This is a genomic window from Mycetocola sp. CAN_C7 (genome assembly GCF_015752285.1).
Classification (GTDB): domain Bacteria; phylum Actinomycetota; class Actinomycetes; order Actinomycetales; family Microbacteriaceae; genus Mycetocola_A.
This window is the reverse complement of sequence record NZ_JADOUY010000007.1, coordinates 57,203-109,499: the sequence shown is the minus strand read 5'-3', so window position 1 is coordinate 109,499 and position 52,297 is coordinate 57,203. Positions and strand designations below refer to the sequence as shown.

Annotated in this window: 50 protein-coding genes and 1 tRNA gene (1 of these 51 only partly in view); 26 read left to right on the top strand and 25 right to left on the bottom strand. The window is 63.3% G+C overall.

All coding sequences use genetic code 11. The features are described 5' to 3' along the window. A partial coding sequence (locus IWX78_RS14790; RefSeq protein WP_196834396.1) for an MmyB family transcriptional regulator occupies positions 1-784 on the top strand: 784 nt, incomplete at its 5' end. A 196-nt stretch (positions 785-980) separates the two neighbouring features. On the opposite strand, the gene IWX78_RS14785 is transcribed toward IWX78_RS14790, so the two are convergent. From IWX78_RS14785 to IWX78_RS14755, 7 genes are all read right to left on the bottom strand, one after another. Then, positions 981-1,466 (bottom strand): GNAT family N-acetyltransferase, encoded by a 486-nt coding sequence (locus tag IWX78_RS14785; protein ID WP_196834395.1) that lies wholly within the window; start codon positions 1,464-1,466, stop codon positions 981-983. 204 nt (positions 1,467-1,670) lie between these two features. Further along, on the bottom strand, positions 1,671-2,348 hold the full coding sequence (locus IWX78_RS14780; RefSeq protein ID WP_196834394.1) for a DNA-3-methyladenine glycosylase family protein: 678 nt from the start codon (positions 2,346-2,348) through the stop codon (positions 1,671-1,673). A 26-nt stretch (positions 2,349-2,374) separates the two neighbouring features. Then, positions 2,375-4,054 carry an FAD-dependent oxidoreductase gene (locus IWX78_RS14775; protein WP_196834393.1) on the bottom strand — a complete coding sequence of 560 codons (1,680 nt, stop codon included), beginning with the start codon at positions 4,052-4,054 and terminating at the stop codon, positions 2,375-2,377. Beyond that, positions 4,051-5,130: a transporter gene (locus IWX78_RS14770; protein ID WP_196834392.1), complete on the bottom strand. Its 1,080-nt coding sequence runs from the start codon at positions 5,128-5,130 to the stop codon at positions 4,051-4,053. The genes IWX78_RS14775 and IWX78_RS14770 overlap by 4 nt, the downstream gene beginning before the upstream one ends. Next, positions 5,127-6,053 carry an alpha/beta fold hydrolase gene (locus IWX78_RS14765; RefSeq protein ID WP_196834391.1) on the bottom strand — a complete coding sequence of 309 codons (927 nt, stop codon included), beginning with the start codon at positions 6,051-6,053 and terminating at the stop codon, positions 5,127-5,129. Before IWX78_RS14765 ends, IWX78_RS14770 begins: the two co-directional genes overlap by 4 nt. Then, positions 6,050-6,424, bottom strand: a complete 375-nt coding sequence (locus tag IWX78_RS14760; RefSeq protein ID WP_196834390.1) for a cupin domain-containing protein — start codon at positions 6,422-6,424, stop codon at positions 6,050-6,052. Before IWX78_RS14760 ends, IWX78_RS14765 begins: the two co-directional genes overlap by 4 nt. Positions 6,425-6,464: 40 nt before the next feature. Continuing rightward, complete coding sequence (locus tag IWX78_RS14755; protein ID WP_334684765.1) at positions 6,465-7,259, bottom strand: alpha/beta fold hydrolase; 795 nt, start codon at positions 7,257-7,259, stop codon at positions 6,465-6,467. A gap of 266 nt (positions 7,260-7,525) precedes the next feature. Between IWX78_RS14755 and IWX78_RS14750 the strand changes: the two genes are divergently transcribed. The 3 genes from IWX78_RS14750 to IWX78_RS14740 all read left to right on the top strand — a co-directional run bounded on the left by IWX78_RS14750 (position 7,526) and on the right by IWX78_RS14740 (position 10,195). After that, positions 7,526-8,371, top strand: coding sequence for an alpha/beta fold hydrolase (locus IWX78_RS14750; protein WP_196834389.1), 846 nt, complete (start codon positions 7,526-7,528; stop codon positions 8,369-8,371). Between the two features lie 136 nt (positions 8,372-8,507). Next, positions 8,508-9,215, top strand: coding sequence for an alpha/beta fold hydrolase (locus IWX78_RS14745; RefSeq protein WP_196834388.1), 708 nt, complete (start codon positions 8,508-8,510; stop codon positions 9,213-9,215). Positions 9,216-9,517: 302 nt separating this feature from the next. Further along, positions 9,518-10,195: a response regulator transcription factor gene (locus IWX78_RS14740; protein WP_334684764.1), complete on the top strand. Its 678-nt coding sequence runs from the start codon at positions 9,518-9,520 to the stop codon at positions 10,193-10,195. A 126-nt stretch (positions 10,196-10,321) separates the two neighbouring features. On the opposite strand, the gene IWX78_RS14735 is transcribed toward IWX78_RS14740, so the two are convergent. The 8 genes from IWX78_RS14735 to IWX78_RS14700 all read right to left on the bottom strand — a co-directional run bounded on the left by IWX78_RS14735 (position 10,322) and on the right by IWX78_RS14700 (position 16,865). Next, on the bottom strand, positions 10,322-10,654 hold the full coding sequence (locus IWX78_RS14735) for a UBP-type zinc finger domain-containing protein (protein ID WP_196834387.1): 333 nt from the start codon (positions 10,652-10,654) through the stop codon (positions 10,322-10,324). A 311-nt stretch (positions 10,655-10,965) separates the two neighbouring features. After that, complete coding sequence (locus IWX78_RS14730; RefSeq protein ID WP_196834386.1) at positions 10,966-11,532, bottom strand: NADPH-dependent FMN reductase; 567 nt, start codon at positions 11,530-11,532, stop codon at positions 10,966-10,968. Between the two features lie 215 nt (positions 11,533-11,747). After that, complete coding sequence (locus tag IWX78_RS14725) at positions 11,748-12,122, bottom strand: nuclear transport factor 2 family protein (protein WP_196834385.1); 375 nt, start codon at positions 12,120-12,122, stop codon at positions 11,748-11,750. A 187-nt stretch (positions 12,123-12,309) separates the two neighbouring features. Beyond that, the gene (locus IWX78_RS14720; protein WP_196834384.1) at positions 12,310-14,523 is read right to left on the bottom strand and encodes a GAF domain-containing sensor histidine kinase; all 2,214 of its coding nucleotides are present in this window, start codon (positions 14,521-14,523) and stop codon (positions 12,310-12,312) included. A gap of 36 nt (positions 14,524-14,559) precedes the next feature. Next, positions 14,560-14,778, bottom strand: a complete 219-nt coding sequence (locus tag IWX78_RS14715) for a hypothetical protein (RefSeq protein ID WP_196834383.1) — start codon at positions 14,776-14,778, stop codon at positions 14,560-14,562. 151 nt (positions 14,779-14,929) lie between these two features. Further along, positions 14,930-15,166, bottom strand: a complete 237-nt coding sequence (locus IWX78_RS14710; RefSeq protein ID WP_196834382.1) for a hypothetical protein — start codon at positions 15,164-15,166, stop codon at positions 14,930-14,932. Positions 15,167-15,465: 299 nt separating this feature from the next. Next, entirely contained in the window at positions 15,466-16,431 is a 966-nt protein-coding gene (locus IWX78_RS14705; RefSeq protein WP_334684768.1) for a cation diffusion facilitator family transporter, read from the bottom strand. Positions 16,432-16,499: 68 nt separating this feature from the next. Next, positions 16,500-16,865: an ArsR/SmtB family transcription factor gene (locus IWX78_RS14700; protein ID WP_196834408.1), complete on the bottom strand. Its 366-nt coding sequence runs from the start codon at positions 16,863-16,865 to the stop codon at positions 16,500-16,502. A 327-nt stretch (positions 16,866-17,192) separates the two neighbouring features. Between IWX78_RS14700 and IWX78_RS14695 the strand changes: the two genes are divergently transcribed. The 9 genes from IWX78_RS14695 to IWX78_RS14655 all read left to right on the top strand — a co-directional run bounded on the left by IWX78_RS14695 (position 17,193) and on the right by IWX78_RS14655 (position 26,612). Continuing rightward, entirely contained in the window at positions 17,193-17,549 is a 357-nt protein-coding gene (locus IWX78_RS14695) for a hypothetical protein (protein WP_196834381.1), read from the top strand. Between the two features lie 88 nt (positions 17,550-17,637). Continuing rightward, the gene (locus tag IWX78_RS14690; protein ID WP_196834380.1) at positions 17,638-18,222 is read left to right on the top strand and encodes a DUF305 domain-containing protein; all 585 of its coding nucleotides are present in this window, start codon (positions 17,638-17,640) and stop codon (positions 18,220-18,222) included. A gap of 317 nt (positions 18,223-18,539) precedes the next feature. Further along, positions 18,540-19,256, top strand: a complete 717-nt coding sequence (locus IWX78_RS14685; RefSeq protein ID WP_196834379.1) for a M23 family metallopeptidase — start codon at positions 18,540-18,542, stop codon at positions 19,254-19,256. Positions 19,257-19,534: 278 nt separating this feature from the next. Continuing rightward, positions 19,535-20,566 (top strand): LacI family DNA-binding transcriptional regulator, encoded by a 1,032-nt coding sequence (locus IWX78_RS14680; protein ID WP_196834378.1) that lies wholly within the window; start codon positions 19,535-19,537, stop codon positions 20,564-20,566. After that, positions 20,563-21,531 carry an ABC transporter permease gene (locus IWX78_RS14675; RefSeq protein ID WP_196834377.1) on the top strand — a complete coding sequence of 323 codons (969 nt, stop codon included), beginning with the start codon at positions 20,563-20,565 and terminating at the stop codon, positions 21,529-21,531. The genes IWX78_RS14680 and IWX78_RS14675 overlap by 4 nt, the downstream gene beginning before the upstream one ends. A 7-nt stretch (positions 21,532-21,538) precedes the next feature. Continuing rightward, the gene (locus tag IWX78_RS14670; RefSeq protein ID WP_196834376.1) at positions 21,539-22,519 is read left to right on the top strand and encodes a carbohydrate ABC transporter permease; all 981 of its coding nucleotides are present in this window, start codon (positions 21,539-21,541) and stop codon (positions 22,517-22,519) included. Positions 22,520-22,562: 43 nt separating this feature from the next. Continuing rightward, on the top strand, positions 22,563-24,176 hold the full coding sequence (locus tag IWX78_RS14665) for an extracellular solute-binding protein (RefSeq protein ID WP_196834375.1): 1,614 nt from the start codon (positions 22,563-22,565) through the stop codon (positions 24,174-24,176). Positions 24,177-24,274: 98 nt separating this feature from the next. Next, the gene (locus IWX78_RS14660; protein WP_334684763.1) at positions 24,275-25,681 is read left to right on the top strand and encodes a glycoside hydrolase family 32 protein; all 1,407 of its coding nucleotides are present in this window, start codon (positions 24,275-24,277) and stop codon (positions 25,679-25,681) included. Between the two features lie 25 nt (positions 25,682-25,706). Then, positions 25,707-26,612, top strand: a complete 906-nt coding sequence (locus tag IWX78_RS14655) for a carbohydrate kinase family protein (protein ID WP_196834374.1) — start codon at positions 25,707-25,709, stop codon at positions 26,610-26,612. Here IWX78_RS14655 and IWX78_RS14650 read toward each other — a convergent pair whose 3' ends face one another. From IWX78_RS14650 to IWX78_RS14635, 4 genes are read right to left on the bottom strand one after another with little or no spacing between them, the layout of a single operon-like run. Continuing rightward, entirely contained in the window at positions 26,613-26,843 is a 231-nt protein-coding gene (locus IWX78_RS14650) for a hypothetical protein (RefSeq protein WP_196834373.1), read from the bottom strand. It abuts the gene before it with no gap. A 7-nt stretch (positions 26,844-26,850) separates the two neighbouring features. Next, positions 26,851-27,591 (bottom strand): alpha/beta fold hydrolase, encoded by a 741-nt coding sequence (locus tag IWX78_RS14645; protein WP_196834372.1) that lies wholly within the window; start codon positions 27,589-27,591, stop codon positions 26,851-26,853. After that, on the bottom strand, positions 27,588-29,096 hold the full coding sequence (locus tag IWX78_RS14640; RefSeq protein WP_196834371.1) for a serine hydrolase domain-containing protein: 1,509 nt from the start codon (positions 29,094-29,096) through the stop codon (positions 27,588-27,590). Before IWX78_RS14640 ends, IWX78_RS14645 begins: the two co-directional genes overlap by 4 nt. An 8-nt stretch (positions 29,097-29,104) precedes the next feature. Further along, positions 29,105-30,178, bottom strand: a complete 1,074-nt coding sequence (locus tag IWX78_RS14635; RefSeq protein WP_196834370.1) for an alpha/beta fold hydrolase — start codon at positions 30,176-30,178, stop codon at positions 29,105-29,107. A 231-nt stretch (positions 30,179-30,409) separates the two neighbouring features. On the opposite strand from IWX78_RS14635, the gene IWX78_RS14630 reads away from it, so the two are divergent. After that, the gene (locus IWX78_RS14630; RefSeq protein WP_196834369.1) at positions 30,410-31,369 is read left to right on the top strand and encodes a GlxA family transcriptional regulator; all 960 of its coding nucleotides are present in this window, start codon (positions 30,410-30,412) and stop codon (positions 31,367-31,369) included. Positions 31,370-31,429: 60 nt separating this feature from the next. On the opposite strand, the gene IWX78_RS14625 is transcribed toward IWX78_RS14630, so the two are convergent. Both IWX78_RS14625 and IWX78_RS14620 read right to left on the bottom strand, forming a co-directional pair. After that, positions 31,430-32,233 carry a maleylpyruvate isomerase family mycothiol-dependent enzyme gene (locus IWX78_RS14625; protein WP_334684767.1) on the bottom strand — a complete coding sequence of 268 codons (804 nt, stop codon included), beginning with the start codon at positions 32,231-32,233 and terminating at the stop codon, positions 31,430-31,432. A gap of 155 nt (positions 32,234-32,388) precedes the next feature. Next, on the bottom strand, positions 32,389-32,979 hold the full coding sequence (locus tag IWX78_RS14620; RefSeq protein ID WP_196834367.1) for a TetR family transcriptional regulator: 591 nt from the start codon (positions 32,977-32,979) through the stop codon (positions 32,389-32,391). A gap of 72 nt (positions 32,980-33,051) precedes the next feature. On the opposite strand from IWX78_RS14620, the gene IWX78_RS14615 reads away from it, so the two are divergent. Next, positions 33,052-33,849: an SDR family NAD(P)-dependent oxidoreductase gene (locus IWX78_RS14615; protein WP_196834366.1), complete on the top strand. Its 798-nt coding sequence runs from the start codon at positions 33,052-33,054 to the stop codon at positions 33,847-33,849. A 47-nt stretch (positions 33,850-33,896) separates the two neighbouring features. On the opposite strand, the gene IWX78_RS14610 is transcribed toward IWX78_RS14615, so the two are convergent. After that, complete coding sequence (locus IWX78_RS14610) at positions 33,897-36,716, bottom strand: Kelch repeat-containing protein (protein ID WP_196834365.1); 2,820 nt, start codon at positions 36,714-36,716, stop codon at positions 33,897-33,899. 319 nt (positions 36,717-37,035) lie between these two features. Between IWX78_RS14610 and IWX78_RS14605 the strand changes: the two genes are divergently transcribed. Continuing rightward, positions 37,036-37,698 carry a M23 family metallopeptidase gene (locus tag IWX78_RS14605; protein ID WP_196834364.1) on the top strand — a complete coding sequence of 221 codons (663 nt, stop codon included), beginning with the start codon at positions 37,036-37,038 and terminating at the stop codon, positions 37,696-37,698. Positions 37,699-37,764: 66 nt separating this feature from the next. Here the strand turns inward: IWX78_RS14605 and treS are convergent, their stop codons facing one another. Continuing rightward, a complete protein-coding gene (gene treS, locus IWX78_RS14600; RefSeq protein WP_196834363.1) occupies positions 37,765-40,017 on the bottom strand; it encodes a maltose alpha-D-glucosyltransferase in 2,253 nt (750 codons plus the stop codon). A 327-nt stretch (positions 40,018-40,344) separates the two neighbouring features. Here treS and IWX78_RS14595 point away from each other — a divergent pair, with 327 nt between their 5' ends. From IWX78_RS14595 to IWX78_RS14585, 3 genes are read left to right on the top strand one after another with little or no spacing between them, the layout of a single operon-like run. Next, entirely contained in the window at positions 40,345-40,707 is a 363-nt protein-coding gene (locus IWX78_RS14595) for a response regulator (RefSeq protein ID WP_196834362.1), read from the top strand. Beyond that, a complete protein-coding gene (locus IWX78_RS14590) occupies positions 40,704-41,105 on the top strand; it encodes a response regulator transcription factor (RefSeq protein ID WP_334684762.1) in 402 nt (133 codons plus the stop codon). The genes IWX78_RS14595 and IWX78_RS14590 overlap by 4 nt, the downstream gene beginning before the upstream one ends. Next, entirely contained in the window at positions 41,102-42,850 is a 1,749-nt protein-coding gene (locus tag IWX78_RS14585; protein ID WP_196834360.1) for a sensor histidine kinase, read from the top strand. The genes IWX78_RS14590 and IWX78_RS14585 overlap by 4 nt, the downstream gene beginning before the upstream one ends. A 10-nt stretch (positions 42,851-42,860) precedes the next feature. On the opposite strand, the gene IWX78_RS14580 is transcribed toward IWX78_RS14585, so the two are convergent. Beyond that, positions 42,861-43,499: an MBL fold metallo-hydrolase gene (locus IWX78_RS14580; protein ID WP_196834359.1), complete on the bottom strand. Its 639-nt coding sequence runs from the start codon at positions 43,497-43,499 to the stop codon at positions 42,861-42,863. Between the two features lie 76 nt (positions 43,500-43,575). Between IWX78_RS14580 and IWX78_RS14575 the strand changes: the two genes are divergently transcribed. The 7 genes from IWX78_RS14575 to IWX78_RS14545 all read left to right on the top strand — a co-directional run bounded on the left by IWX78_RS14575 (position 43,576) and on the right by IWX78_RS14545 (position 51,439). Then, positions 43,576-44,487 carry a diacylglycerol/lipid kinase family protein gene (locus IWX78_RS14575; RefSeq protein ID WP_334684761.1) on the top strand — a complete coding sequence of 304 codons (912 nt, stop codon included), beginning with the start codon at positions 43,576-43,578 and terminating at the stop codon, positions 44,485-44,487. Positions 44,488-44,528: 41 nt separating this feature from the next. Continuing rightward, a tRNA-Glu gene (locus tag IWX78_RS14570) sits at positions 44,529-44,601 on the top strand. Positions 44,602-44,844: 243 nt separating this feature from the next. Then, positions 44,845-46,473 carry an ABC transporter substrate-binding protein gene (locus tag IWX78_RS14565; RefSeq protein WP_196834358.1) on the top strand — a complete coding sequence of 543 codons (1,629 nt, stop codon included), beginning with the start codon at positions 44,845-44,847 and terminating at the stop codon, positions 46,471-46,473. Between the two features lie 110 nt (positions 46,474-46,583). Further along, positions 46,584-47,675 carry an ABC transporter permease gene (locus IWX78_RS14560; RefSeq protein ID WP_196834405.1) on the top strand — a complete coding sequence of 364 codons (1,092 nt, stop codon included), beginning with the start codon at positions 46,584-46,586 and terminating at the stop codon, positions 47,673-47,675. A gap of 2 nt (positions 47,676-47,677) precedes the next feature. After that, complete coding sequence (locus IWX78_RS14555) at positions 47,678-48,730, top strand: ABC transporter permease (RefSeq protein ID WP_196834357.1); 1,053 nt, start codon at positions 47,678-47,680, stop codon at positions 48,728-48,730. Beyond that, positions 48,727-50,415, top strand: coding sequence for an ABC transporter ATP-binding protein (locus tag IWX78_RS14550; protein ID WP_196834356.1), 1,689 nt, complete (start codon positions 48,727-48,729; stop codon positions 50,413-50,415). The genes IWX78_RS14555 and IWX78_RS14550 overlap by 4 nt, the downstream gene beginning before the upstream one ends. A gap of 13 nt (positions 50,416-50,428) precedes the next feature. Further along, positions 50,429-51,439 carry a hypothetical protein gene (locus IWX78_RS14545; protein ID WP_196834355.1) on the top strand — a complete coding sequence of 337 codons (1,011 nt, stop codon included), beginning with the start codon at positions 50,429-50,431 and terminating at the stop codon, positions 51,437-51,439. A gap of 7 nt (positions 51,440-51,446) precedes the next feature. On the opposite strand, the gene IWX78_RS14540 is transcribed toward IWX78_RS14545, so the two are convergent. After that, positions 51,447-52,297: the end of a glycoside hydrolase family 15 protein gene (locus IWX78_RS14540; RefSeq protein WP_196834354.1), read on the bottom strand. The gene runs 940 nt beyond the window's last position; 851 of the gene's 1,791 nt are visible here — the last part of the coding sequence; its start codon lies off the right edge, out of view; its stop codon occupies positions 51,447-51,449.

Sequence of the window (52,297 nt, the reverse complement as noted above, 5' to 3'; positions counted from 1 at the left end):
TGATCGGTTCTCACTGACCATCCCACGATGGCTCACCACGTCGACAATCCGACGCTCAGAACCCCGGAAACCACACCACCCCAGGGGACGTCACCGGCTTGCTGGGATCAGCGGGGAGTACTACCTGCGTCTCGAACAAGGCCGCGACCAGCATCCATCCGACTCGGTTCTCGCCGGACTTGCCCGCGCATTGCTCCTGGATGAAGCTGCAACCGCATACTTGTTCGAGTTGGCGCGGCCTCAGCCCCGTGGGCCATCAAAGCGAACGGAGAACGTCACGGAGAGCTTGCAGCAGCTCTTAGACATCTGGGGAGAGACACCCGCTTATGTGCAAGGCAACACTTTCGATGTGCTCGCCTCAAATGCGCTTGCTCGAGCACTCACGTCGATCTTCGCGCCTGGGACCAATTTGGTGCGGGCGGCGTTCCTCGACCCGGAGGTGAAGAAGCTCTGGCGAGACTGGCCTGAAATGACAGCCGGCACCGTCGCGGGCCTGAGAGCTCAGGCCGCAACTGGGCGAGACGACCCGCAACTCGCAGAACTCATCTCGGAAATGACCGCGCGCAGCGAAGATTTCGCGCGTCTCTGGGCTCTTCATGACGTTCGGCCCAAGAGAGCAGGACGCTCGTTGATCATCCATCCAGTTGCCGGTGAACTCGACTTGCGCTACGAGAAGCTGGCGGTCAACTCGCCGTCTGCAAACCAGCTCGTTGTGATTTACCACGCTGAACCGGGAAGCGCGACAGAAGCAAACCTAGCGCTTTTGCGCTCCCGATTAGCATGACCGCACGGCTCACGAGCTTCGTCCGACGCGAGCCGGTGCCGCATCACGTTACCTTCGGATTATGCGCCTGGCGCTCAATCCGATTTCACCATGTCTTATCTGGTGACTCCCACCGGGGGTGGCTGCCGTCGCTGCCGACACTCAGTTCGACCTTCTCGAAAATGTGACGAACGCGACCTCTTGGCAGCGCGCTTGGTTAAGCCAGGCGCTTCTCAAAGCAGTGAGAAAAGGGGATGGCGGTTGCGTATGGCTCGTAAAGTGGGATGGGCAGATAACCGGATTTCAGATAGAGGGACAGCGCTTCGGGCTGCGCGTTTCCAGTTTGAACTATGACACGCGAGGCCCCGCCGCGCCTCGCGATGTCCTCGATCTCCGCCATCAGCAAGAGCTCCACCCCTTTGCCGCGTTCGCTTTTGAGAACCACGACGCGCTTAATTTCCCACTCGCCGTTCAGGGACCGAAGCGCTGCATGGCCGACCGGCCCAGTTTCATCCGAGATCGCGATGACGGTTGCTAGCACGTCATCCGGGCTCACTTTCAAAGCGTCGAGAGCAGCGTCTCGGTTGGGACTTGATTGCAGATGGCTTGCGTACCTCCGGTGAATATCTTCCTGCAGCACCTCTCGGAGCGCTGCAGCTCGATCGTCCTCCCACGGGACGGCTACTACGTTTACTTTTGCCATCGGGCCCTTCGCTGACACGAGCAGCTTCCTATTGGTCACAATCGTGACCGATTAACATCAGCATAATATCGGTGGCGACATGTCCGGCGCGGGTGAAGCCAAGATGGCACCGTGGGTCAGAGCGCCCCACAGTTCCTCGACGTCGCGTTCGCCAAATGCCCGCACTGGCGCCCAGTGATGAGGCCTTCGATTTGGGAGGCTATGTCACGCTTCGTCGTGCTGCTCAACGGCCTCGGCTTTGGAACCGGGTTCGGAGAGGGAGCGCCAGAGAAGTGCGGCCGCGTAGGTTCGGTAGGGCTTCCACACTTCGGCGCGGGCGCGTACTTCGTCTATCGTGGGGACCTCGAGGAGTGAGTCGAGTTTGCGCACTGCAGCCCGGATACCGAGATCACCGGCGGGCAGGATATCGCTCCTTCTGAGTTGGTGGATGAGGAACATCTCTGCGCTCCAGGGCCCGATACCCTTAATCTGTGTGAGCGACTCTTCGGCCTTCCCGTCGCTGACACCCTCCAGCCTTTCTATGTCGAGTTTGCCGGAGTCCACGGCTTCCGCAAGAGCTTGGATGTACATGGCTTTCGAGTGTGATGTACCAATGGCCTTCAACTGTTGGACATCGAGCCGTAAGACTGTTTCGGGTGTTAGCGGACCCCCGGTGGCGGTGACGAGTCGATCGAAGAGGACGAGCGCGACTCTAGTGGCGATCTGTTGGGCGAGGATGTGCATGACCATGCCGGCGAAGTTGCTGTCTGCGGTGCGGCCACCGTCTGGGAAGTGGAAAGGGTCTGGGGTTCCCACCCGTTCGATGATGTCCGCGAAGCGTGGGTCCAGTTGGCAGAGCTTTGCGTAGGTCCGCTCAATGTCCAGGTCTGCTTTGACGTTCAAGTTTCGGCTCCTTCCTGGCTCGCCGGTCACATCCGGGCGTGGATGGCTTGGTGTACTGACGACACGGCGCTGGCGCCTTCCCCGACTGCTGCCGAGACCCGCTTCATGGACCCGCGCCGGACGTCCCCTGCCGCAAAGACGCCGGGAGCTGAAGTCTCGAAGGGTAGAGGCATGCGTCCCGATGTCGACGCGGCTTGGAAAGTGCCTGCGTCGATTGTGACGTCAGTGACGATGAACTCGTGACTATCGACCGCGATGCCGGTGAGCCACTGGGTCGCGGGGGTGGCGCCGATGAAACAGAACAGCGCACCGTAATCCTTCTTCCGGTGTTGACCGGTGATGTTGTTCGTTAGCGTCACCTCCTGCAGCGTTTCTCCTCCGCCTATTGCGGTGACTTCGGTGCAGGTGAGCACTCGAATTTTGTGGTGAGAGAGGAGCCGTTCGACGAGGTAGTTCGACATGCCGGCGCCGATCTCGGGTCCGCGGATAACGACGTCGACGCGGCACTTGTGGCCTGCCAAGAAAAGGGCCGCCTGACCGGCGGAATTTGCGCCTCCGACAATGACGACAGGTTTCCCCGCGCAGGCTGTCGCCTCCAGCTTGGTCGCGCCGAAGAAGATCCCTGCTCGTTCAAACCTTTTCCAGCCTGGGATGGGCAGAGTGCTGTAGTGCGCGCCAGTGGCGACGATGACCGCCTTCGCTTGCAACCCGCTGCCGTCTTCTAACCGAAGCATTGACAGGGGCTCGTCTGCGTCTAAGCCAACGACCTGGCAAGGGGCGTAAATGTGTGCGCCAAATTTCAACGCTTGGATGCATGCTTTGCTCGTGAGGTCCATGCCGCTGATGCCATTCGGGAACCCCAGGTAATTTTCGATTCGGGAGCTGGCGGCGGCTTGACCTCCCGGGCTGACAGCATCCAACAGCACAGTTGTCAGCCCTTCGGAGGAGGCGCAAACAGCTGCCGCCATACCTGCTGGACCCGCCCCAACGACCACGAGATCGACTGGCTTGTCGCTCGGCCGGTACGCCAAGCCGAGACGCTCAGCGAGCCGTGCGGGGGTCGCTCTGTAGAGCGCGCCGCCCGGCACGAACACCACCGGCAGCTGGTCATGCGTGACACCCGTGGCCCGCATCAGAGCGATTCCTGCCACGGAGTCCTGATCGAACCAAACATGGGGCAGGTCGAACCGTTCAGCGAACGCACGAAGAGTCAAGGAGCCGGAGGAAGAGGTATTACCGAGAATCTCCATCGTGTGTGCGGCGACGCTCTTTATTAACTCGCGGCGAGCTTGGAAAGCTTCGAGGAGGATCTCTGAAAGTTCGCCGTCTTCGGCCATCAGCTTCCGGAACCCGGCGGGCGGGATTCGGGTAATGATTCCGTTGACTGCGACTCGGGCGATGAGATGCGAGAACTGGCCTGTGAGGAGGCTTAGTTCGCCGAGAAACCTCCCTGTGGTGTGGCGAGTGATGAACACCTCAGGTGAGTCCGCAGTACGAGCGGTGAGAATGTCAATAGCTCCTTGGTCGACCAGCACGAGGTCCGAGACGGGTTCCCCAGCTCGGTAGATGAGGTCTCCCACGCTGATGGGTTGACGAACGCCGTAGCGTCTCATCCGCTTGAGGTGCTCGCGACTGAGGATCGGATAGGCCCGGTCGTCTCTGGTCGGAGCGGCGTCTCCCGCCTGGGTCGGTGTTGTCTCGCTCATCGATGCAACTCAATCCCGGGATTCGGCGACGCTTCCTCACGGAGTGGTGGTCTGGTCCCCGTGGTCCGCTGAGCGGCATCATCCGCTCGTTGAAGGGTCTGCTCGGCCCGGTGGATACCACGATGGACCGAACTGACGAGGAAGAGGGAGCGGATAGCAATCGCAACGATAAGTGCCGAGACACAGCCAGCGAGGGCGAACGCGACGACCTCCCACCCGGGGAATGCCGCCATCTCCGTCCACTCAATTGCGTACGCTCCCGCGGATGCTGCGGGAAAAGTGAAAGACCACCAGCCCAAGGAGAACGGTAAGCGCCGGTAGATGCCTAAAAGGAACAACTGCACCACCGCCATTAGCGCCAGGAGACCGAGCAGGCTGGCTGCGACGACGTCCTCGTGGCGGCCATTCATCGCGAACCATGCCGCGCCTGCTACGGCGGGAGGTGCGAGGAGGACTGCGAGCGTCGGCGTGAGAGGGTCAGGGAGCGGCGGAAAGAAGGCAAGCCGGGACAGCAGAACGGTGACCAGCACCGCCCAGAAAAATACCCCGACGGCGAAGGCTCCAACGGCGACCAACGGGAAGCCGAGTCGAGCCGCAACTGCGGATGCGACCAAGGGGGAGGCGACGGTCGGAAGCAGGTACGCGCCATGGAAGGCCTCGGGGTTCAGGTGTCCGGTGTGCCAGAACGCGAGGATCCACCCAGCGAATACGACCGCGGCCAGGAACGCGACAAGTGCAAGGATGAATCCGCCACTAGGCCAGATGAGGTAGAGCTCCGCCCCCAGCAGCATTCCGACCGTCGGCACAATGGCCGCTATCGGACCCTGCGCGGGATGCTTGAGCTGAGAAAGCAATGTCTCGGGGCTGTGGGCCCCGCGAACGAGATGCGCTGTAATGAGCCAAACCCAAGTGACACCCGCGACCGTCCAGAGCACGGCCGGGACCGCAACGGACAATTCAAAGGCGGCGGTCATCACCGACCACAAAGATGCCAAGCCCGTTATCCCAAAGCTGATTGCCAGCGTGTTGAGGGGGATGCGCGGTGTGGCTCGTTTGGTGGGCGTGCGCTCGGTCATGTCCGTTCTCGCTTTGCTAGCAGCTCAGCCTCGAGAACCGCGTCGGCAAACGCCTCCGGCTTCTCTTGGGGCAGATTGTGTCCTGCGCCCAGCACGATGTGGTGCCGGTGGGTGCCGACAAAATGCTGGGCGTATCCGTGACCGGCTGTAGCCGGGAAGTTCCCGTCGGCACCTCCGTCCAAGGTGACCGTCGGTACGCCGATGGGGGGAGAGGATTCGAGGCGGCGTTCAAGTGCGCCGTACAGTGGGTGCCCTAGCGCCAGCCCAAGCCGGTGCCGGTACGAATGGATGACCACATCGACGTAAGCGGGGTTCTCGAACGCTGCCGCCGCGAGGTCTAGATCTGCTTCGGTGAAGGCCCACTCTGGTGAGTTTCGCTCCCAGACGATCCTGGCGATCTCCCGGCGATTCGCTTCCAGCCCTGCACGGCCGCGTTCGGTTGCAAAGTAGAAGAAATACCACAGTCCCGCCTCCGTTACCGGCGACAGCGGCTTCGCGGATGCGGCAATGTTCTGGATGAGATAGCCGGTGACGGAAACCAGTGCGACGCAGCGCTCCGGCCACAAAGCGGCAGCGACGCACGCCGCACGTCCGCCCCAGTCGAATCCCGCGAAGACCGCGTGGTCGATTGCCAGCACGTCCATCAGCTCGATGACGTCGGCACCCACAGCGGCTTGCTGTCCGGACCGCCCCGCGTCATCCAAACTTATTGTTCCGCCGTGACCCCGGAGATAGGGGATGATGATGCGTCGGTTCTTTTCTGCGAGTAGAGACGCGACGGGGCCGTAGCTGTGGATTCCGTAAGGCCACCCGTGAAGAAGGATCACCGTGTCGCCATCTTTTGGTCCGATGTCAATATAAGACACATCAAGTGGGCCGGTCACCGCATGTTGAAGCGGGATACCGTCTAGCGGGTTTTTCATTGTGCTGCGGGTTCTTTGACGAACGATGCGACTGGCGCGTCTACTTCCACGATGTAGCAGGAGAGCATGCGACCGGTGTCCGGGCCGAGGTCGAGGGCGTTGTGCGGGGTTCCCGGCTCGATGAGGAAGCCGTCTCCTGCCTCGAGGATGAGGGTCGGCTTGTCCTGGATGCGCATCTGCACTCGGCCTGTGAGGAGGTATCCGACTTCCTCTCCGGGGTGGGTGTGCCAGCCCGATTCGACGCCAACCGGAATCTCAGTGAGCACCTGCACGATGTCTCGCCCTGGAATCGACGAGCTGCTGTGTTGAATCTCTGTCCGTTTGAGGGACTTCGCGAGGTCATCGGCCGGGTGGGTGATGTTCTTCGTCATGAAACTGCCTTTGATTGGTTTGATGGTGATATCGCGAGTGTCAGCTGATGAGGAACTCAAGAAGGTCGTTGTTGAACTCCTGCTCATGCGGACCGGTCAGCCCATGGGGAGCGCCCGGGTAGACCTTCAAGGTCGCGTTTGGAACGATTGTCGAAGAGTTCAAAGCGGATGCTTGAATCGGCACGATTTGGTCGTCATCGCCGTGCAGAATCAGCGTGGGCACGTCGATCTTCTTCAGGTCCTCGGTGAGGTCTGTTTCGGAGAATGCTTGGATGCAGTCGTATGCACCCTTGACGCCAACGGTCATGGACATGAGCCAGAACGCCTCCCGAGCGCCCTCTGAGACGGACGACTGTTCCCGGTTGGCGCCGTAGAACGGGTAGGCCAGGTCTCGGTAGAACTGTGACCGGTCAAACACCACATTTGCGCGCAGTTCGTCGAACGTCTCGATTGGCAACCCTTCCGGGTTGGCTTCAGTTCTCAGCATCAGCGGAGGTATCGCACCCAGCAGGACGACTTTCGAGACGCGACTCGTCCCGTGTCGACCGATGTAGCGGGTAACCTCACCGCCGCCGGTTGAGTGACCGACGAGTACAGCATCATGAAGGTCGAGAGATTCAATCACTGCCGCGAGGTCGTCCGCATAATGGTCGAGATCGTTCCCGTCCCACGGCTGGCCGGATCGACCTCCTCCGCGCCTATCGTGGGCGATGGCCCGGAAGCCGTGATAGGCGACGAACCTCGCTGACCCGTCCCACGCGTCTGCGGTGAGCGGCCAACCATGACTGAAGACGACAGGTTGGCCAGACCCCCAATCTTTGAAGTAAATGTCCACTCCGTCCGGTGTGGTGACTCTTGGCATCGTGTTCTCCCCATTCGGTTGGCCCTCTGCGACAGGCCTCGCTCGAAGGCCGAGCAGCCCTCGTGGATCCAGATGGTGCGACCAGGTCACGCCTTCCGGACTGCCTGCTCATTCTGGAACGCTTAGCGCTGGGGCGACTGTGGGGTTTTCCGGAAGAATCTTCCGGACGGCCGGAGGTCGGCTAACTCTCCGGAGGTGCAATCTCTAGAGAGAAGGTCGTTTCAAGCAAAGGAGTCGCTATGGGCATGATCACCGTCGGTGAAGAGAACTCGACACCGGTCGAGCTGTACTACGAAGACCAGGGGAGCGGCCGGCCGGTAGTCCTACTTTCCGGGTGGCCGTTCGATGCCCGGTCATGGGAGCCGCAACTGCATCCGCTGCTCGAAGCCGGCTACCGCGTGATCAGCATCGACCGGCGAGGATTCGGCCGGTCCAGCGCACCCACTCAGGGTTACGACTTCGACACGCTGAGCGCTGATGTAGACGTGCTTCTACGAACGTTGAATGTCAGGGACGCCACTCTCGTCGGGTTCTCGTTAGGAACCGGAGAGGTCGCAAGATATATCGGCCGATTCGGAACAGAACGGCTGCGCAGCGTTGTCCTCATCGAGAGTCTCACGCCAACGTTCGCGCAGGGTCCGGACAATCCTACGGGTGTCGACGAGGCGGGCGTCAAGGGCGTGCAACAGGCCATCATCGAGGATCGATTCGCGTGGCTGACCGTCATGATGGGAAACTTTCTCAACCTGGACGACTACCAAGGAACGCGCGTCAGCGAAGACACTGTCAAGTTTCTGTGGTCCACCGGCGCCGAGGCGTCTCCGTACGCCACGTGGGCCTGCCCCCAGACCTGGCTGGAAGACTTCCAAGCCGACCTCGGTCGCTTCGACGTTCCCGCCCTCCTCATTCACGGCACCGCCGACCGGATCCTCTCCATAGACGGGCAGGGGCAGCGTGCCCACGACGCGCTGCCGGCGGCCCGTTACGTCGAGATCGAGGGCGGGCCGCATATCAACCCGGTTACCCACACTGCGGAAGTGAATCAGGAACTCCTTCGATTCCTTGGGGACACCGCGTCGCAGTAGATTCGCGATGACCCGGACCGCGGCCGGGAACCTGGAGCTCTGCAATACGTTGACTCGGTTCTCCCTGTGGATCCGCGGCACACGAAGCAACACACTTTTCAATCTTCGAAAACCCACGAAACCGAATGGAACCAAGATGGTCACTGTCATCCTCGTTCACGGCGCATTCGCCGATTCCGACAGTTGGAACGGCGTAATCAAACCACTCAGCGATGATGGTTACCGTGTCATCGCGTACGCCAACCCCCTCCGCAGCATCGCTACGGACGCTGCGGAGTTGGTCGATCTCATCAGAACACTTGACGGTCCGATCTTGCTTGTAGGGCACTCGTACGGCGGAGCTGTGATGACAGCCGTCGACCCCTCGGCCGGTGACATCATCGGCGCTGTCTACGTCGCAGGGTTTGCACTGGAACCCGGCGAGAGCCCCGCGACAGCATCGGCCCTTGCCCCCGGATCCACTCTTGCAGACACTCTGGTCGAGGTCCCGCTTCAATCGGGAGGTGTGGACCTGTACATCGAGCCGGGCAAGTACTGGAAGCAGTTCTGCGCGGACCTTCCCGAAGAACGGGCAGCGTCGATGTCCGTCACACAGCGCCCCGTGACTGGCGCCGGCTTGAATGAGCCGCTCAGTGGCGCGGCAATCTGGCAGTTCGTCCCCAGCTACTTCATCTTCGGCGAAAATGACCGCAACATCCCCTCTGGCGCGCACCAGGCAATGGCGAAGCGCGCTGGTGCGCGCAAAACCGTCGAGGTTTCTGGAGCATCCCACGTTGTAGGGATCTCACGTTCGGCCGAGGTCGTCGACCTTGTGAGGGAAGCGATCGAGTCGTCGGTCAGCTGATCAGGGTCTGAGCTCCTCCTGACGGTAGGTCCTCCATAGCGAAACCATGAGTTCGGACAGGTACTGACGTCATCGGATCGACGCGCGGTGCCGATGGGGTCGAACAGCATCGATGGATGCGGGCAGGGATCCTCGAGCTGACTACCGAAAAGCGCGCTGGTGACGTGCCGGCAGCGGATCCCGTGATCCCCTTGACCCGCCCCGCGACTCGCGTCACACTCTGGTGATGGGGGCTTCTGCATTGGTTCAGACGACGATGACAAGTTCCGCTGGTCGCGCCGTGCTTCAGGCTGACTAAGCCCATGGACTCTTCGCCATCTCGGCCCGTGCGCGTTTGTGTAGGTGAAGATGACACGCTCCTGCGACAGGGAGTCGTTCGCGTGCTCGCCGACGCTGGACTCGAGGTGGTTGCGGAAGCCGCAGACGCGGCAGAGCTGCTCAGAATCACCCTGGCATACCGCCCCGATGTGGCTGTTATTGACATTCAAATGCCGCCCCATCATGGTGATGACGGCCTCAAGGCTGCGATAGAACTGCGGCGGCGCATCCCAGAGATGGGGGTAGTGGTGCTGACTCAGCATGATGATCCCGAGTACGCGTTAGCGCTGATCAGTGACCGCGCTGAGGGTGCGGGATATCTCCTCAAGGAGCGCGTCGGGGACATCCACGAATTCACCGAGGCAGTCATTCGCGTAGCGCACGGCGGTAGCGCTCTCGACCCCACCATCGTCGCTCAAATGATTCGCCCCCGCCGAGTCCCGGAAGAGCTCGCACTTCTCACCGACCGCGAACTCGCCGTGCTAAGAACGATGGCCGAAGGCAAATCGAACTTCGGGATCGCACGAACCCTTCTCATCAGCAATGCGGCGGTCGAAAAGCACGTCACGTCCATCTTCCGCAAGCTGGAGCTTGCCGCCGAGCCATCCGGCCACCGCCGCGTCCAAGCTGTTCTGCGCTTCTTCACTACCCAGCGGTCATAGAAATAATTCGTCTCGGAGACATTTGTCCAGTCGGGAGGTGAGCTGACAAGCCATACGCCAGCATCGAACGATATGGTGGCTCCCGGTGCCGTTGTTGCGCTGATTTCACGGATGCAGTTGGGATAGCTAGTTGGCGGGGACGCGTCCTTCCGGACCGGGCACGGTCTGCCCGAGCGGGTAGTGGTGGGGCGTGATGAGCTGTACCCCGCGCGCGTACTCCTGCGCCGAATAGTCCCAGAACCAGTCTTCACCGGGTTCGTAGCTCTGGATGATCGGGTGGCCGGTGGCCGCGAAGTGCTTGGTCGCGTGCTGCGATGGCGAGTTGTCGCAACATCCGACGTGCCCACATTGGGCGCATCGCCGCAAGTGCAGCCACCATCCACCGTCCCGCGTGCATTCGACGCAGCCCGGACCGCTGGGGGGCACGTCAGGGTCTATTCCAAGACTCGGCTCGTTCATCGCTTAGCTCGCAATCGGCTGAGGGGCGGCGGTTCGACGGGATGGGCGTTGGCAGTTCGGTAGGCGAGAGCGGCATGCTTTGGAGCGCCGAAGCTTGCTCCCTCCCCGATAGGGACCGCGGCGAGGTGTGCCAGACATTCCTCGACGAGACCAGGAGATAGTCCATTTTGAGTTCGTCTGGTCAGCCGTATCGTCAGGCGCAATGTGTCCGCATGTTTTGACAGGGACCATGTACCGGTGAACTCGGCATCCGCTCAGCGGTCCCGGCTCAGCATGCGGGAGTCGCGCCACATCGGCGCGCTGTTCTTCGTTCATGACGTCACTCGTCCTTGCAGAATTTCGGTGAGTTTGGCGAGTTCGTCCAGTAATTTGCCGAGGATCGCCACCTCCTTGTTCTGAGGGACGAATACGCCTTCAACAAATCGAGGCGAGGATAGGAGAGAGATCTCTACCTCCGCTCCTGCCCGGACGATTCCCAACATCGCGAGCACCGGCTCCAGTGCGGTGACGCCTCTCGTGCCGGCCGACACTCCGCCGTAACTGACGACGCCAGCAGGTTTCCGCCACCATTCGACGGCGAGGTAGTCGAGGGCGTTCTTCAGCGCCGGGGAATACGAGTGGTTGTACTCGGGAGTGACAAGTATGAATCCGTCCGCAGCCGAGACGCGAACGCTCCAATCCGTGGTGTGCTGGTGGGTGTATGCCTGCATTCGCGGGTGGTTCGGTTCATCCATCAGCGGCAATCCGAGCTCACCGAGGTCGACAAAGTCGATCTCGAATCGACCATCGGTCCGAGCGATCTTCTCTACCCATCTGCCAATAGGGAGGCCGACCCGTCCCGGTCGGACGCTTCCGACGATGATCATGATGTTTGTCATGAAAGTGTCCCTGTTCTGGTTCTGCGTGAAAAGCCCTAGGGGACCGCTCATGCACGTTCCTTTGCCCGTTGCTCTGTGTACTTAGCCTGCGGTCCCGTGGTCGGCAGCGTGATGCGGTCGACCAGACAACATTTACGGAAAACCCCCGCAACAGATCCTGGAAGTAGGTATGGCTGGGAATCGCTCGTTCGAAACCTTCGTGCAGGATATTGCCCCTATTCGCTGACCTGATGCCAGTGACTGATGCGCCCATCGCGGATTCGTAGGTAGGAGAACGCCAGGACGTGACCCTGAGTGCCGTGAAGTTTCAGTTGAATTACGCATTCGGCTAATACGAAGTCCTCTCCTGTCGCCAGCGAAACGATGGTGGTTTGCCATTCTTCAAACGGTTCGCGCATGGAGGCGACCATCTCAATGACGTCGGAGCGTCCTTGAGCCTCTCGCGAGAGGGATGGGCGAAATACGACTGGGTGTTCCAAATATCTTGAAGGGTCACCACCCTCGTTCAGTGTGTCGAAGTAAGAGCGAACCAACATCTCCATCGCTAATCGGTCGAGGCCGGTCCTTACATAACCGTCGAAAAGATCCATGGTCTTGCCGATGTATTCATCGTTCTCTCGTTCTATCGGTGGGAGCTCATACGGGCTGCGGGAGCGTTGGCTTGTTTTGTTGCGTAGGGCTTTGCGGCCACGACGATGCCTTCGATCATGATGACGAATCCGGGCAAAACGTGGGGGTCGGCGGGGCAAAACTCCCAATCGGATGTATTCCGGACGCTTACCGGGTTCCGGACCCCCCGCCGGCAGGGGCCTCCCCAGGTCTAAACGGCAGATGGGCGGTGATCGTGGTCCCGCTGGGTGGCAAGCTGTGAACCGTCAGCGTTCCGCCGAGCGTCTGTACCCGGTCCTCCAGCCCGATCAAGCCGGAACCTTTGGTCGGGTCTGCACCCCCGATACCGTCGTCGGTGACCGTCACAGTAAGTGAATCGCCGGTCGTGGTGATTGTGATTTCCGTCGTGGTCGCCTGCGCGTACTTCGCCGTGTTGGCGAGAGCCTCCGACATGACGTAATACGCGGCGACCTCGACATTGTCCGGGTGTCGCGAAGGCTGCGGTAAGTTCAGCGTGACAGGGATGGTGGACCGTCGCGCGAGCGAACGAGCCGCAGGTATTAGCCCGCCCACCGATAGAATTGCCGGGTGTAATCCCCGGGATAGCTCGCGGAGTCCGTCGAGCGCCGCGAGGAGATCGTCGGCAATTTTCGATACGCGGGAGCGGGATTCGGTATCCGCTGGAAGTTCCCGCTCCACACCCCGCAGATCCCTTGAGATCGAAACGAGGCGTTGTTGAATACCGTCGTGAAGGTCTCGTTCGAATTTGCGTCGTGTTTGATCGGCGGTTTGGACGATACGAGCGCGGGACTCAGTTAATTCCAACCGGGATTTCATATTGCCGATCGCCGTCGCAATAAGTTCCGCAAATTGGCCGAGGCGGGCCTCCGTCTCTGGCGGTAGCCGACCCGAAGCCGTGGTCACCACTACGATGGCTCCCCAAAGTCGGTTCTCCACAAACACCGGTCCGGCGAGTGACTCTGTAAGTCCCATTTGAACGGCGAGTTCTGCGAAGAGACCCGCACCCCCTTCGAAACCGTGCTGCCGGGCGGGGCGGTGGGTACGCCAGACGTAGTCACCGGGATTATCACCTTCGAACGGGAGCGTTTGGCCGATGAACTGATCCAGCTGTGGATCGCCCCAGGCGGCGAGGATAGTTGCGAGTTCGTCGTTCTCGTATCTGATGATCACGGATCCCGCTACACGATGCAAGAGACCTAGTTCGCGGACGATTGTGGGAAGAATAACGTCCCATTCCTCACGTGCAACAACCGTCGCCACGCGCCTTAGCGCCGCCTGTTCGTCGGCAAGGATCTGCAGAGAGGTGCGCGCCTCGAAGTTGGACAGAGCCACCCCGACCAGGTCAGCGAACTTGACCATCCGGTCCTCGGTTTCGTCGGGTAGCGGTTCCGTTGCAACCGATCCGACGACCAGCACACCCCATAGTCGCCCGGCAGTGCGGATCGGGGCACCTACCGCCGAACGTATCCCGAATCCACGTTTGAGAGCGTCAAGCTGACCTACGGCGGAACTGTAGTCTTCTACTCGCGCTGGCAATCCGGTTGCTCTAATTCGGCCGGTAAGGATATTCCCTTGAGTGCTGAATGGCTCGCCGACCGCGATACCGCTCTCCACCCGGCCCCAGCTCCCCACAGACGTGGCCATCTCGTCGTCGTCGAATCGCAGCAATTGCGTGCCTGACACGTGAGTCACGCATCCAAGTTGTTCTGCGACCGCATGGAACAAATCATCGGCTGGGCTTTCGCGTGCAACCAGCTCGGCGACGCGCAACAGCGCTGCCTGTTCGGCGATGAGCTGCTCCATCTCAGCTTGGGTGCGACTGTTTGTGAGCACAGAGCCAACCAATTCGTCAAAACCGCAAAGCCGCATTTCCGTGTCGGCTGGCAAGGAAACGTCACCGACCGAGTGGACGACCGTCGCTCCCCACACCTCGCCGCCGAGCAGGATCGGAACTCCGACGGAAGATGTGATGCCGAACTTGTTGCCCCGTCTTTCCGCGTCCAAGGTCGCGGGTCCAAGAGCGAAATCTTGACGTACCGGCTTTTGCGTGCGCAAAACCTCTCGGGCTAATTGGTCATCATCGAGTAACCGGTGATCAAGGTCGATGATCTCCGCATCCTGCGCGGCCCAGACGGCGAAAGCTGCCGTCCTACCTCCACGGGCGAAGCGCAGGATCTCGAGAAAGTCGGCTTCAACTGCGTCTGCAACATGCAGCGCGGCTGTCTGCAGTACTACCCGAGGCGACGCCCCCTCCGCCACTAGCGCGGCAGCCACCCGCAAGGCAGCTAGCTCACCTTCGATACCGTTCACACGGGACTCATCCATCACATTGGCTCCGGGTTCACGGTGCACCACCAGCACACCTCCGTTGGGTGAAGCCGCGGCTGCTTGACATGCTTACTTGGTGACAAGCGCGGCGAGTTTTGGTAGATCTTCTGCACCAATAACGGCGCGCTCGGTGACAGCTTTCACCGTCGGTCCGTGACCGTCGAAGGCGGCCCGGAAGAGGTCCATGTCGATCAACTGCAGTTTGCTGAGATGCTCGGCGTTCTCGGGGGTGATTGCTGAGCCGAGCGACTGTAATGCTCGGCTGGAAGCAGTGCCGCTGCGCAGCATGTCTACGAGGGCCTGGATGTCGACGTGCTCCGCGACTGCGAGGTCGAGCAGGTCGCCACGGCAATAGCTCGAGCGATAGGCCCGCCTTGGTTGCCAAGGCCGATCCAGCCTATGACGGGTTTTTCTGACATGGTCTATATCCTTTCGAGCGCTAGTCGAGAGCGCGCTCGCTGATCTGCCACAGGCGATCAGCATTGTCTTCGTCGAGAGCGTAGTTCGCGACTTTGGTCGAGAAGACCGTGAGGTCTTCCGGACGGTGGTCGGTCACCTCAGCCTCCTGGTTGTCGTTGAAGTATCGTCCGCTGACTCCGTCGAGAAGAGGGGAGGTAGCGAGAAGGATCGTTGTCGCAGCTCCCTGTTCTGCGGTCTTCTGCTGATTCCTGACCAAAAGACGAACGCTAACTTTTCTCCGCTACTACTCCATGCGTGTGGGGCGGCATGGCGGTCTCTCGAGGCTCATCGTTCGCGCTCCTTGATGTCCGTATCGACGCTCGACAATTCCCATTGCATCAGCTGCGACCCCTCAGCGAATCTATGAAGCACCCCAGTTGCAACGTCGTCCGGCAGCGACAACTTGCGGGTGAGTCACCAGTCTTTCCCTGAACGTCGCTTTAGCTATGTCCGACGAGTGTCAATCTCGAACAGCGCGGGTCTATCCTCGGGTGGCAGATTACTGGCGATGCGAAGTCAGCGTGAGGGCGATGCCGTGACGGGGTCGGTGGACACGGTACCGATGGTCATGTCGTCGAGGTTGGGCAGCGCCTTCACCAGACGGTGTTCGGCCTCGTGAACGATTTCCTCCACGTGCGCCAAGGACGTGTCTGCGACCCTGAGGACCGCCGAACCCTGGAGGCGGTGGCCGACCCAGCGCAGTTGCAGTCTCTGAACCGCGAGCACCCCGGGAGCAGCGGTGAGGGCCGACTGTGCGCGATCGACGAGTTCGGGTTCGATTCCGTCCATGAGGCGACGTCCGATGCTTCGGACGGTGCCCCAGAGGAGGACGATGATCGCGACTGAGATGAGGAGGCCGACGATCGGGTCGGCGAGGGGGAACCCGAGCATGACGCCGATCGCGCCGAGCACCACGGCGAGCGAGGTGAATCCGTCGGTGCGGGCGTGCACGCCGTCCGCGACGAGCGCAGCCGACCCGATTCTCTGCCCGGTTCGGATGCGATAGATCGCGACGGCCTCGTTGCCAAGGAACCCGATCACCCCGGCGGCGAGCACCCACCACAGGTTCTGCAGGGGTTGCGGGTTGACGAGGCGATCAAGGGATTGCCAGGCAACGAGGACCGCGGACAGGGCGACGACGGCGACGATGAACAGACCGGCGAGGTCTTCGGCGCGCCCGTAGCCGAAGGTGTACCGACGGTTGGCGACCCGGCGACCGAGCACGAATGCAATCCACAGCGGGACCGCCGTCAGGGCGTCAGAGAAGTTGTGGATCGTGTCAGCGAGCAATGCAACGGAGCCGCTGATCAGGACCACGCCGAGTTGGAGCACCGTGGTGATGAGGAGGATGAACAGGCTGATCTTCAGCGCCCGTACGCCTTCTTTGCTCGCTTCGAGCGCGTCATCGATGGAGTCGGCTGCGTCGTGACTGTGCGGCACGAACAAGCCGTAGATGAACCCTCTGATTCCGGCCGGGTGCACACGGCCGTCCGGGCCGTGCCGATGGCCGTGTTCGTGCTCGTGCGGGCTGGTAGAGCGGGCAGGGATGCTCACTGGGTCACCTCACCCGCGGGGTGGTGGTGGCGGGGCGTGTTTCCGAGCGAGTGTTCGGCCTGGAAGATGGCGTCAGAGACGAGCTGACTCGCGTGCTCGTTCTCGAGCCGGTAGAACACTCGCTGGGCGTCCTGACGAGTGGCCACGATCCGGGCGAGCCGTAATTTAGCCAGGTGCTGCGATACGGCCGCCGGCGACTTGTCGACGATGTCCGCCAAATGGTTCACGGACAGCTCGCCGCCGCGCAGTGCCAGGATGATCCGTACCCGTGTCGCGTCGGCCAGCATCGCGAAGACCTCCACGGCCAGCTCGACGAACTGGCTGTCAGGCTCGCGCCCACATATCTGCTTATCTGCATCCATGCGCAGATTATTGCACACTTGATCAGAGGGCTCGATAAACAAGGCATCATGACGTGGCTCCAGGTGGAGACCGTCGAGTCCCTTGCTGACCGGGGCGGCAACGGCGACCTCGTCGCCACACACCGAACGCTCAGACGGCACCGATGCGCTGTCAGGTACGCTTATAGATAACGAATAGGTAACGGCGACGGGCAAGACACTTGAGAGGGCGGCACTGTGACTTTCTCGCTCAGCCCGGATGCTGCCGATCGAGCCGATCTCAAGAGAATCCTCACGGTTGCGCTCGTACTCTGTTCGGTGCTGATCGGTTTCCTGGCCCTGCATTCCATGAGTGGAGTTCACGGATTCGCGGCGCTGACCACGTCGACATCGACGTCGCATACTCACACAGGGAGTTCCGATGCACACCCGCCAACTGTGACGGCGCATCAGGCTGCGGACGTCGACGGCAATGCAGCCGCGCAGAGCCTGACCTGCGACCAACATTGCGCCATGGACTGTGCGCTGATGGCGATGCTCTGCGTCATGCTCCTCGTCATCACGGCGCTCGTGCTCCTCGCCAAATATCCAGCCCTTCACCATAGGCTGCTCGAAGCTGGTCGTCGCGCCCTTCGGGCGGTCGCTGTGGCGCGGCAGCACGTCTACCTTCCCTCGCTCACCCTTCTTTCCGTCAGTCGCACCTAGAACCGGACACCGGTCCCTTTCTGCCCACGTAGGCGTCTTCGACGGTCGTGAGGCATTCCAGTGTGTACGACGTGAACGGAAAGAAACGATGATCAAACCACGCAAGTACCTCGCAGCAGCAACGGCTCTGGTGGCCGCTCTCACGTTGAGCGCATGCTCTGCGGGCGGAAGCAGCGATACGACAAGTTCCAACGCCCCGAGCGAGTCTGCGGAACTGAAGTTCAACGACGCGGACATCACGTTCGCGCAGATGATGATCCCGCACCACGAGCAGGCCATCGAGATGAGCGACATGATCCTGGCGAAGGACGGGATCGACGATCAGGTCAGTAATCTCGCGACCCAGATCAAGAACGCACAAGGTCCTGAGATCACCCACCTCCACGAATGGCTCGACGCCTGGGGAGCAGACGCCGGCATGGGAGGTATGGATCACGGGACGGACGGAATGATGTCCGACGAAGACATGACAGCCCTCGAAGACGCGTCCGGTGCTGAAGCCACAACGCTGTTCCTGGAACAAATGATCAGGCACCATGAAGGTGCGATCGCGATGGCTGAAACAGAGATCGGCGAAGGCACCAACCCCGACGCAGTCGATCTGGCCGAAGCAATCGTCTCCACGCAGTCAGAGGAGATCGCCGTCATGGGAAACCTTCTCGGTTCCCTTTAGCCGCCGCGACTCGGGCACGTGCGCGTGCTCAATGGGGAGTCTCCTCTGCTCCCCACGGGTGGGGTCGTACCCCTGCGTCCCCACCCACTCAACTTCCGCCTTCGGGCGCTCACCCTCAGGACCCCATGAACTCCGAATTCAATTCACCCACGCCTGCAACACCCCAGTTCCCCACCCGGCGAACGAGCAGACTCATCACATCGACGAGATCGCCGACTCCATCCCAGAAGCCGAGCGGTAATACTCGGCCCAGGTCGTCGCGGCAAGATTCCGGACCTCGCACGTGGGCGGATCGCCGTCGCCGTATCCGCGCCACTTTGACTCTCGGTCTGATCGTGCCCGGGCTCATGGGGACGATGGCGCTTCCCGCTTTCGCGACGCCCGGTGATGAACCCGCCCAGGTGAACGCTCTGCTCAGTGCCGAAAGTCAAAGCTTCACCGTCAACTCTGCCGTCGTTCGCGACCACGTCATTCGAGACACCTACTCCGCAACGACCCAGGAAGAGCTCGATGCGGCGGAGCGTGCGGCAGCAGCAGCAGCAGCGGCAGCGGCAGCAGCTGCGAGGGCCGCAGCCAACGCCGCCGCCGAAACCGATACCGACACAGGCCCCATATCGGGCTCCTGGCTGCGACCGGTGTCCGGACCCATATCGTCGCCATATGGACCCCGCGGAACGATCTGCAACTCGGCGGGATGTTCGAACGGTTTCCACGACGGTGTTGATTTCAGCAACACCTGCGGGACCCCCGTCCGTGCAGTGTCGGCCGGACGGGTGACATTCGTGGGCAATGCCGGCGCATATGGGAACCGGGTGATCGTGGACCACGGCGGCGGTGTGGAATCGATCTACGGTCATCTCCAGTCAGGGTCCTTCCGAGTTTCCGTCGGAGACAGCATCACCGGTGGAACTCCTGTCGCAAGTGTCGGGGCGACCGGAGTAGTGACTGGATGTCACCTGGACCTGAAGATTCGGATCGGTGGGTCGTTCACCAACCCGTCGCCGTTCCTCCGCGCCCGCGGCGTCTCGATGTAACGAATGCGGATGTCGAGAAAACGGATGCTCCGCTCCGGCGACGGAAGGCTCCTCCCTCGCCATGCCGGGCTCGGTCACCGGTCAGCTGCGTGGGCTTGTGACCTGATGAAGGTCTTCGCACGTCGTGCATGACAACGAGTGCAGCGGCGAGCCGGGGGCCGTCACCGGCGAAATGAACCACTTTCCTGATTCCGTGAATACGTTGTTGACGTGCGGAGTCGGACGGGTTACTCTGATCAAGTTATACGAATAACCAACTTACGAAGAGGTGAGAAAACATGGCACGCAAGAGCAACACTCCGACGATGTGGGAGGTAGCCGAGCGTGCCGGCGTTTCGCAGGCGACCGTTTCCCTCGTCCTCAACAACGTTGGTGGGAGCCGCGTCGCTGAAGCGACAAAGTCTCGGGTGCTCGACGCAGTCGAAGAACTCGGTTTCCGGACCAACGCCTTCGCGAAATCGCTTCGGAGCGGCAAGTCGGGGATGATCGGTTTCATCTCGGACGAAGTCGCCAGCGCCCCATTCGCCGGCAAACTGTTGAAGGGCAGCCAGCTCTGCGCGTGGGAGTCCGGGAACGTCATTCTCAGCGTCGACACCTTCAACGAACCCGAGCTCGAAGCCGCAGCGATCGACATGATGCTTTCCTACCGGGTTCAAGGCGTCGTCTATGCGTCCATGTACCACCGCGTCCTCGATGTTCCGACGGCGCTCGCTGGCATCCCGACAGTGGTCGTGAACGCGCAGGATCGCGCGGGCCTGGTGTCGAGCGTCTTTCCAGACGAGGAGTTGGGTGGGTACACCGCCGCCAGGCATCTCCTCGAGGCCGGGCACACGCGCATCGGGATGATCAACATCCAGGATCCTGAAAGTGACCTGCCGGCCGGTATCGGCCGTCTCGCCGGCTACCGTCGAGCGCTCCGGGAGGCGGGCATCGAAACGACCCCCCGCCTCATTCGCTATGGTTCCGGAATCGTCGAGGATGGCTTCGACCTGACGCGAGAACTGATGAACGAGGACGAGCGGCCGACGGCGATTTTCTGCGGCAACGACCGCACGGCCTGGGGCGCGTACCGTGCCCTGGAGTCTCTCGGTCTGCGCGCTCCGGACGATTGCTCAATCGTCGGCTTCGACAACCAGGACACCCTCGCGCCCTACCTCGACCCCGGTTTGACCACCGTCGCATTGCCTTACGAACAGATGGCCCGCCGGGCCGTCGAGTTACTTCTCAGTGCTGAGAAGCCCACCCAGAACCCCATCGAATGTTCACTGGTCCTTCGGGGATCAGTGGCGAGTGCAAAGGTGCCCGCATGACCACAGAAACCCCGTCACGCATCCTCTTCCCAGGGAAGCCTGCCTCGAAGCCAGGGCGGGTTCGCTCGCACCTGCGGCGTGCTCTCCATTCATGGCAGTTATACGTATTACTAACTCCAGCGGTCGCGTACATCGTCCTGTTCAAATACTGGCCGATGTACGGCGCGCAGATCGCCTTCCGCGACTACAACCCTGCCGACGGATTCGCTGGCAGCCCGTGGGTCGGTCTCGTACACTTCATTCGATTCATCGAGTCATTCCAGTTCGAACGGCTGATGGTGAACACCCTCACCGTGAACGCCCTGGGCTTGCTTCTCGCATTCCCGGTGCCGATCGTCCTCGCGCTCATCGTGAATCAACTGCAGAGCGAGCGGTTCAAGAAGCTCACCCAGACCGTGCTCTACTCGCCGTCGTTCATCTCGGTGGTCGTCGTGGTCGGCATGATCCACCTGCTGTTCTCCCCGAGATCCGGCATCGTCAATAACGCCATTGTCACGTTCGGAGGCGATCCGATCTTCTTCATGGGGTCACCAGACTGGTTCCGACCGCTGTATATCGGATCTGATATCTGGCAGACCGCCGGATTCTCGATGATCGTCTACCTCGCGGCGCTCACCGCCATCGATCCAGCGCTGCACGAGGCCGCCCGAGTCGACGGGGCAAACAAATGGCAGCGGATCCGGCACATCGACATCCCGGGAATCATGCCGGTGATCACGATCCTGTTCATCCTCGCGATCGGTAACCTTTTCAACCTCGGTTTCGAGAAGGTGCTCCTGATGCAGACCGACCTCAACCTGCCGACCTCGGAGGTCATCCAGACGTATGTCTACAAGGCGGGATTGCAACAAGCGCAGTTCAGCTACTCAGCCGCAATTGGGCTGTTCAATTCCCTAATCAACCTCGTTCTGCTGCTGACCTTCAACTGGGTCGCACGCCGTTCGGGCCAATCGAGCCTTTGGTGATGACGCCATGACCCACACACTCCCCACCACGCCAGCGCGACTCGTCGAGTCGTCACCCTCAGACAATCGCCTGTTGCCGCCGCGGCCCAGAAAACGGGGCCGGTTCGGTGATCGTTTCGCCGACCCGCTGTTCAACACAATCGCGATCGGCGCGCTGGTCCTGGCCATGGCCGCGATCATCTACCCGATGTACTTCATCGTCATCGCCTCGTTCAGCGAACCGACCGAGATCCTGAACGGGAACGTCTGGTTGTGGCCGCAGGGCTTCACCATCGAGGGCTACACGAGGATCTTTTCCGATTCCACCATCCTCCGTGGGTTCGGAAACTCCGTAATGTACACCGTGCTCGGAACAATCATCAGCGTGGCGACCATCCTGTGCGCCGCATACGCGTTGTCACGAAAAGACCTCTACGGGCGTACGTTCTTCATGCTCCTGTTCATCATCACGATGTTCATCGATGGCGGACTGATCGCCCGCTACCTCGTGGTTCGCGACCTGGGCATGCTCGATACCATCTGGGCAGTGGTGCTGCCCGGCGCCGTCGGGGTCTGGAACCTCATCATCGCCCGAGCCTTTTTCGAGAACAACGTTCCGGGGGAACTCCGTGACGCGGCACAGATGGACGGGGCCAGCGACTTCCGGTTCTTCTTCAGTATCGTGCTCCCGTTGTCGAAGCCGCTGATCTTCCTCATGATCATGATCCATCTGGTCGCGAACTGGAATGCGTTCTTCGACGCTCTCATCTTCCTCGACGATGAAAGCAAGTATCCGCTCCAGTTGGTGCTCCGCAACGTGCTCATCCAGTCCGAAGTGACCTCCGCAGGAGGAACAGGTGCACTCGATTCATACGCTGCAGCGCAACGCCTGGGCGAGCTGATGAAGTACGGCATGATCGTCATTTCCACGATCCCGTTGCTGATCATTCTTCCCTTCATGCAGAAGCACTTCACCAAGGGTGCCCTGCTCGGCGCCGTCAAAAGCTGACCCCATCCCTCCACCACACCTCGACAATCAAAGGACAAGACACATGAGACACCGCCGTTTCTATACCGCCACCGCCATTGCCATCGCAGGCAGTGTCCTCCTCGCCGGCTGCGCCGGGGGAGGGGATGCCAAGAAAATCGAAGACAAGTCAGCCGATTTCGGGTTCAACAACGAAGGCCTCCCGATCGTCGACGACACCCTCGCCCTGACCTTTGGCGGCACGAAGTCGCCGCTTGCTCCTGACTACTCAGAGATGGAACTCGTTCAGCAATGGGAGAAGGACACGAACATCGCCATCACCTGGAAGAACGTCCCCGAGCAGGTGTATGCCGAGAAGAAGAACCTCATGCTCGCCAGCGACGAGCTCCCCGACGTGCTCTACAACACGGGCTTGACCGATGCTGAGATCGTTCAGAACGGGAGCAACGGCACCCTTCTTCCGCTCGAAGATCTCATCAAGGAGCACGCGCCGATTCTTTCCGGCATTCTCAAGGATCGTCCTGACATCCGGGCCGCTATCACGGCATCCGATGGCCACATCTACACCCTCCCGTCCGTCGAAGAGTTGGGCCTCGTGCAGTATCCCAACTTCCTGTACATCAACACGTCCTGGCTCGATGCGCTTGGCCTGCCGATGCCGTCGACGATCGAGGAGTACCGGGCCGCGCTGGAGGCCTTCGGAACACAGGACCCGAACGGAAATGGCAAGGCGGATGAGATCCCGCTGTCATTCCGGACGGATTCATTCTGCGCGAACCCCAACGACCTCATCGCCGCACTCGGTGGTCAGCCTGAGAACAACGACCACCGCATCGTGCGCGATGACACCGTCGAATTCACTGCGAACACCGATGGTTACAAAGCTGGCGTCGACGCGCTGGGAGACTGGTACGCCGATGGTCTGATCGACCCGGAATCCTTCTCTCAGGATGACGTCGCCTACTTGTCGAAGGGAAAGTCGGCGACCCCCGTCCTCGGTTCGTTCTTCTGGTGGGAACTGAAGGAGATGGTCGGTGACGACAGGGTCGACGATTATGAGATGGTCGGCATCCTCGAAGGCGTCGACGGCGAGAAACTGGCGAGCGTCGCCAACAATCAGGAGATCGGTCGTGGAGCGATGGCGATCACTCGCGCCAACGAGTATCCGTCCGCAACCATGCGCTGGGCCGACCGGCTGTTCGACCCGGTGATGTCCGCACAGGTCAACTGGGGACCGATCGGCGTGACTCTCGAAGAGGACGAAAACGGAATCCTCCAGCAGGTCCCGGCAGCCGCGGGGGAGTCCGAGGGCGAACGTCGTCAGAAGGTCGCCCCTAACGGTCCGAAGATCACCACTCAGAAGGATTTCGAGACCGTGGTCGCACCTGAGCCACGCGCCAAGGAACGGCAGGACCTCGTCGCCGAGTACTACGCACCACATAAAGCGAACGATGCTTACCCGCCGGTGCTGCTGTCCAACGACGAACTCGAGCAGGTGTCCTTCGCCGCCACCGACATCAACACCCTCGTGAAGGAGAAGTTTGCGTCCTGGATCGTGAATGGCTCCGTCAACGACGAGTGGGGCGGGTACATCTCCCAGCTCGAGTCGATGGGCGTCGATGATGTCATCGCCACCTACCAGAGCGCGTACGACCGCTTCCAGCAGGGCGGCAAGTAGCCGGCAGCCGGTGCAGGAGGTCACGCCTCCTGCACCGGCTCCCTCAGCCGGGCACAAATGCCCGGCTGCCCACCAACCCGATACACCAGGAGTTCTCTGTGACCGCGCCCCGCCCCGACGCCACGATCGTCGCCTCCCAGCCCACCAGCACACCGGCACGTCCGGCAGCACACTTCACCGCTGCCACCTCGTGGCTCAACGATCCCAACGGGCTCCTCTACCACGACGGTATCTACCACCTCTTCTTCCAGACCAACCCGCACGCGAACGTCTGGGGCAACCTGTCCTGGGGTCACGCCACCTCCACCGACCTGGTCACCTGGACCGAGCATGACATCGCCATCGCGTACACCGCCGAGGAAATGGTGTTCTCCGGCAGCGCCGTCGCTGACGTCACCAACTCCGCCGGTTTCGCCGGGCCGGGCGAATGCGCTCTCGTCGCTGTTTACACCAGCGCCAAACCGCCTCGAGACGGTCACCCAGGTTCTCAGGCCCAGTCCCTGGCTTACAGCGTGGACGGCGGCGCGACCTGGACCCGCTACGCCGGGAACCCCGTTCTCGACATCGGTTCGGACGAGTTCCGCGACCCGAAGGTGTTCTGGTACGGCCGTGACGACGGGCACTGGGTCATGGTCGCCGTCGAGGCCGTCGCCCGCCAGGTCGTCGTCTACACCTCAAGCAACCTCCGCGACTGGAGCCTGCAATCGCGCTTCGGACCCGCGCACGCCGTCGGCGGCGTCTGGGAATGTCCCGACCTGTTCCCGCTCCGCATCGTTGGCACCAACGAGACCCGATGGGTGCTCGTTGTCAGCCTGAACCCGGGCGGCATCGCTGGGGGTTCGGGTGCCCAGTACTTCGTCGGTGACTTCGACGGTGCGACGTTCACAGCCGAACGTCTCATCGATTCCACTGACCTCGAAGACTACGACTGGCTGGACTATGGCCGCGATTATTACGCACCGGTCTCCTTCAACGACGCCCCGGATGGCCGCCGTCTCATGATCGGCTGGGCCAGCAACTGGCAGTATGCCGGGCACACGCCGACCCACCCCTGGCGATCCGCCATGTCGCTGGTCCGTGAGATCGAACTCGTCCGTAACGCCGGCGGCCGGCTCCGCGTTCGACAGCAACCGGTACTGCCGGTCGGCACTGTCGGCGTAGAGGTGTTCGACGTGACTGTTCCCTGCGGGCGAAGCGACAGGACTGCCGTGGTCCTGAGCGGCGAAGCCGCCTCTGACCGCGTCGTTCTCACAATCGACGGCGACGACAGGAGCATCACGTTCGACCGAACACAGAGCGGCGACGTTACCTTCCACCCGGATTTCCCATCCGTGGACTGGGCGCCGCTGCCTGCGGAATACGCCGGCGAGATCGATATTCGCGTCGTCGTCGATGCTTCGATCGTCGAGGTCTACGCTGCCGGCGGCCTCGTGACCTTCACCGAGCAGGTCTATCCTTCATCTCCTCTCACGCAGCTGCGTGTCGAGCGCCTCGACGCGCCGTAGCGAACGGATCAGAAGGGAGAAGGAGATGAGCGACGACATCACCCCGGTCGCGGCGACTGACGTGCTCGTTGTGGGGGAGACGATCATCGATATCGTCGAACGCGATGGCATCCGGACCGAATACGTCGGCGGATCACCGGCGAACGTTGCGCTGGCCCTCGGACGGCTCGGCCACCCGGTGAGGCTGGTGACCCACATCGGCGGTGACGACCGCGGTCGTCGTGCTCGGGCGCATCTCGCTGCCTCGAACGTGGATGTCATTTCGAGCGTCAGCGGTCGGACACCGACGGCTCTCGCGCACATACAGGCAGACGGTTCTGCGCACTACACCTTCGACATCGCCTGGGACCCTGTGACGCCCGAACTCGAGGTAGCCGCCCACGTGCACATCGGTTCCATCGCCGCATTTCTCTCCCCAGGAGCCGAGAAGGTCAGCCAACTCCTCGGATCGCTCCCGGGCGGGGTCACAAGCAGCTTCGACCCGAACATCCGCCCGACGATTATCGGTGCCCAGAGGGACGTTCTCGAGCAGTTCGAGGCGTTGGCCTCCGGCACGGATGTCGTGAAGCTGAGTGACGAGGATGCGCAGTGGCTTTACCCGACCGTGCCTTCCGCGCAAATGGTGGACCGGCTCTTCGATCTCGGCATACGACTGGCCGTTGTCACCCGCGGAGACGATGGGCTGTTTCTCGCCTCCCGAGACGCCGCCGTCGACGTGCCGGCAGCACGCGTGACGGTCGCCGACACCATCGGTTCAGGGGACTCAGCCATGGGAGCGATCATCGACGGCGTGCAGCGGGAAAATCTTGAAAACCTCTCCACAGGTGCGCTGCGGCGAATCGGGACGTGGGCGGCGACGGTCGCGGGCGTCACAACTTCTCGTCCGGGAGCGGACCCGCCGTGGCTGGAAGAGCTTGCGAGCTCGTCCTGATCAGCTGGGACTTCGCGATGGCCGTTCTGTTGTTCGCCCGCTCGTGATCCTGGTGGCGGCGACACGTTCGGTTTGCGGCGCGGCGAATGCGCTCTGCTCCAGTGCGCGGCGCGTCGCTCCGAATGCGATGATTTGAGCGATGAGCTCTTTGTGGCGCACGTGCCGGGCGAGGATTACGTATCCAGTGATCGCGGCGATGAGGGTGACGGACAGCACCAGGCGGGGGATCATGAGGCTGCTACTCGACGTCACGAAGCACGCGCAGCACGGCATCTGCGGCGATCTGCGGTTGGTCACGATGCACGTAGTGGCCGGCATCCTGCACTTCGGACACGACTCCAGCGGGAGCTAGTCGGGCGAAGTCGGCCTGGCCTTCGATCCAGGCGTCCTCGATGTCGGCGTCCCACATCCGCTGCTCATGGTAGACGTCGGAGTCGTGCCGGAGGATCTCGAAGGGAATGTCCGGCCAGGTGGTGACTCTGTCGACCTCGCGTGAGCTGACGGCCCCGTCCCAGCTGGGGTGGAACTGGGTGAGGTCATATCGATAGGCGAAGGATGAGACGGTCGGGTCGAACAGGACCACGCCTGCGACGTCCTCCGGGTGCTGCCCGACGAAGAGGCGCACGGTGAGTCCTGCGATGCTGTGCCCGACGAGGACGACCGGCTTCGCGATGCCGGCGGCTGCAAGTGTCGCGTTGAGGGACGCTGAGGCTACGCCCGCCGTCATCGGAGCGGTCCCGGTGGATTCACCGACGCCGGGGTAGTCCCATGCGCAGGTCCGGACCGCCGGCCCGAGGGTTTCTCTGAACGGTCCCCAGGTTGTGGAGTCGTCGCCCATGCCCGCCAGGAGGACGACCGTCGTGGTGCCGTCGCCCTGGCAGTCCAGGTGCGCCTGACCTCCCATGACCGGGTAGGTGTTGGTTGCGCACCCGGCGAGGGTCAGCGCGAGAAGGCCGGATGTCAGAAGTGCTTTCTTCATGAGCCTGCCCGTCGTGTACCGGCGCGGACGACCACGGCCGCGACAGCGAGGACCGCCGCCACCAGCACCGTGTTCGCTTCCGTCGGCAGGAGCGCCAGGTACTCCTGTCGTTCGGGCCAGGCGAGGAAGACAACTAAGCCACCGATCGCCAGCGCAGTGACGAGACCACGCATGACAAGACCTCGGGATACTGTCGACCCGACGTGCCAGAGCCATCGTCTTCGCCCGCGGGATGCCTGGACGGTGGTGACGACGAGCATGACGGTTCCGCCGAGAGATATCAGGGCGGCCAGGACAATCATGATCGTGCTCAGCTCGTCCAGAGCTGCATGGGAAACGTCGGTGGTGAAGGTGTCCGAGAGCCCCAGCCACTGGGTCCAGGATCGGAGCGTCAGCCCGGTCGTCTCGGTATCGCTGTTGGTGAGAATGACGATGCCCTCGCCCAATTCGGGAATTATGACCATATTGGTGATCCAACCGGTGTTGTGGCCGTTGTTTCCCGTCGTCGTGAAACCGTGATCCAGGTGACCGTGCAGGTGGCCGAAGCTGACCATTGATCCATCCGGCGCCTCCTGGGGAGCCAACATCGTGTGGACCGACTCGCTCGTGAGCACCCCACGCCCGACCGGCTCCCCGTCGGGACCGGGCATGGTGGCGGCCACAAGAAGAGCCAGGTCGTTGGCTGTCGAGTAGAGCCCGCCCGCGGCCTGTTCGGTCAACCGGTAGTGGGGGAGAGATTCACCCCCGGGGTAGTGGCCGGTTGCCTGATGGGAGACCCTGTCAGGGTCGAACGTGCTGTTGGTCATCCCGAGCGGGTCGAGGATGGCCTCCTGCATGTAGTCGGAGAATCGCTGGCCGGTCACTTCTTCGATCATCAGTTGCAGCAGGGTGTAGCCCGCATTGGCGTAGTTGAATTGCTGACCGGGTTCCATGTCGACGCGCAGGCTCTGCCCGCCGCCGTTGTTTCCGTCGAGGGACTCTTCAATGCTGGGCAGGGGCTGGTCGACGGGCAGGGGGTAGCCGTCCACCCGGTTGAGTCCCGCGGTGTGGTTGAGCACGCGGGCGACCGTCACTCCGCTCGAATCGTATGCCGACGGCGGAAACGCCCACCTCGTGAGATACGTCTCGATCGGCTCGTCCAATGACACTTGTCCGGTTTCCACCAGGTGCATCACCCCCCACGCCGTCAGCGATTTGGAGATGGATGCCACCTGGAAGACGGTGTCGGCATCCACGTCGGCTCCGTCCTCGACCGAGGCGACACCATATCCGCCGGACCACTGCAGCTCGCCGTCGCGAACGACAGCCAGAGCGACGCCGGGTACCTCATAGGCGGCCATGAACAGCGGCTGGTCGCGATCGAGCCGGTCGGTCAACGATGCGAGTTCGGGCGGTTGCGCTGGCTCAGGTTCGAGTGTGATGGGGCCGGCGAGGGCGCTCGATGTCACGACGGCGACCACGACCACCCCGACAAATCGTCTTGCGGTGGCAGTGTTGATGGGCATGAGTGCTCCTAGCTCCCCGGTGTCAGGATGGTCGACGCAGCACGCGGTGTAGACGGCTCCTGGGATGCGGCATTCTCCAGAAGGAAGTCTGTGATCTTCTCAGCCATGACCCTGGATTGGGACCAGTGCAGGTAGTGGGGGCCCTCGAGTTCGACAATCTCGGAGTGGCTCACGTTCTGAAGTTGGTTCTCGTGCAGCTCGAGCCAGTGGGGAATGGTGGCCACGCTTTCGCTGGCAAGGAAGTTCAAAACAGGGAGGTCGTCAGGGTAGGTCATGCCGTAAAGGAATGCGGCGTTGCTGCCCATTCGAGCGGTTTCGTCGGCGACCGCCGCGTTGCCGTAATTCCAGCTCGTCATTCGGCGCATGCGTTCTAATTCGGCTGGGGTGAAGTCGTCGCTTGACGGTTCAGCCAGGCTGGGAGCGATGGAAACGACGGTTCGAACCAAACCGATCGTGGCGAGTACCTTCTCGAAGTTGATGCTTCCGCCAGGCGAGGATGCCGCGCCGGAATTGGCGGCGGGCACGGTGGGATCGATGCCGATCACTGCGGATACTTCGCTCGGGTACCGGTTCGCGTAGTCCAGTGTGTAGAAGCCGGCGATCGAGTATCCCGCCAGAACGTATGGTTTTCCGAGGTCGAGCGAGGACAGGGCATCGTGGAGCTCAGTGCTGATGTTCTTCACCGTCCGTTCGCGTACGCTCGTCTCGCTGTAGCCGTACCCGAAACCCTCGACGACGATGACGTCGTACGAGCTCAGCTCTCGGATCAGGGGCGCGAAGTCCAGCGCGGGCGCGATGGTGCCCAGACCGCTGAGCAGCACAAGCGGTTGTGCGCCTTCGGTGCCGGCACGGTACACGTTGACCGCGCCACCGGCGACCTTCACGAGATCGCCGTATCGGGCAATGCTCGACCTCTCCTGATGCTCCAGGAACGAGTTGGCCGCGGTGGATGCCAGTGTGATTCCCAGCGCAGTGGCAGCGATGACGCCGGTGATTCGAAGTGTGCGCCGGAATCGCTTTTCCGATATTCGCTGCGTTTCAGGGCTCGTGGTGCTCGATTGCTGACGACTGACTCGTGACATGGGGAGGTTTCCAGACTGGGGGATGTTCGGATGACGTAAGGGTTCGTTGAAACGCGGGCTGTTCGCCCGGATGACGGGACCGACGATGGAGGAAACTTTTGGAGGACGCGGGGTCCCATTTCGTCACACTGGGGATATATTCACCGTAGGGTTCGACATCCGTACCCCCTAGGACACGTCGTTGACGATCTCGGCCACCCCGCGCCCCAGCAACCTCGCCAAGGGGGCACCGTGCCCGAGCACGACATCGTGATCGTCGCGTTTCCGTTCGGCCAGATACTCGACGTCAGTGGCCCGATGGAGGTCTTTTCCACCGCATCCCGGTTTCTCCCGATCCCCCCGTATCGCACACAGGTGGTCAGCGCCAAGGGTGGAGCGGTGCGCTCCACGAGCGGCATGGAGTTTCTGACCACGGCTATTGCCGATGTGGTCGGTCCCATCGACACGCTTGTGGTCGCTGGGGGGCGTGACATTCACGACGCGAGCGATGACGAGCACCTCGTGCGCCACATCGGTCGGCTCGCAGCCGGTTCACGCAGGGTCACCTCGGTGTGTTCCGGAGCGTTCCTCCTCGCCGCCGCCGGGCTCCTCGACGGAAGACGCGCCACCACGCACTGGGCTGACTGCGTGTTACTTGCCAGCGACTATCCGCTCGTCGCCGTCGAACCCGACGCCATCTACGTTCACGACGATAACGTGTGGACCTCGGCCGGCGTCACGGCCGGCATCGACCTCGCCCTTGCCCTGGTGGCCGACGACCACGGTCGGCGGGCTGCTGTGGACGTGGCGCGACAACTGGTTGTCTACCTTCGGCGATCGGGCGGGCAGGCACAGTTCTCGGCGGTGCTTGCGGCGCAGTCCAGCGACTACGAGCCCGTGCGTGACGTGCTCACGTGGCTCACTGACAATCTCACTGCGGACCTGTCGATTCCCGCCCTCGCGCTGCGCGCCAATTTGTCCGATCGCCAGTTCAGCCGGGTGTTCAAAGCCGAGGTCGGTATCACACCGGCGGAGCACGTCGAAGCGGTACGGATGGAGGCCGCTTGCCGGCTCCTTGAAACGACCACCAAGTCGATGGAGCAAATTGCGACAGCTTGCGGATTCGGTGTCCCGGAAACAATGAACCGCGCATTCAGACGACGGCTGAACACCACTCCGGGTGAGCATCGTCACCACTTCGGCGCGGCCTAGACAGCCCTGAGGCGCTCCGGGCACGCCGCAGTCGCCCGATCAACCAACCGGTCAGTAATGCTAGATGACGTTGACGGCATCGAGGTAACGCGAGGCGAGTTCGGCGTCCCCTGTGATGTCGACGTCCGCATCGCGCCAGGCCGAGCGCTGTGTTCCCCAGTCGGGGAATGTGATGGCGGGGGCGGTGATGCGGGCGGCTGGTGCCCGGTTGCCGGGCACCGCGAGGCCGTCGGTGTCGACCCACCAGCTGCCACCGCCTGGGCCGGTGAGGGTGAGGATCAGGCCGGCGTCGAGCCCGGATACGGGGGACTGTGCGGTCTGGTTGTTGAGAACCGCGGTCATCCAGGCGAGCACGGCGCGCATCCGGTCCGCATCGGTCGATGGCGTCTTCTTGCCGAGTGCGGGCGACATGTCGTGGCGGCGGTGGGTGTGGAGGTCGAAAATGAGGGCACCGCCCACGAGCAGAGCCATCGGGTACGTCCCGAGTTCGTTGAGTTTCATGGGCACCGCGCGTAGCGGGGTGTGTCGCACGACGGCGAGCATGCGGGCTGCGGTGCGGGTGGCGGTCTCGAACTCTGCCAGCACCTGCGCTCGGCTCCAACCGCGGCGCCCCCGAACGGGTCCCTCGTTGACGACCTCGAGGCTCGGCTGGCAGGCGGCGTGGATGCCCGCGGGACTGTACATGTTGTGGGCGGTGGATCCAATGTGGCCGACCACGTCGGCGATGCTCCACCCGGCCGCTCTGCTGGGTGCGTTCCATTGCATCGGGGTGAGCGAGTTCGCGAAGTCGAGCATCACCGTGCTCTCGGCGCGGAATGCGTCGTGGAGGTTCTTGAGGTCGGGTTTGGGGAGGCGGTTGGCCAGGGTCGCTCTGCTTGCGTGGGATTCTCGTGAAGATCGTGCGGTTCTCCGATGGAGCTCGAGGGTGCGGAGGCAGGTCGCAGGCTACGGGCAGTGCGGGGTGCGTTGACCGCGAGGCGGTGAGCGGAATGTCGGCAACGGGGTGGCCCGTTGCAGCGTCAGTTCGAGGTGCGGATGGCTGCCACCGCCGCGTCATAAAGATCGAACAGCGGGGTCGAACCCCGCTGTCGCAACCACTCCTCGGTTGCCGCCTGCAGACAGGTGATGGCCGACCCGACGATTGACCTGGCTTGGAGGCCGCGCGTGTCAGAGGTGGGGAGGCGCGGTTCGATCAGCGGAGCGAGCAGGTCGGTCCATCGCGCCTGTTTCTCGGCGTGGCCGGCCCGCAGGGAATCGTTGTCGAACAACAGTGAAACGATCTCGAGCCGGTTCTCACGGCTGGCCTCGATCTCGTCGAGCATCTCGAAGGCGCGGCGCAGCGACACCCAGACGTCTTCATCTGCCGGGCGGGCTGCCAAACGCTCCGCAATGACTTCGCCTTGCTCGGAGAGGCCGCTGAGTGCCAGATCCTCTTTGGTGCGGAAGTAGTTGAACAAGGTGCGGCGTGAGACTCCGGCAGCTATGGCGACCTCGTCGACGGTCGTCTCGTCGAATCCCTTCTCGGCAAACAACTTCATCGCGGTCTGTGCGAGAAGGGTGCGTACGACGGCTCGGGTCTGCAATCGGAGAGAAGACGAGGAGTTTGCCATGCACTCAAGGTACAGCAGTGCAACGCAGGAGACAATTTGCACGCAGTGCAGTGATGTGCATAGAGTGTGGGCATGAATAACATCGACTTCACCACACAGACCGTCATCGTCACCGGAGCCAGTTCCGGCTTGGGCGCTGAGTTCGCCCGCCAGCTCGCAGCCCGCGGCGCCAACCTCGTTCTTGTCGCCCGACGCGAAGACCGACTGAAGGCCCTCGCGGAAGAACTCACCCGCCGCGACGGCGTAACCGTCACAACCATCGCCCGCGGACTTGACCGGCCGGATGCCGGGCGCGCCCTCCGCGCCGAACTCGAGTCACGCGGAATCTTCGCCACCGGCCTCGTCAACAACGCAGGCTTCGGCACCCACAATCTCTTTGGGGCGGAAGACCCCGAACGGCTGCAGCAGCTCATCACGCTGAACATCGGCGCGCTCGTCGACCTCAGCCACGCATACTTCGACATTTTCGCGAAGCAGAAGACCAGCATTCTGATCAATGTCGCGAGTCTGCTCGGCTTCATGCCGACCCCGTACCTCAGCGTGTACGGCGCATCGAAGGCGTTCGTGCTGAGCTTCACCGAGTCGCTCTGGGAGGAGGCCCGCGGAACCGGCCTCCGCGTGCTGGCTATTTCTCCCGGAGCCATGAAGACGGAGTTCTTCGACGCCGCCGGCAGCCAGGCCGCCGACTACGGTGCCCGTCGTGCCCGCCCCGAGGACGTCGTGAAGACCGCCATCGACACCGTCGAGAAGCGTTCGCACCGTCCCTCGGTGATCACCAATGGCCGCCCGCTAGCCCTCGCGGCGCGCTTCCTGCCGCGTAGCGCGATCGTGCGTTTCATGGGCGTCACCATCCGCCGCGGCAACCGCTGAAATCGAGTCGGACCCAATCTGACGGACCTGCTTCCAGGATGTCGGTCCTATCGCGCGGTGTACGTCTCCACGGCGGACGAAGCGGAGAAGCCGGCCTGCACGCCACCGCCTGCCACCGTGATTCTGTTTCCGGTGAGGATCGGGAAGATGCCGTGCCTGGCGGTCAGCATCGGGGTTCCGATGCGCCAGGTGTTCGTCGCCGGATTGTAGATGTCGACTCGGGAGTAGACATTCCGATTGGTGGCACCGGCCCCGTTCTGCGTCTCGCCGCCCATCACGTACATCTCACCGCCGAAGAACACCGACTTTCCCATCCCGCCACGAGCCTGAGGGAGTGCTGCGAGCCCTGATCCGGCCGTGGCGCTGGAGCGCCACGCGTTTGTCGCCGGGTCGTAGACCTGCAGGGTGTTGAAGCCGTTTGCCACCGTGTTGCCGTCGCCGCTACCGGAGCCGCGACCGCCGGCCACGAAGAGCCGGGAGCCGTCGGTGCTGGATGCGGCGTGGTTGCGACCCTGCGGCATCGCGGCCAGCTCCGCCCACGTGTTGGTCGCGGGGTCGTAGCTCGCCGTGCGATTCGTCGTGACCGACCCGATGATGCCGCCCGCCACATAGACGCGCCCACCGATGAGGGCGGACGAACTGGATCCGGCGGCGAACGGCATGTCCCGCCCTAGAGTCCAGGCGTTCGTCGCGGGATCGTAGACCTGCACCTTGCCCGCTCCGGATCCCAGACCGCCGAGGAGGTAGAGCTTGCCGTTGACGACCTCGGCGGCGTGGTGGTGACCGACGAACGGACGGATGGGCAGATTGGTGCGCCACACGCCGGTCGCCAGGTCAAGCGCGAGGGTCGCGTTGCTGCTCTCGCCGACGAGGTAAAGCGAAGACCCGATGCGCCCCCCGGCGACCTCGCCGAGCGCGACGGGCATCGAGGGACCGGTCTCCCAGCGCGCGGCGAAGCGCCCCGCATAAGTGCTCGTTGCGAGGCTGCCCCCTGTGAGGTAGACCACGCCGTTGATGAGTCCGGCTACTGCGGTCTTGCGGCCTCCCGGAAGCGAGGGAAGCTTCGACCAGGTGTTGCTGTCGGGTGAGTAGACCGTCACATCGCTGCTCGCCGTGTTGCCCGGGTTGGTGCCGCCGAGCACGAGGATCTGTCCGTCGCGCACCACGCTCACGATATGGCTGCGAGCCTTGGGCAGGCTCGCCACTTTGGTCCAGGCATTTGTGGCCGGATCGAACCGATGGACGTCCGACTGCAGGCCGGTGTTCTCGTTTTCGTTGTGCTGCCCGCCGATCGCGTAGACCTTGCCGGCGACGGTCGCTCCAGCGAGGTGATTGCGCGGATTGGGCAAGGGTGCGCGAGCGCCCCAGGTTGTTCCGTTGTCGAGGTTCAGTACCCAGTGGTCCGGCTGGTCCGGGTCGGCCGTCGAACCGGCGACGCGGCTGGTGCCGCCGAAGAAGTGCAATTCGCGCCCGACGATCGCTGCGGCGCCAGCGCCCCGTGGCGCAGGCAACAGTGGTCCGCGCGTGTAGGTACGACTGACAGTGTTGTATTTCCACACGCTTCGGGTTGACGGCCCTGGGTGGTTGTCGACGTACCCGCCGACGAGCCAGACGGTGCTGCCGTCGGCGACGACGGCTGAGTGTGTCAGCTCCTCCGGCAAATCAGGGAGCTGCGACCAGGTATTCGCGGCCGGGTCGTAGACGTCGCTCCTGGCTGTGGTGGTGGTACCGGTGTAAAACCCTCCGAACACGTAGAGTTTGCCGGCCACAACGGCTCCCTGACCCTCAGAGCGCGCGATCGGTGACTGCGCGCGCGTGTCCCAGGTGAACGGGGTGGGATCGCCGGCCGGGGGCGCAGGCGGCGGCGGGGGAGGCGTAGTGCCGCCGGAGGGTGAAACCACGGTGATCGCCGCGACCGATGGCTGGTTGATTTTCGCTGTGAACGCGATGTCGAGCTTGCCGTCCGAGACGGGGACCGAGAACGAGCGGGTCGTGGCCGTCATCGCGCCCACCGTAGCGAAGATGTCGAAGTCGACCAGCTCGGTGGCGCCCCCTTCGAAGTTCACGCTGAAGACTCGCTTGCCTGCGCCACCGGGACCGCCCCCGGTCGCCCCGTGGTAGATCTCGGCGAAGTGGAGCGTTACGGTGTGCGTTCCGGAGGCGCTGACCGGGATCGAATAACTGAACCCGCCGAGATTCTGGGTCGCGCTGCGCTCGTTGAGGTAGATCGCGTCGTCGGTGGTTCCCGCGATGGCCGTCACAGCGGGGTTGGAGTACGACTTGCCGCCGGAGAAGTTCGCGTCCGCTGCCCAGGTCGAACCGCCCGTGGTGACCGCGCCGCCACCGGTATTCCAGCGCAGCGCCGCCGCCGGCATGGGTGGCGGTTCCGCGATGTTGTTGATCGTGAATGTCGTCTCCCCGGTGAGTACGTCCCCATCGGTGTAGGTCACCCGAGTGGAGATCGTGTGGGAGCCCTCGCTGATTTTCGTCGTATCGAACGAGTTTGCGGTGGTCGCGGTGCCGCCCGCGAAGTCGTAGGGGGCCACGCGCTCGACCTGGCGCGGTCCGCCGGTCATCGACGAGTTGTTCAGCCAGAACTCGACGACGCTGACGCCGGCCTGTTCCGGGAAGAACGGGTAGATCGAGCCCTTGACCGCCGCGCCGCTGAGAGAGGCCGCTCCTGAGCGGTTGGCCGTGGAACTCACGAGCAGCGACGGCAGATCGCCCTCGTGCGCAGCGACCGGTTGGGGCGCGGCCACGACAAGGGTCGCTGCGACGGCGACTGCAGCGAAAAGGGCGACGATGCGCCGTCGGGCTCCTTGCCCGTCGGCGTGGATGGGCAGTGTATGGAACGGAGCTGGCGACATCGACGTCTCCTCAGGTTCGGGTACCCGCGACCTCGCACGGACCGTCTAGGGACACGGCTGGCGAAGCGTGGCTCGCACGTTACTCCCTACCCGGGCGCGAGCGCGAGGGGGTCTCCACGATTGGCGTCCAGTGCTGCACTTTCATCCCGAGTGCTGCAGATAGAACTGCAGCACTCGGCTGACCCACCCGCATGGCCCAGTACCCCGCGAACGAGGCGTCGCCAGAGTCGTGCTGCAGGTGCGAGACTGTGTACCGGACTGTGGGGATCCGCGGTCGCTGACGTTTTTCCCGATCCGCATCGACCGACAGGAATTCCCCATGACCGATCCGCTCTTCCGATCGACGTTCGGGATCCGGGGTCGTCTGAGTCGGGGGCGTTCGGTGGCACCGCGCGCGGCACGGCCGAAGCGCACACTCCGGGCGACAGCCGTGCTCCTCCTCGCCGTCCCTGCGCTCGTCGGAGCCGCAGCGCTTCCCGCTCACGCGATCGCACCGACAGCGCTCCCCGGGGCAGTTCCCGCCGCTGTCAGCACCGACGGAAACTACATGCACGACGCAAACGCCCAGTGGCTCCGTCCCGTTCCCGGACGGGTGACGTCGAAGTTCGGGCCTCGGCCGATCATCTGCAACCCGGCCGGATGCTCGTCGACGATCCACGAGGGGATCGACTTCGGTTCACCGTGCGGCACAGCGATCAAAGCCGTCTCACCCGGGGTGGTGACCTTCTCCGGTGACGGAGGTGCATTCGGGCAGCGGGTCATCGTCGACCACGGGGCCGGCGTCTCATCCGTCTACGGTCACGCTCAGGTCGGCTCGCTCAAGATGAAGGTCGGCCAGCAGGTCAAGGCGGGCACCGTGGTCGCCAACGTCGGAGCAACCGGCGTCGCCACGGGCTGCCACCTCGACCTCAAGATCCGGGTCGGCGGCGTCTTCGTGGATCCGGCGCCGTGGATGGCGTTCCGCGGGGTCACGCTGTACTGACCCAGGCGGTCGGCCGAACGAACGGATCTGATCCGCCGGCCGGATGGTCCGGCCGGCGAATCACGGTCAGTCGTCGCTGTCGTCTGCTGAGCCAGAGGCATCCTCTTCTGCATCTCCGATGAGGAGGCAGAGTCCGGCGTACGGTTCGAGATGAACCGAGAAGCTCTCCAGGTCGTCGACGCGCCCGATCTCGAGACCGGACTCGGCGTCGATGACCGGTCGGCGAGCGATCAACGATGAGGAACGCACAGTTCCTTCGATCGATTCACCGGTGAAGTTCAGCACCGTGACCTGGATCTGGGCGTCGTCGAGCGTGGTGTCTCCACCGTCGAGACGGTGGACCATCACGAGCATGCCCGGGTGCGCCACATCGGGAATGTCGAGCTGGCTGCCCACATCGATGCCGAGCGCCGAGCGGATCGACAGGATACGAGACACCGAGGTGGCGAATGAGCCCTCGTCGGCGAGCTGCGTCGGCAGCGATCCGTAGAGCGATCGCCCGCGCGGCATTCCCGAGCTCGACACCGTGGCGTCGGGGTCGACGTCCATGAGGTCGTGGGCACCGCGGTGCACCCAGCGGGTGTCTCCCTCGGCGATGAGGTCCTGGACCTCGGCCGCCGGGAGCGGGAGCATGCCGAGAAGATCCCACGCGGAGAGAGCGAAGACGCCCGGCTGCCACGCGTTGAACATGACGAGAAGCAGGTGAGCGCGCCGGATCGAGTCGACGTGGTCCTCGGTGATCGCATCCAGGGTGGTGTGCCCCTGCGTGGCCGCGATGACGGATGCCGTCGTGCAGGCGATGCCGTTCGTCGTGAACACGAGGTTGTAGTCCGCAGCTTCTCCTGTGAGCGTCTCGAGCAGGTCGCCCCGGATGGTCTCGGCCAGTTGCGCTCCCGTCATCTCCTGCTCGCGGAACGGGTACAGGTCCGCACGGTGCAGCGTCGCCCAGTGAACGAGTTCGTAGGTGAGCTCGTCATGGTTCTGCATGGCGTGGACGAGTCCTACCGGGTCGACGCCGGTTGTGAGCGAGGTGCGGAGCGTCAGGCGCAGGAACTCGGTGTCGCCGACCGCCAGCGCGTGCTGGTAGGCCGGACGGTTGATGAAGTCATACGACAGGTCGGCACCGACACGGCCGGTGTCGCGGATGTCTTCCATCGTGAGATTCAGCTCCTGGAACGAGAAGCCACCGACCTTGCGCACCATTCCGGCGATGAGGTGGTTGGCCGCTTCGGAGAGCGGATGCCCCTCCGACCAGGCGGGCGAACCTTCGATGCTCTTCTCGACACCGAGGAAGCCGTTCGCGTCGAGACGCAGGGCGCTCGACCCGAGGTCGCCCAGGGAGTGCAGGGCATCGCCGATGACGAGCCGCATCCCGGCGAATGTCGGGTCCAGCCAGTTGATCGACGGCTGTCCCTGCTTGAAGTAATGCAGGTAGACCCAGCGGCGCGTCCTGCCGTCTGCTCCGAGCACCGGAGCTGTGACGCTCCAGTTGGTCTCCTTGGTACCGGGGGAGTAGAAGATGACCCGCTGCAGCTGGCCGATGATGTAGCCGAGATCCGCGAGGCGGGCTTCCGTCGACACGTCAAGGTTGACGGAGTCGCGCCCGTCGGGAACGGGAGGCAGTTCATGCCAGTCCTCTTCGGGAATCTCGACCATATGGTAGATACCCGGGTAATCCTTGTAGCCCATCTCAGCCAGACGGAAGTCTGCGCCCTTGCCGGTGTGGCCGGGGACGATATCGTCGATGACGCTGCCGCCGTGCTGGTCTGCGACATCGGAGAGCTGCCGGAACTCGTCTTCGGAGCCGAACGCCGGATCGATCTGCGTGCTGATCCTGTCGAAGTGGCCGTCGACGCTGGCGGTGCTGGCCCAGCCGGTGATGCCACCAGCTTGCTTCACCGGCCCGGTGTGCACGGCCGTGATGCCGATTTTCTCGAAAGCCTCCCACAGCGCGTCGTCACCGAGCGCTGCGAGGTAGGACTGGCCACCGGTGATCAGCGAGATGGGGTACGCAGTGAACCAGACGGATGACACCCGGATGGCTCGGCGAGCGTCCGGTCGGGCGTACGGGTTCCGCCACATGCTCGGCTGACCGGACAATCCACGGCCAAGAACCTCGGCATCTCGCAGCATGGACTGGCGGGTGAGCCATTCCACATAGGACGGGTTCGACGCGTCAGCGGATCGCGGGTCGGAGAACGACCGGCGGATGCTGCTCGCTCGCATGTTGGAGCGCGGACGCAGACGTTTCGGTCTGGCCGGATAGAGATCCTCGTCGTAAGTGATCTCGATCGGCTCGATCTCCGGTTCGTCAGTCATCGTGTGGTGTTCCTCTGGTCCGGGGCGTACGGAGCGGCGGTCGACCGTCCCGCGGTTCCGAGTATGCCTGCTATCTGCGCTAATCGGTAACGGAGCGCCGCCTGTGGTGTCGAAGCCGCCCGTGGTGTAACGGCCGCATCCCCGTACCGTGCCGGTTATGCGAGTCGGATATTGTTGTGTCCTGTGCGTGATCAGTTGTGACTCGTACCTCACGACACGCCGGAACGCCCGAGGCGCTGTGGCTCAGTGGGACCCGAGTCCGAACCTGAAAGGTCACTCCATGGCCGCCCCATCCGCTGTCACCCCGGTGCCCGGAGCGCTGCTTCGATGACGGGATCGCCGCTCGTCCTGGTTGTCGAGGACAACGCCGACCAGCGTGACCTGCTTCGACTGAATTTCGAGCGAGCCGGATGCGTCGTCGTGGTCGCCGAGTCGGCGGAGGTGGCAACGCTCGCGTATCGCGCGCACGCCCCGGCACTCGCCGTCGTCGACCTGTTCCTGCCGGGCATGGACGGGCAGGCCTTCGTCGATCAGCTCAGGAGCGAACAACCGGACTGCGCCATCGTGGTGACGAGCGTGCTCGACCCGACGGAGTACCCCGAGTCCGACGGTGCGCTTCCCAAACCGTTCACCCGCGCGCAGGTCGAAGCGGTCCTCGAAGAATGTCTGCCGAGCTGGAGGACGATGTGACCTCACCGACCAGGCTCCCCCGGGTGGTCATCGCCGACGACGACGCTGACATGCGGATGCTCGTCGGTATCGCCGTACGCAAGGCCGGTTGTGAACTGGCTGCCGTGGCATCCGATGGTGAAGAGGCATGGCGGGCGATCACCGAGCAGCATCCTGACCTCATCGTGCTTGACGTCTCGATGCCCGGCATGAGTGGGTTGGAGGTCTGCCGGCTGGTCAAGAACGATCCGACCCTCTCGGACATCCCCGTCCTGCTGCTTTCCGCCGGGGTCAGCGGCCCGTCCCGTGATGCGGGAGTCGCGGCAGGTGCAGACGACTTCATGCCGAAACCATTCAGTCCTCGGCTACTCGCCGAGAAGATCATCACCCTCTCCGCCGGACGGAATCGGGCGGAGTGAAATCGCTTTTCGCGAAGATCGGCGCGTTGATCAGCGTCAATCAGCCGAGCCCGCTGCTCAAGCACGTTCCGACGGTCATCGCACTCGTCGTCGCTGTACTGGTCACGCTCTTCGAGCAGAACGTGCCGGTGACGCAGCCCGTCGCGTTCGTCGGTTCGATCCTCGTCGGCACCTTCTCCGTCGTGCTGGCGTATGCGTTCGGCCGTCGACCGGTGTCGCGGGAGTGGGCAACAGCGGTTCCCCTCGCGGCGCTCTTGGCCATCGCCCTGCTTCGGGTGGGTACCGGGGGAGCGTCGTCGCTGTTCTCCTCGCTCATCATTCTGCCGGTGATCTGGATCGCCGCCGAGGAGGGACGGCGGTGGATTGCCGTTGCCGGCCTGGGCACGGCCGTGGCAGTCATGATGCCGTTCATGATGCTCGGTGAGGTGCCCGATAGTCAGACCGAGTGGGTGCGCGGGATCATCGCGCCATTCGTCTTCACCGTCGTCGCTGCGGTCATCAACGAGATGTCGCGACAGAACCGTGTCCAGTTCGCATCCATCCACGCTCTGGCAGAGGAACGCGAGAGAAGCCTTACCGATGCTCATGAACAGTCCGACCGACTGCACCTGTCTGGCCTCGAACTCCGCAAGGCGAACGAACTCTCCGGCAGCGTGCTCGATGCGGTCACCGTCCAGGCGATCATCGGGACCGACCTGCGCGGGATGATCACCGTGTGGAACCCCGGCGCCGCTGCCATGCTCGGGCGTTCCGCCGACGACACGATCGGGCGCACATCGATCCTCGATCTTCATCGGGAGGACGAGCTTGAGTCGCGTTCGCGGGAACTCAACTACCCTCCGGGTGCGACCGTCCTCAATCCCGGCTTCTCTGCGCTGGTGGAGTCCGCACGACTCGGGATCGGCGAGATCCACGACTGGACCTACCGCCGCAGCGACGGATCCGAGTTTCCGGTCGAGGTAGCGGTCACCCCTCGCATCGACACCACCGGAGCATCCACCGGTTACATCTTCGTCGCAACCGACATCACCGACTCCGTCGAAGTCTCCCGGTTGAAAGACGAATTCGTCGGGCTGGTGTCCCACGAACTTCGGACGCCGCTCAGCTCGATCCTCGGCTATCTCGAGCTGATGAAGGACGAAGACGGGGCGCCGCTTTCTGCCACGCAGCAGCTCTACCTCGGCGTCGCCGAACGGAACGCTCACCGCTTGCTCGGTCTGGTCGGCGATCTGCTGTTCACGGCGCAGGCAGGGTCAGGCGGATTCCCGCTCACCGTGGGCGACGTAGCCGCGGGGGAGCTCGTCACGAGCGCTGTCGATTCGGCACGCCCGATGGCCGAGGCTGCGGGAGTTCGCCTCACCGCTCAGGGTGCATCGAGTCCACTGGTGATCAGTGGTGATCGAGGTCGGCTGGGGCAGGCCGTCGACAATCTGGTGTCGAACGCGATCAAATTCACGCCACGGGGCGGCACCGTGAGGGTCGGTCTCGTCGAGCCTTCCGGGCGGGGACCGCTGGAGATCACCATCAGCGACACCGGGATCGGCATACCGGCCGCCGAGCTGGATCAGCTGTTCACCCGGTTCTTCCGGGCGACGACGGCAACCGCCAACGCGGTACCCGGTGTCGGGCTCGGACTCGTCATCACCAAAGCCATCGTGCAGGCGCACGGAGGAGAACTGGATGTCGCGAGCGTCGAAGGAGACGGGACCGTGTTCACGATGCGGCTGCCATCGACGCCCGCGTGACGTCGCCGGTCTAGATGTCGAGCGTGTCGCCGGGAGCGAGAGGATAGAACTCGCCGTCGTTCTGCTCCGTCGCCCACGTGATCCGGGCGTTTGCCATCTCTTTTCCTGCCTTCGAGAGGGTCATCTCGTGTGTCGGGAAGCTCCGCTTCGGTTTCACGGCGAGCACGTAATCCATGACGTCGCCGATCTTCAACCAGGGTGCGCCGGCCGGAACCGCGTGGACGTCGACGGCGACCCCGACCGGAACCGTGTACGAGTCGCCGCCGTAGTAGACAGAACCATTGACGAGAACGCCCACATTGTCGACGACCGGGATGGTCTCGTGAATCACGGCGTGCTTCTCGCCGAAGAACTCGAGGGTGAACGGACCGACGTCGACCACGTCGCCCGCCTTGACCACCCGAACCGGAACAGTTCCCGCCGCAGCGGCCACGCCAGCAGGGCCGAAGATCTGGGCATCAGGGTTCTTGCCGAGAATGCGGTCGAGCTGTTCGGGAGTCCAGTGGTCGGGATGCTCATGGGTGATCACGATTGCGACGGTCTGTGCGGCTTCGGTGATCGCCGTTGTGAACGAACCGGGGTCGATGAAGAGTTTCCGTCCGTTTTCTTCGAGGATCAGGGCGGCGTGTTCCAGCTTGGTCAGTCTCATGCTGACGAGCTAACCCCGTGCGCCGGTCGCTTTCAAGGCGACGCGCAGGCCTTGACAGCGGTGCCATACTTCACTGGTGAAATCGAGCCGTCACATCGCTGTGGCCATCAATCCGACCGCGTCGTTCGGCCGTACCCGTGACGTCGGACCGACCGTGGTCTCCGCCCTCTCGGCCGCCGGATTTCGCGTCACGGTGCTTCAGGCGGTCAACGCTGAACTGCTGCGCGCCGGCATCGCCCGAGCGATCGACGACAGCATCGAGGCCCTCATCGTCGTCGGAGGAGACGGGATGGTCAGCCTGGGAGTCAACGTCATCGGCGACAGCGGGGTCGTTCTGGGCATCGTCCCGAGCGGAACGGGCAACGACACCGCCCGCGGGCTCGGTATCCCGACCGACGACACCACCTCGGCCATCCGGATGCTCCTGCACGCCCTGGCACGCCCCGCTCGGAGTATCGACGTCGGCCTGATCAGCCACGGGGTCGTCCAGACCCGGTTCACCGGCGTGGTCTCGGCCGGCTTCGACGCCCTCGTCAACGATCGGGCGAACTCCTGGCATTGGCCGCGCGGCAAGAGCCGGTATACGTTCGCGCTGCTCCGTGAACTCGTGTCGCTCGCCCCGCGCAGATACGAATTGACGATAGACGGCCGCCCCCTCAGTATCGACGCCGTTCTCGTCTCGGTAGCGAACAACGTGTCGATCGGCGGGGGCATGAGAATCGCGCCGGACGCGCACATCGACGACGGCGTGCTCGACCTGTTCACCGTCGCTCCACTCAGCCGGTTGCGGCTGCTCCGCTTCTTTCCGAAAGTATTCTCTGGCACGCATACCGAGCTCGACGTGGTGTCTTTTTCATCGCTCAGACGCATCAGGATCGACGCCCCAGGGGTGGTCGCGTACGCCGACGGGGAGCGGATCGGGGCGCTTCCGATCGAGGTCGAAATTCTGCCGGGAGCGCTCCTCGTTCTCGGCCCTGAGCCAATTTGATCGGCGCCGATTCGTGTGCCATACTCGAACACGTTGTTTCCGGCCCCATCGTTTAGCGGCCTAGGACGTCGCCCTCTCACGGCGGTAACACGGGTTCAAATCCCGTTGGGGTCACAACACACCCGGCTCCCTTGAAAAAGGGAGCCGGGATTTTTTGTTTCCGCCCATCGCGCCGCACTGCGTCGCAGTATCTGCGCCGTATTGTTGCGAATGTGTAAATCCCGCGCCATCAGACGCGAAGAGCCACACATGCTGCATCGTCCTGTGCTAGTAAGAGAACACACCAAGCACTGCGGCGCGGCAGGACACTGTCTTCTCGCGCCCTCTGTCCGCACATTCACAGAAGGGGAGACGGATATGGCATCCGCATCCACCAACGGCAGGCGCATCGCAACGGTCACAGCAGCATTCGCTGTCACCACCCTCGCGATCTCCGGCTGCGCAGGCACCTCGGGCAACAACTCATCAGGCGAAGGCGCGTCGTCGATCACCATCGGTACCACCGACAAGGTCACGACTCTCGACCCGGCAGGCTCGTACGACAACGGCTCGTTCGCCGTCATGAACCAGGTGTTCCCGTTCCTCATGAACACGCCGTACGGCAGCCCGGACGTCGAGCCCGACATCGCCGAGACGGCCGAGTTCACGGCGCCGACCGAGTACACCGTCACTCTCAAGGAGGGGCTGACGTGGGCAAACGGCAACGAACTCACCTCGAGCGACGTGAAGTTCTCGTTCGACCGCCAGCTGGCGATCGCCGACGAGAACGGTCCATCCTCCCTGCTCTACAACCTCGACAGTGTCGACACCCCTGACGACACCACCGTGGTGTTCAACCTCAAGCAGGAGAACGACCAGGTCTTCGCCCAGATCCTGTCGAGCCCTGCGGGCCCCATCGTCGATGAAGAGGTCTTCGCAGCAGACGCACTCACCCCAGACGATGAGATCGTCGACGGTGAAGCATTCGCCGGCCAGTACACGATCGCGAGTTACGACTTCAACAACCTGATCTCGTACAAGGCGAACCCCGACTACGAGGGTCTTCTTGGTGCCGCCGAGACCGAGACGGTCAACGTGAAGTACTACGCCGAGTCGTCGAACCTCAAGCTCGCCGTGCAGGAGGGCGACATCGATGTGGCATTCCGCAGCCTCAGCGCTACGGACATCGCCGACCTCGAGGGCAACGATGACGTGACGGTCCACCAGGGCCCTGGTGGAGAGATCCGCTACATCGTCTTCAACTTCAACACGCAGCCGTTCGGCGCGACGACCGCTGAGGCCGACCCGGCCAAGGCCCTCGCCGTCCGTCAGGCGGTCGCAGACCTCATCGACCGCGAGGAGATCGCAGACGAGGTCTACAAGGGCACATACACCCCGCTCTACTCGTTCATGCCTGAAGGCCTGACCGGCGCCACCACGGTGCTGAAGGACCTGTACGGCGACGGCAGCGGAGCGCCCTCCGAAGAGAAGGCAGCGGAGCGGCTCGAAGCCGCCGGCATCACCGAGCCCGTCGAACTGAACCTGCAGTACTCGAACGACCACTACGGTCCGTCGTCTGGCGACGAGTACGCGCTCATCAAGTCGCAGCTCGAGGCATCCGGACTGTTCACGGTCAACCTGCAGACCACCGAGTGGGTTCAGTACTCGAAGGATCGCTCGAGCGACGTCTACCCGGCGTACCAGCTGGGTTGGTTCCCGGACTACTCCGACGGTGACAACTACCTGACACCGTTCTTCCTCATCGAGAACTTCCTGGCGAACCACTACGCCAACCAGGAAGTCAACGACCTGATCCTCGAGCAGGCATCGACTGTCGACCCCGATGAGCGCGCGAGCGTGTTCGAAGAGATCCAGGCGAAGGTTGCCGAGGACCTCTCGACGGTGCCGTACCTCCAGGGATCTCAGGTCGCCGTTGCCGGAGCAGACGTCGACGGGGTTACCCTCGATGCGTCGTTCAAGTTCCGTTACGCACCCCTGAGCAAGTAAGCAACCCGGTCGGAGAACCTCTCCGACTCCCCGTGCAGGGTGACCGGCTGTGGCCGGTCGCCCTGCACACACCTTTGTGATTGGCAGGTTGACCGCTGAGTTCCCTCACCATCCCGGCGTCGAACGGGAAATCAACGCCCGCACGGACGCCAGCGCCCCCGCGTACCCGGAAGGCTTCAGGCGGAAGTCTCTGGCGTTATCTCGTCATCCGGTTCCTGCTCATCATCCCCACTGTCTTCATCCTGGTCACGCTCGTCTTCATCCTGATGCGCACGACCGGTGACCCGATCACTGCAGCACTCGGCGATCGTCTGACCGCCGACCAGCTCGCCGAGCGTGTCGCGGCGGCCGGCTACGACCGGCCCATCTTCGTTCAGTACGTGGAATACGTCGGGCAGATCTTCTCCGGTGATTTCGGCACCACCCTGAGCGACAACCGCCCGGTCATCGAAGTGCTCTTCACCTACGGTGCGGCGACGCTCGAGCTCGCCTTCTACGCGCTCATCGTCGCTTTCATCGTCGGAATCCCGCTCGGCATGATCGCCGCGTACTTCCGTGACAAGACCCCGGATGCCATCCTGCGCATCCTCGCGATCCTCTTCTACGCGACGCCCGTGTTCTTCGCCGGAATGCTGCTCAAGCTCGTGTTCTCGGTGTGGCTGAAGGTGCTCCCCGTCTCGGGGCGCGGCACGACCAGCACCGAACTCGAGATGCAGCTGCTCGAGGGCAAGACCGGCATCTACCTCTGGGACGCCCTCCGGATCGGCGACCCGGGAATCCTCGGCGATGTTCTCGCGCACGCCGTCCTTCCCGGTCTCACCCTCGGTCTGCTTACCGCAGGCATCTTCCTCCGTCTGGTCCGGACCAACGTCATCGGGACGCTCTCCACCGACTATGTGGATGCCGGCCGCTCGCGAGGTGTCAGCGAATACCGTCTCGTCACCAAGCACGCCTACCGCCCCGCACTCATCCCGATCATCACGGTCATCGGCCTTCAGATCGCCCTCCTCCTCGGAGGTGCCGTGCTGACCGAGACCACCTTCGAATGGAAGGGACTCGGCTTCCAGCTCGCCGAGTACCTGCAGGCACGAGATTTCGTGGCCGTTCAGGGCATCGTCGTTCTTCTCGCCGTGATCGTCGCCCTGACCAACTTCATCGTCGACGTGATCGCGGCGCTCATCGACCCGCGAGTGAGGTACTGACCATGTCGACGACTTCGACTCCACCGGCCCCGACCAGAAAACGCAGTCTCTGGCGTCGTCTTCCCGTCGTGCACCAGCTCTCCCAGAGCGTGGGAATCCAGCGCGGCATGCTCGTCGGCGGACTTGTCCTCACGGCCATCTTCGTCCTCACGGCCCTCCTCGCACCGCTGCTGGCCCCGTACGGGTACAGCCAGCTGCGTGATGACAGCGGCAGCTTCGGCGCGCAGCGTCCTCCGAGCGCCGAACACCTGCTCGGAACAACCGTCGGCGGTTATGACGTTCTCTCCCGTGTGATCTGGGGAGCCCAGACCGGCCTCAGCGTCGTCATCGTGGCCGTCCTGCTGTCGATCTTCGCCGGCGTCGCCCTCGGGCTTGTCTCGGGTTACTTCGGGGGCTGGCTCGACCGCATCCTCGTCGTCGTCTGCGACGCGATCTACGCGTTCCCGACCCTGCTGCTCGCCATTGTCATGTCGATCGCGATCTCCGGTGGTCAGTCGAGCCTCTGGGGCGGTATCCTCGCCGCGGCGATCTCGATCACCGTCGTTTTCATTCCGCAGTATTTCCGGGTCATCCGGGCAGAGACGGTGCGGATCAAATCAGAGGCGTACGTCGAGAGCGCCAAGGTCGTCGGGACGAGCAACCTTCGGATCATGTTCCGGCATGTCCTACGCAACGCCACCCGCACGCTGCCGCTGATCTTCACGCTCAACGCGTCCGAGGCGATCCTCACCCTCGCCGGGCTCGGCTTCCTCGGCTTCGGCATCGAACCGACATCGGCCAGCGAATGGGGCTTCGACCTCAAGCAGGCCCTCTCCGACGTGTCGAGCGGGATCTGGTGGACCTCCATCCCTCCCGGACTGGCGATCGTTCTCAGCGTGCTCGGCGTCACCCTTGTCGGTGAAAGCCTCAACGACCTTGCCGACCCCCGCCTGCGCGGCCGTCGCGCGGTCGGCGCCTCCTCCGGCACCGTCGCCGAAACCTCCGTCGTTCCTGGCGGTACCCTCACCGCGGGTCCCGGCGGGCTCGCCGGGCTCGAGAACGAAGGACGACCATGACCGACGTACTCCAGATCCGCAACCTCGACGTCTCGTTCGCCACGGATGCCGGCGCCGTGAAAGCCGTCGACCAGGTCAGCCTCAGAGTCGCCCCAGGTGAAGTGCTCGCCATCGTGGGCGAGTCCGGCAGCGGCAAGACGGTCACTGCCAAAACCATCCTCGGCCTGCTGCCAGACACGGCTACCAGGTCAGGTGCCATCATCCTGCGCAGTAAGGACGGCGCGAGCGAGAACGACGTCGTCTCCGTCTCGAAAGACGAACTGCGCCGCATCCGCGGCGCAGACGTGTCGATGGTCTTCCAGGAGCCGTCTACTGCGTTGAATCCGGTCTATACGGTCGGCTGGCAGATCGCCGAGGGACTCCGTGCCCACGACCGCAAACTGAGCCGCAAAGCCGCCAGGGCCCTGGCCATAGACATCCTCACCCGGGTCGGCATCCCCGATCCCGAAACCCGCGTCGATTTCTACCCGCACCAGTTCTCCGGCGGGCAGAAGCAGCGCGTCGTCATCGCCATGGCGCTCGTCCTCGACCCGGGCCTCATCGTCGCAGACGAGCCGACGACCGCACTCGACGTCACCGTACAGGCTGAGATCCTCGACCTCCTCCGCCGGTGTCGCGACGAATTCGGGGCATCCATCGTCCTGATCACCCACAACATGGGAGTCGTCGCTGATCTCGCCGATCGCGTCGCGGTGATGTACCAGGGGCGGGTCGTCGAAGAGGCGGATGCCGCAACCCTGTTCGCGAACCCGCAGAACGCCTACACGCAAAAGCTCCTGGCCGCCGTACCGCGGATCGGGCAGAAGATCGAGGCGGCTGAACGCAAGGCGCCGGTCGATCCGGATGCCGTCCCGGTCGTGAAAGCCGAGAACCTGCGAATCGAGTACCCCGGCCGGCTGGGTCGCCCCGGTTTCGTGGCCGTCGACGGCGTGAGTTTCAGCATCGCGCCGGGTGAAGTCGTCGGCCTGGTGGGGGAGTCCGGTTCGGGTAAGACCACCATCGGGCGCGCGATCGCCGGCCTCACCGCCGTGTCCGGGGGATCGCTCACGGTACTCGGCACCGAGATGAATGGCGTGAAAGAGCGACGTTTCCGTCCGCTGCGCAGTTCCATCGGTTTCGTCTTCCAGGACCCGGCTTCGAGTTTCAACCCGCTCCTCACCATCACCGAATGTGTGGCTGAGCCGCTCAAGGTCCACCGAAAGGGCATGGACCAGCGAGCCGTGAACCAGCGGGTCGGCGAACTCCTCGAAGCGGTGCAGTTGCCGAAGGCGTTCGGCAGCAGGTACCCCCACGAACTCAGTGGAGGCCAGCGCCAGCGCGCGAGCCTCGCTCGGGCGCTCGCGCTTGACCCCTCTCTGCTCATCGCGGACGAGCCGACTTCCGCTCTCGATGTCTCCGTCCAGGCCCGGGTTCTCGAACTCTTCGCAGAGTTGCAGAGCGAGCTCGGGTTCGCCGCCCTGTTCATCAGCCACGACCTCGCCGTCGTCGACATCCTCAGTGACCGGATCGCCGTGCTCTATCACGGCAAACTGATCGAGGAGGGAACGGGCGCCGAGGTGCTCGGAGCTCCGAAGGACCCGTACACCCAGCGACTTTTGGCTTCCTTGCCTGTGCCGGACCCTGTGGAGCAGGCTGAACGCCGCCGGGTACTGGCGTCGCTCCGGTCGGCAGACGCGACGGTGTGAGGTTGGCCCGGCGATGATCACGGAACCCGGCCGGGTCTCTGTCGGCCGCATCGCCGGTATCGACATCGCGCGCGGGGTGGCCATTCTCGGGATGTTCTTTGCGCACACCGTGCCGCGGGACGGTGACGCCGAGCTTCTCGTCGATGGCCGCCCGTCGTTGCTGTTCGCCACGCTGGCCGGGATCTCGCTCGGACTCCTGTCTGGCGCTGATCGCCCATTCCCGCCCGGATCGCGCGGGCGGACCCGTCGAGTGATTCTCGTCCGGTCGCTCGGTATCTTCCTGCTCGGGGTCGTTCTCGGCACGATGGGCAGCGAGGTCTCGATCATCCTGGACTATTACGCGATCATGTTCCTGATCCTCCTGCCGATGCTGTTTCTGGCTCGACCGGTGCTCGCTGCGATCGCTGGTGTCTTTCTCGTCGGTGCACCGATGGTGGCCGACCTCGTCGATCCGGGGGAGGACGGAGGCACGACGGGTACCGATGTGCTGCGGGACTACCTCCTGACCGGCACGTACCCGGCTCTCGTGTGGCTCCCCGTTCTCATCGCGGGTCTCATCGTGGCGCGGTCAGGGCTCGGCCGTCGACGGACCCAGCTCTGGATGATCGGCGGAGGAGCAGCATCCGCGCTTCTCGGTTACGGGATGGCAGCCGTGCTCCCCGGGGTCACCGCCGCCGCCCACTCATCGTCGATGGCGGAGATCGTCGGATCGGGAGGAGCGGTCATGGCCCTCACAGGCCTGATCCTTCTCGCGACGAGCGGGGAGGGGCCTGGCCGTCTGATGCGCAGGCTGCTCTGGCCGGTGGGTGCAACAGGGGCACTGGCATTGACGGTGTACACCGTGCAGATCGTCGTGCTCGCCATGGTCGCCGGCGCACGGGACGCCGGCGGACCCGACTATCCGGGCTGGCCGCTGCTGATCACTCTGGCCGTGGCGTCGGTGGCCGGCGCGAGCGTCTGGCGTCTGGTCGTCGGGCGAGGGCCGCTCGAGCGTCTGCTGTCGCTCGCTGCGGGGCGCCGCTGAGCGGTCGTCACCCGGCCAGACGCGCTTCAGCAGCCCTGATGGCCTTCGCGGCCTGCACCAGCGCCAGGTGAGAGAACGCCTGCGGGGTGTTCCCCATCTGCCGCCCGTTCTTCGCGTCGTACTCCTCACTGAGCAGGCCGACGTCGTTCGAGAACCCCACAAGGCGGTCCATCAGGGCGCGAGCATCGTCGAGACGATCGATCCGGGCGTAGTGGCAGACAAGCCAGAACGAGCAGGCGAGGAACGGATGCTCGTCGCCGGGAATTCCGTCGACCCCGGCCTCGGTGCGGTACCTGAGCAGCAACCCGTCGCGCAGCAGGTCCTTCTCGATGGCCGCAACTGTTCCGAGCATCCGTGGGCTGTCCGGTCGGCAATAGCCGACATCGACGAGCTGCAGCAAGGACGCATCGACCTCTGTTGTTCCGTAGAACTGGGTATAGGTGTTCCGCTCCTCGTCGAAGCCCTCTGTCTCGATCTCCTCGCGAATGAGGGCACGCATCTCGATCCACCGGTCGACGGGGCCGTCGAGGCCGAAGTCGGTCACGGCGGTGATGGCGCGGTCGAACGCGGCCCACATCATCACCCGGGAATGGGTGAAGCGCTGGGGTTCACCACGGATCTCCCAGATGCCCTGGTCCGGCGCCTGCCAGTGGGTCTCCATGAATCCGACCAGGGCGCGCTGCAGCGCCCACGAGAACGAGGTCTCAACGACGCCGGCCGCACGGGCATCGTGCAGGGCGACCATGACTTCGCCGATGACATCGGACTGGAACTGGAGCGCAGCGGCGTTCCCCACCCGCACAGGGGATGACCCGGCGTATCCCGGCAGCTGGGACAGTTCCCGTTCCGGCAGGTCCC

What these genes read in the sequence shown, in the direction of transcription:
- IWX78_RS14665 (WP_196834375.1), top strand. Translation starts at nt 22,563, where the DNA reads ATGAGACACCGCCGTTTCTATACCGCCACCGCCATTGCCATCGCAGGC.
- IWX78_RS14565 (WP_196834358.1), top strand. Translation starts at nt 44,845, where the DNA reads ATGGCATCCGCATCCACCAACGGCAGGCGCATCGCAACGGTCACAGCA.
- IWX78_RS14700 (WP_196834408.1), bottom strand. Translation starts at nt 16,865, where the DNA reads ATGGATGCAGATAAGCAGATATGTGGGCGCGAGCCTGACAGCCAGTTC.
- IWX78_RS14735 (WP_196834387.1), bottom strand. Translation starts at nt 10,654, where the DNA reads ATGAACGAGCCGAGTCTTGGAATAGACCCTGACGTGCCCCCCAGCGGT.
- IWX78_RS14640 (WP_196834371.1), bottom strand. Translation starts at nt 29,096, where the DNA reads ATGCCCATCAACACTGCCACCGCAAGACGATTTGTCGGGGTGGTCGTG.
- IWX78_RS14745 (WP_196834388.1), top strand. Translation starts at nt 8,508, where the DNA reads ATGGTCACTGTCATCCTCGTTCACGGCGCATTCGCCGATTCCGACAGT.
- IWX78_RS14595 (WP_196834362.1), top strand. Translation starts at nt 40,345, where the DNA reads ATGACGGGATCGCCGCTCGTCCTGGTTGTCGAGGACAACGCCGACCAG.
- IWX78_RS14770 (WP_196834392.1), bottom strand. Translation starts at nt 5,130, where the DNA reads ATGACCGAGCGCACGCCCACCAAACGAGCCACACCGCGCATCCCCCTC.
- IWX78_RS14715 (WP_196834383.1), bottom strand. Translation starts at nt 14,778, where the DNA reads ATGCTGCGCAGCGGCACTGCTTCCAGCCGAGCATTACAGTCGCTCGGC.
- IWX78_RS14725 (WP_196834385.1), bottom strand. Translation starts at nt 12,122, where the DNA reads ATGGATCTTTTCGACGGTTATGTAAGGACCGGCCTCGACCGATTAGCG.
- IWX78_RS14610 (WP_196834365.1), bottom strand. Translation starts at nt 36,716, where the DNA reads ATGTCGCCAGCTCCGTTCCATACACTGCCCATCCACGCCGACGGGCAA.
- IWX78_RS14680 (WP_196834378.1), top strand. Translation starts at nt 19,535, where the DNA reads ATGGCACGCAAGAGCAACACTCCGACGATGTGGGAGGTAGCCGAGCGT.
- IWX78_RS14695 (WP_196834381.1), top strand. Translation starts at nt 17,193, where the DNA reads ATGAGTGGAGTTCACGGATTCGCGGCGCTGACCACGTCGACATCGACG.
- IWX78_RS14635 (WP_196834370.1), bottom strand. Translation starts at nt 30,178, where the DNA reads ATGTCACGAGTCAGTCGTCAGCAATCGAGCACCACGAGCCCTGAAACG.
- IWX78_RS14730 (WP_196834386.1), bottom strand. Translation starts at nt 11,532, where the DNA reads ATGACAAACATCATGATCATCGTCGGAAGCGTCCGACCGGGACGGGTC.
- IWX78_RS14740 (WP_334684764.1), top strand. Translation starts at nt 9,518, where the DNA reads ATGGACTCTTCGCCATCTCGGCCCGTGCGCGTTTGTGTAGGTGAAGAT.
- IWX78_RS14750 (WP_196834389.1), top strand. Translation starts at nt 7,526, where the DNA reads ATGGGCATGATCACCGTCGGTGAAGAGAACTCGACACCGGTCGAGCTG.
- IWX78_RS14550 (WP_196834356.1), top strand. Translation starts at nt 48,727, where the DNA reads ATGACCGACGTACTCCAGATCCGCAACCTCGACGTCTCGTTCGCCACG.
- IWX78_RS14545 (WP_196834355.1), top strand. Translation starts at nt 50,429, where the DNA reads ATGATCACGGAACCCGGCCGGGTCTCTGTCGGCCGCATCGCCGGTATC.
- IWX78_RS14655 (WP_196834374.1), top strand. Translation starts at nt 25,707, where the DNA reads ATGAGCGACGACATCACCCCGGTCGCGGCGACTGACGTGCTCGTTGTG.
- IWX78_RS14580 (WP_196834359.1), bottom strand. Translation starts at nt 43,499, where the DNA reads ATGAGACTGACCAAGCTGGAACACGCCGCCCTGATCCTCGAAGAAAAC.
- IWX78_RS14620 (WP_196834367.1), bottom strand. Translation starts at nt 32,979, where the DNA reads ATGGCAAACTCCTCGTCTTCTCTCCGATTGCAGACCCGAGCCGTCGTA.
- IWX78_RS14670 (WP_196834376.1), top strand. Translation starts at nt 21,539, where the DNA reads ATGACCCACACACTCCCCACCACGCCAGCGCGACTCGTCGAGTCGTCA.
- IWX78_RS14760 (WP_196834390.1), bottom strand. Translation starts at nt 6,424, where the DNA reads ATGACGAAGAACATCACCCACCCGGCCGATGACCTCGCGAAGTCCCTC.
- IWX78_RS14675 (WP_196834377.1), top strand. Translation starts at nt 20,563, where the DNA reads ATGACCACAGAAACCCCGTCACGCATCCTCTTCCCAGGGAAGCCTGCC.
- IWX78_RS14775 (WP_196834393.1), bottom strand. Translation starts at nt 4,054, where the DNA reads ATGAGCGAGACAACACCGACCCAGGCGGGAGACGCCGCTCCGACCAGA.
- IWX78_RS14615 (WP_196834366.1), top strand. Translation starts at nt 33,052, where the DNA reads ATGAATAACATCGACTTCACCACACAGACCGTCATCGTCACCGGAGCC.
- treS (WP_196834363.1), bottom strand. Translation starts at nt 40,017, where the DNA reads ATGACTGACGAACCGGAGATCGAGCCGATCGAGATCACTTACGACGAG.
- IWX78_RS14650 (WP_196834373.1), bottom strand. Translation starts at nt 26,843, where the DNA reads ATGATCCCCCGCCTGGTGCTGTCCGTCACCCTCATCGCCGCGATCACT.
- IWX78_RS14645 (WP_196834372.1), bottom strand. Translation starts at nt 27,591, where the DNA reads ATGAAGAAAGCACTTCTGACATCCGGCCTTCTCGCGCTGACCCTCGCC.
- IWX78_RS14555 (WP_196834357.1), top strand. Translation starts at nt 47,678, where the DNA reads ATGTCGACGACTTCGACTCCACCGGCCCCGACCAGAAAACGCAGTCTC.
- IWX78_RS14785 (WP_196834395.1), bottom strand. Translation starts at nt 1,466, where the DNA reads ATGGCAAAAGTAAACGTAGTAGCCGTCCCGTGGGAGGACGATCGAGCT.
- IWX78_RS14605 (WP_196834364.1), top strand. Translation starts at nt 37,036, where the DNA reads ATGACCGATCCGCTCTTCCGATCGACGTTCGGGATCCGGGGTCGTCTG.
- IWX78_RS14690 (WP_196834380.1), top strand. Translation starts at nt 17,638, where the DNA reads ATGATCAAACCACGCAAGTACCTCGCAGCAGCAACGGCTCTGGTGGCC.
- IWX78_RS14765 (WP_196834391.1), bottom strand. Translation starts at nt 6,053, where the DNA reads ATGAAAAACCCGCTAGACGGTATCCCGCTTCAACATGCGGTGACCGGC.